Below are 55,141 nucleotides of genomic sequence, written 5' to 3'. Positions count from 1 at the left end.
ATCGTCGTCGGCCCCCACCCGTCGACGAGGGCGTCGTCGGACAGCGTGGTCGACACCACGTACTTGGGCAGTTCCTTGTAGTCGGCGTGGTCCTCCGAACCGGGCCAGACCGGTGCGAACACCTCGTAGCTGCGGCGGCCGAACATCAGCGCCGTGGTGTCGGCGAGCTCCTCACCCTTCAGCGACCAGGCTTCCGGGACGAAATCGAGGTCCTTGACCACCCACCCGCCGCTGCGGTGCTCTTCCCCCGGCCCGCCGCCGGGCGAGTCCACGACGCCGTCCAGCGACATGAAACCGGTGTAGACCAGGTCACGCATTGTGCTGTCTCCTCATGTTCGGGCGAATTGCCGGCTCCACATTAGATCGCGGTCGCGACGGCCGTCTTGGACGGAAACGACAGCGGGTCCAGAGCGCTGTCGATTGAGCCCGCACCCGGTTTCGGAGTCGACCGGCTTCGCCGCCACCGGCACCGAAGTGGCCGCGGTCGGAGTGTTCGGCGAACCGATGCCTGCGATGCGCTTCCATGTGGCTTACATGCGGATGGGGGGAGAAATCCGCACGTCTGGCTGCGGGATCACCACTTGTCCCAGGCCGACCATGCGTACCAGGGGCCGGAGATCGGATCGAGTCGCTCCAGGCCCTCTTCGGACATCTGGCCCGTCGGGCTCCACGCGAACCCTACCGACGTGTGTATTCGCCAGTCGTTGATGCTGAGCTGGGCCCCGCCGTCGGGCGTGGCTTCTGACCAGCAGACCGGATAAAGACCCACGAGTCGACACTCCTCGGAGGAGGTGCCGCTCCGGGCCACGGCCTGGGCGTGGTCGGTCAGTGCGGACTTCGACAGTGTGAACCGCACCTGGAAGGGAATGTCGGCGCTGATCGCCAAAGCGGTGCAACCGGCGATGATCCATGGCGTCAACCAACGGAGCATGTTCGCCTCCATCGCGCCGATGTCGGTCAGCAGCGCCGCGACGGCCCGGATGATCCACAGGAGGAAGAGCGCGCCACCCGCGAAGAGCACCCAGATGAAGAGCTCGACATACAGGTACGGCGCGCTGGACCACCACAGGCACACGAACGCCGCGAACGAGAACGCCGTGAGCAACGGCCATCCGGGCGGCTTGGCAATCACGGCGCCACCTTAGCGATCAGCCGACCGATACCGACAGTGGGCGTGGCCGGTCGCCGTGGCTCTTCGGTCGGTTGCGGCCGAGCGCCGGATCGCCACCCTCTTCCAGCCGCCCGGCGACCTCACGAGCCCGCGCACATCGGGCACGCCGCCAGGCGAAGTACGGTGTCGGCTCCCGCGCCTCCGCTCTGTCTCGCCGAAGTGCTCGCCTGCCGTCGGGCGGTGCCTCGCCGAGGTGCTCCCCTGCTGTCGGGGTGGTGCCTCAGCTCACGGCTTTCCTGACGAGAGCGGTGATCGTCTTCGCGGCTTCTTCGCTCAACGTGGTCACGGCGAAGGACGTGGGCCACAGGCCACCGGCGTCGGCGAGGTTCGCCTCGGCGGTGAAGCCGAAGGCCGAGTACGGCTCCTTGTCCGCGTTCCCGCTGCGGAAGAAGCAGACGACCTTCCCCTTCCTGGCGTAGGCCGGCTGGCCGTACCACAGCTTCGGCGACAGCTCCGGGGCGTTGGCGGTGACGATGGCGTGGATGCGTTCGGCCATCGCGCGGTCCGACGGTTCCATCTCCGCGATCTTCGACAGTACGTCGAGCTCCTCGGCGGCCGCCTTGTTGCCACGGCCGCGGTTCGCCTCCTTCTTCAGTTCCGCGGCGCGCTCCTTCATCGCGGCGCGCTCCTCCTCGGAGAAGCCGTCCGTGCTCTTCCTGCTCGCCGCGCCGGTGTCCGCGCTCACCGTTGTCACTCTCCTCGTCGTCGTCGGTATGGGGTGTTTGTGACGCTAGCGGTGCTGTGAAGCCGGTGCTTCTCGATTCCTGACCGATGCTCGCCCCGTGCTTCCGGGACACTCCTTGTAACAAGGGCTCGCACCGTCGGCTGTCGTTCGTGCGGCGGGTGAGGTGGAACGATGGTGCGTATGGGACTCGGGCGTGCGGAGGCGCAGCGGCTGCATGACATCGCCGTGATCCGTCGTGTCCGAGACCGGATCGATCGTGAGTACGCCAGGCCGCTGAACCTCCAGGCGCTGGCCGCAGGGGCGCACATGTCGATCGGGCACCTGAGCCGGGAGTTTCGGCGCGTCTATGACGAGTCTCCGTACTCGTATCTGATGACCCGGCGGATCGAACGGGCGATGACGCTGCTGCGCCGCGGAGACCTCAGCGTCACGGAAGTGTGTTTCGAGGTGGGTTTCTCCTCGCTGGGCACGTTCAGTACGAGGTTCACCGAACTCGTCGGCGTGCCGCCGAGCGTCTACCGGCGTGACCGTTCCCAGGCCGCGGCGGGTATTCCGCCGTGCCTGAGCAAGCAGGTGACCAGACCGGTCAAGAATCGAGAAGCCCGCCCCCGATAGTCATGCGTAGCGTGCGGGGCGTGGACGTCACCATTCAGCACACCTTCCTTCCGCACACCGATCCCGAGGCCGCTCTGGGTTTCTATCGCGACATCCTGGGCTTCGAGGTCCGGGCCGACGCCGGTTACGAGGACATGCGGTGGATCACCGTCGGTCCGGTCGGACAGCCCGGCACCTCCATCGTGTTGCACCCGCCGGCGGCCGATCCGGGCATCACCGATGAGGAGCGCCGCACCATCCTGGAACTCGTCACCAAGGGCGTCTACGCCGCCGTCACGCTGGCCACCGATGACCTCGACGGGCTGTTCGACCGCCTCCAGGCCGCCGGGGCCGATGTGATCCAGGAACCCATCGACCAGGACTACGGGGTCCGTGACTGCGCCTTCCGTGACCCCGCCGGCAACCTCATCCGGATAACCGGCGCGTCTGCCTGAGCCCGCCCGTACGACGCTCGCCCCGAATCGACCGATCTCGGAAAGCACGGAGGAACCATCTGATGCCGCTCTCTGTCGACATCGTCACTCTCGGCGTACCTCAGGTAGGAGCCGCACGCACCTTCTACACGTCCGCGTTCTCAGCCACGGCGACGGAGAACGACCACACCGCGAGCCTTGACCTTCACGGCACCGGGCGGCTCGCTCTCCGCCGGATCGACGCGCTCGCCGCCGACTCCGGTACGGCCCCGGAGACCTCGGGTTTCCGTGGCTACGTCCTGTCCTCCATCGTGAACCGGCCCGCCGAGGTCAGGACCCTTCTCGATGCCGCCACGGCCAAGGGCGCGACGGTGGTCAAGCCGCCGAAGAAGCAGCTTTTCGGTGAGTTCAGCGCCGCTTACCGGGCACCGGACGGGGCCGTGTGGAAGCTGGCCGCGGCCTCCAAGAAGGACACCGGTCCCGTCCCCGACCCGCCGAAGCCGACCGAGACCGCCGTCTACCTCGGCGTCGCCAATCCGACGGCATCCAGGGTGTTCTATGAGGCGTTGGGCATGAGCGTCAATCACGACTACGGTGACAAATTCCTCGACTTCGTCATCGCCGACGGCGTGTGTCGGCTGGGCCTGCTGCCACGTAAAGCCCTCGCCAAGGACGCCGGCGTCGACGAGCACGGTGACGGCTTCTCGGCGCTCGTACTCACCCACATCGCCGCTTCCCGTGACGACGTCGACGCTCTTCTCGCCGCCGCGGGCTCGGCCGGTGGTCGGGTCACCGCCGCGGCGGCCCGAACCGATCGGGGGGATTACGCCGGGCACTGCACCGACCCCGACGGCTACCACTGGATGATCATCACACCCGGCTGACCGCGACAGGCCGACCGTCGTCACGCGACCCCCGAGTCGGATACCGCTTCGGGAATCGCGTGACGACGGTCGGCTGGTTCCCGCCCGTCAGGCTTACCGATAACGGACGGACTGGGCGTCCTCCCTCAAACGCCGCGCCACGCGTCCAGCCGCCTTGTCGAGTTCTCCTTCGATCTGCTCCGATCCCGCGGCGGACACCCTGGGCACCGGGTATGGCAGTGCCAGCACGCGTTGCATGCGCAGGTACGTCGGCGGATGGGTCGTGTCGACCCCCGTCTTCTCAAGGCGGGCGGACTCGCGGTGTCGTTCGAGTTCGGTGTCGGCGACGGCGTCCACGTGGGAGCGGAGAGCCGTCCACAGGTTCCCGGTTCCGACGGCCACCGCGCTGGATGCGAGGAAACCTTCGACCGATCGTGTCCGGGTGGTCAGGACGTCCAGAAGCGAAGCGGCGGCCGCGGAGCCGGCTACCTGGGCCTGCATCTCGTCGGCGCGGTATTCGGCGTGCTGGGAGGAGCGGTTCAGCAGGAGCTCCAGCAGGAAGATCAAGCCGCGGACGGGACGCCCAGGATCGCGAGGAGACACTGGGTGACGAGGGCGGACAAGCCGTCACCGGGGTGCCACTCGAAGCCGGTGACGATGCGGAGTTCGTGGAGCGAGTGCAGGGCACTGCCGACGACGAGGCCGTGTCTGGCGTCGCCGTTCCTGGAGTGGGCCATCTCGTGGGCCAGCAGGGCGACGCGTTCCTGCGGGGTGAGGATCAGCCAGAGCGGGTAGCCGATCTCCACCAGACGGCTGCGTCGCCACCCGTAGGTGCGGAACGAGGCGTTGACCGCACCGCTGACGGCGACCAGATCTGTTCGGGGGGCTCCCAACTCCTCGCCGATGCGGTCAACGAGGGCGTACAGGTGGGGAGCGTCCTCGCGGGCGAGAGGTACGGCGAAGGCGGGGAAGGGGGCGGGGCGGGGGCGCAGCAGCCAGGCGAGGTCCAGGGCTACGAGACCGAACAGGATGCCACCTATCGTCAGACGGGTGACCAGGTATACGCCGGTGAGCAGGAAGGCCGGTGCCAACAGGTGGACGGCCAGGGCAAGGACGTAGCCGCCGGTTCGGGAGACGCGACCGGTCGCTCGGCGTGACTGGACGGGGGCCGCCGGAGGAGGCAGGAAGGGGCCGGGAGGTCGCGGGGGCTCCTGAAACGCGCCCGATGTTCCGGCTGGTAGATCGGTGGACACGACGAACAAGGTGACAGAGCCCGAGCTTGGCGGCAATACGCCGAAAAGGTGGGAAGTTCTCCGTCGAGAAGTTCGTCGAGCTCAGGGATACGCGGGCCACCGACGCCGTTCGCGCGCGACTGCGCCGATCCCCCGGCATTCATACCGCGCTGATCCCCGGCTTCACGAGGGGGCGTCCCGGCGCAGGTCGCGGACCTCGGGGCGTCGCTGGAAGCCGGCCGACCCGTAGGTGGCGACGGCGCCGACATTGGAGCTCGGGGTGATGACGGTCGCGCTCGACGAGCCCAGCTTCCTGAGGGCGGCCGCCGCGGCGAGGGTGATCGCGTGGCCGTGGCCGTGGCCACGATGGTCGCGGTGCACGCCCATCGGCTCCAGCAACCCGGGCTTACCCGGACCGGCCGACCACACCGTCACCGCCGCCACCGCGTCGCCCCGGTCGTCGTACGCGACCAGACACCGTGCGTCGGCGTACGGCGGTCCGGCCGCCATCGCGTGCCAGCGCTCTTCGGTGAACGTCGACCCGTCGAACGACGCCCGCTGTACGGCGGCCCGCACGTGCGCCCGCTCCGGTCCGATCACCTCGATCCGCACGCCCGGGTCCCGCACCGGCTCCGCGAGGTCGCGGCGCAGCGGCGTCCACGGCTCGCCGGCGCTCCAGCCGTTCCCGGACAGCAGGTTCTGGACCAGCGCGCGCATGGGCGCTTCGACGTTAGCTCTCCCCTCGGGCAGTACGCCGCGCTCCGGCTCGGTCATGTCCGCGACCAGCCGCCGCGCCAGCTCCTCGTCGCACCGGGCGTCCGGCGCGATCGCGAGCCGCAACACCCCGGGGCCATCCAGCAGCCCGACGGCGAGAATGCGTCCGTCTCGACTCCAGGTCCGCACCGCCGCGGCCGCCGCCTCCGCGCCGAATCGCCAGAACCAGCCCAGATCTCCCGGGTGTGGTTGCGGTGGCGCCTCGTCGTGCTGCCAGTCTCGCAGCACGTCCACGACCGCACTCAGCCCGTCGACTCCCGGCTCACCCGGCACGATCGCCATGGCCCCGATCACACCCCACCGCACCGGTGGTCCGCACCTGGTTTTCCGCCGACGTGGTGGGTCGGAACGTCAGGGAGGCGACGACGGTGTTCTCAGTGTGTTCCGCAGAATTGTCATACGGGAACCACGGTCACTACACCTTCGAGTCCTTTGAAGTCGCGATGGTCGCGCTTTCAGGGATCGCCGTCTCCGGCGCGTCCTCCGTGCCGAAGAACTCGTCGGCCTCCTGGCGCATGCGCTCGTAGTCCACCCGCGGTAGTCGGCGATGGCGGGCGACCAACTCCTCGGCGGTCAGGCGCCGCCTGCGGGCAAGGGGCCGTAATTCGGCGACCTCGATGCCGTTGCGGGTGATGCGGTAGACCTCACCCGCCGCCACCGCGTCCAGGACGGTCGCGGAGTTGTCGCGGAACTCGCGTTGGGTAATCGTCTTCACCCGTTCAGTGAAGCCTTTCCGTGTCTCGACGTGCTACGTCATCTCGAAAGCGGTGAGATGTCGATCATCGTCCCGACCTGAGGCGCGTGAGCGGTGTCTCCCGGATCGACGGTGCCCACCACCTCGTGAAGCGAGCGGTCTTTCCACGGCCGTCCATGGAACGTGATCGATAATCGCTTGACTCTCCAGTCGCTGGAGACTCCAGCCTGGGGCGCATGGATTCTGTTACGCAGGAGATCAACCGCGATATCTATGGAATGCCCGCCTTCGTCACGGTGACCGTCGCCGACCTCGATCGCACGGTCGACTGGTATGTGAACGGGCTGGACTTCATCTCGCTTTTCACCGTCCCCGGACCCGACGGCAACCCGGTGCTGGTGCACCTGCGCCGCTGGCGCTACCAGGACATCCTGGTGCGCCTCGGCGAAGCGCCCGCCGGTGGCGATTGGACGATCAGCATGATGGCCGCGCTGGAGCAGCTCGACGGGCTCGCCGAGCGGGCACGCGCCCACGGCGGCGGCATCGTCGAAGGTCCCTTCGACACGCCGTGGAACACCAGGGATCTGCGCGTCACCGACCCGGACGGCTACACCGTCGTCTACACCGCACGGCGCGCGGAGGGCGAGCGCGACGCGCGGTTCACCGCGATGATGGAGGAGGAGGCGCGCCTGCAGCTCGGCGACTGAGGCGCGCTTGGTCGTTCTCCCCGGCTGTCCCCGTATGTCCCCGGTATCCCGGCTATCCCTGTTTCGCGATGAACTCGCGCAGCCAGTGGAAGCTCGCCTTCTCGGTGCGGGCCTGGGTCTCGTAGTCGACGTGGACGAGCCCGAATCGGGCGGCGTACCCCCGGGCCCACTCGAAGTTGTCCAGCAACGACCAGCAGAAGTAGCCGCGCACGTCCACGCCGTCGGTCATCGCGGCGCGGATGGTGGCGAGGTGGTCGCGCAGGAAGTCGACGCGACCGGTGTCGTCGAGGGTCCCGTCGTCGCCGTAGCCGTTCTCGGTGATGAGGATCGGCGGCAGCGCGGGGTAGCGCCCGGTCAGGCCGAGGAGGGTCTGGTGGAGCCCTTGCGGCTCCACCGGCCAGCCCAGCCCGCTCGTCCTCGCGCCGTCGGGGGTGACGCCGCGCACCCCGAGGTCGAAGGCGGAACGCAGTGCGGGGTCGGTCTGCTCGTACGGCGCCGAGGCGGCGTGGATGCGGTAGTAGTAGTTGACGCCGAGGAAGTCCAGCGGCGCGCTGATGACCTCCAGGTCGCCCTCGCGGCGGAAGGAGAAGTCGCTGAGGGCGCCGAAGGTCTCCTCCATGTCGGACGCGTAGGCGCCGAGCAGCAGCGGGTCGGTGAACTGCCGGTTGACCAGCAGGTCCATCCTGCGCGCCGCGTCGGCGTCGGCCGCCGAGCCGGTCGCGGGCACCGTGGGCGACATGTTGAGCGTGATGCCGACCTGCTCTCCCTCGCGCGCCCGCGCCCGCAGCCTGGCCGTGGCGAGGCCGTGGCCCAGCAGCAGGTGGTGGGCGGCGGCGAGCGCGCCGTGGCCCTCGCGTGCGCCGGGTGCGTGGCGGCCTTCGGCGTAGCCGACGATGGAGGAGCAGTACGGCTCGTTCAGCGTGATCCAACGGGACACCGTGTCGCCCAGCGCCTCGTGCGCGACCTCGGCGTAGTCGGCGAAGCGCTCGGCGGTGTCGCGGTCGCGCCAGCCGCCGCGGTCCTCCAGCGCCTGGGGCAGGTCCCAGTGGTAGAGGGTGACGTACGGTTCGATGCCGCGCTCGCACAGGGCGTCGGTGAGCCGCCGGTAGAAGTCGAGGCCGCGCCGGTTCACCCGGCCGTCGCCGTCGGGCATGATCCTGGGCCAGGCCAGCGAGAAGCGGTAGGCGCCGGCGCCGAGCCGGTCCATCAGCTCCACGTCCTCCCGCCAGCGGTGGTAGTGGTCGCAGGCGTGCTCGCCGCTCTCGCCCCTCGCCACCGCGCCGGGGACGCGGCAGAACGTGTCCCAGATCGAGGGGCCGCGCCCGTCGGCGTCCACGGCGCCCTCGATCTGGTAGGCGGCGGTGGCCGTCCCCCACACGAACCCGGCGGGAAAGGGCGTACGGTCCTGGGTCATCCCTTGATCGCTCCTGACATGATTCCCCCAATGATCTGACGGCCCAGCGCGGCGAAGACCGCCACGATCGGCACGATCGCGAGCACGGTGCCGGTGAGCACGAGCGCGTAGTCGGTGGTGTAGCCGCTGGCCAGGCTGGAGAGCGCGACCTGGACGGTCGGGTTCTCCGGCGTGAGGACGACCAGCGGCCAGAAGAAGTCGTTCCAGGCATGCATGAAGGTGAACAGGCCGAGCACGGCGGTGGCAGGCCGGGCGGCGGGCAGCACGACGTGCCAGAACAGCCGCAGCGTGCTGCACCCGTCGATGCGGCCGGCCTCCAGCAGCTCGTCGGGGATGGCGCTGGAGAGGTACTGGGTCATGAGGAACACGCCGAACGCGGTGACCAGGCCGGGCACGATCACCGCCCCGAGCCTGCCGGTCCAGCCGAGCTCCGCCATGAGGATGTACAGCGGGATGATGCCGAGTTGCTGCGGCACGGTGGTGGTGGCGATGGCCATGACGAGCAGCACGTTGCGTCCGCGGAAGCGCAGCTTGGCGAAGGCGAAGCCGGCCAGCGTGGAGAACAGCACGACCGAGACGGTGACCGAGCCGGAGACGAGGAAGGAGTTGAACATCGCCTGGCCGAACGCGGTGGTGTCGAAGACGCGGGCGATGTTCTCGAACAGGTGGCCGCCGGGGGTGAGGACCGGCGGGACGCTGGCGATGACGTCGTTGTCGTGGGAGGCCACGGCGAGCGACCAGTAGATGGGAAAGATCGAGCCGAGCAGCACGGCGACGAGCGCGGCGTAGGTCCAGAACCCCGCCCTGTGGGGGTTCAGTCCGCGTCGGACGGCGGTGAGGGGTGCCATTCAGCTGCTCCTGATCCTGCGGGTGACGGCGAAGTTGACGAGCGCCATCACCACGATGATCACGCAGAGCGTCCAGGCGATCGCCGAGGCGTAGCCGAACTCGTACATGCTGAAGCCCTGCTCGTAGAGGTAGAGGCCGACGGTCTGGAACTGGCGGTCCGAGCCGCCGGTCGGGTTGCCGGTGCCGGCCTGGAACAGCAGCGGCTCGGCGATGATCTGGAAGCCGCCGATGGTGGACACGACGGCGGTGAAGATGATCGTGGGGCGGAGCATCGGAATGGTGATCTTCCGGAATTGGGTGAACTGGCTCGCGCCGTCCAGCCGGGCCGCCTCGTACAGGTCCTCGGGGATGGTCTGCATGGCGGCCAGGTAGATGAGGGCGTTGTAGCCGGTCCACCGCCAGATGACGATCAGCGAGATCGCGACGTGTGAGGAGAGCGTGCCGGCCTGCCAGTCGATCGGATCCAGGCCCACCAGGCCGAGGCCCCAGTTGACCATGCCGAAGTCACGGCCGAAGAGCTGGGTGAAGATGATCGTGACCGCGACGATCGAGGTCACGTTGGGCAGCAGAACGCCCATCCGGAACAGCGTGCGGGCGCGCAGCCTGCGGTTGAGCATGTGCGCGAGGAACAGCGCGGCCAGCAGCTGCGGCACGGTGGAGAGCAGCCAGATGCTGACGGTGTTGAACAGCGCGTTCCAGAAGTAGTCGTCGGCCAGCAACTCGGCGTAGTTGGCCAGTCCCACCCACTCGCGCTCCGGGTCGAGCAGGTTCCAGTCGGTGAGGGAGACATAGGCGGTGTACAACAGCGGGAACATGCCCACCGCGCCGAACAGCAGGAAGAACGGGGCGATGTAAAGGTACGGCGAGCCCTTGACGTCGAGCTGGTAGGCCCAGCGGCGCCGGGGCCCTGATCTGACGGGGGTCACGGTCGACTCCTCGGGGGAAGGGGGCGCGACGGCGGGCTCTCCCCTAAGCCCTAAGCCCGCCGTCGCGCGGCTCTCACGGATCGATGCGCGGCGTCACTTGCCGATGCGCTCGACGTCCCCGAGCATCTGCGTCCACGCCTCGTCGCCGTTCTGCTTGCCCTCCTCCACACGGTTGATCGTGTCGCGGATGGCGGTCTGGATGTCACCGGCCCTCGGGCCCTGGTGCTGCGGCTTGAGGTTGAGGGCGGCGGTGGTGAAGATCTGCCCGATCGGCGCGTCGTTGAAGAACTCGTGCTTGAGGCCGGTCACCTCGGGCTTTTCGTAGGTGGCGACGGTGGAGGGCAGGATGCCGTGCTTGCTGAACACCTCGATCTGCTGTTCGGGCGCGGTGAGCCAGGCGATCAGCGCCACGGCCTCCTTCTGGTTCTTGCTCTGGGCGGGGACGGTGAGGTAGGAGCCGCCCCAGTTGCCGCCGCCGCCGGGGATGGCGGCCACGTCCCACTTCCCGGCGAACGCCTTCGCCTGGTCCTGGATCTTGGCGAGCATCCAGGCGGGACAGGCGATGGTGGCGAACTGGCTCTTGGCGAAGCCGGTGTTCCACGCGGGCGAGCTGCCGACGAGCTTGGCCGACTGGCCGTCGGCCACGGCCTTGAGCACCTCGTTGTAGGCGGAGCGCACGGCCGGGTTGGTGGCGACCACGATGTTGTCGTCGGCGTCGTAGTAGCCGGTCTCGGCCTGGCCGATCATCGCGTTGAACACCTGGGGGCCGCCGTCGAAGAACGCGGCGCCTTCCGGCTTCTTGGCGGTGTAGCGCTTGCCGGTCTCGAAGTAGGAGGTCCAGTCGGGCCAGAGCTTGCCGACCTCCTCACGGTCGGTGGGCAGGCCGGCCTTCTCGAACAGGTCGCGGCGGTAGCACATGGCGAGGCCGCCGACGTCGGTGCCGTAGCCGATCTGAGCCCCCGACTTGGCCAGCGACGCCTCCCACTTCCACGGCAGCCAGCGGTCCTTGAGCTGGTCGGCGCCGTGCTGGCGCAGGTCGACGAAGTGCTGGGGCTGGTTCCTGAACTGGGCGATGAAGCCGGTGTCGATCCCCTCGACGTCGGCGGTGCCGGCGCCGGTGGCGAGGTGCGCCGCGAGGTTGCGGTGGTGGTCGTTGTACGCCGACGTTCTCTCGACGATCTTGATGTTGGGGTGGGCCGCCTCGTACTTGGCGTAGAGCTCCTTGAAGCCCATGTTCCCGAACAGGTTGAGGGTGAGGGTGATCTTGCCGTCGGTCGGCGTGGAGCCGGTGGAGGTGGAACCGCCGCACCCTGCGGCGAGCATGCCGATGGCGAGCACTCCGGCGGCGAGACGGATTCGTTCAGCAGACACCTGGGGCTCCTTCTGGGGGAGAGGAAGGGTGGCTGCGAGATGCGATGAGCGGGCCGAGCCCCGTGGCAGCGGTGTGGCATCGGCCTGTCAGTGGGATATTTCACAGAACGCCGCCACTTGATGTCAAGTCACGGAAACGTCACGCGCCTGAAACCCGAAATGGTGGGTTGACACGATGCGGCCTCTCGCATAACTTCCATGCAACCGGTTACATGAAACCGGTTTCAGCGAGATGCGATAACGTACGCCCGTGGCAACGATTCGAGAGCTGGCGCGCCTTTGCGGGGTGTCGTCGGCGACTGTCTCCCGCGTTTTCAACAACCCCGAGGTGGTGAACGCACAGACCCGCGAGCTCATTCTCAGCACCGCGGCACGCATCGGATACCTGCCCAACGAGTCGGCACGCACCCTGGCCACCAAGAGATCCCGCATGGTCGGCCTGATCTGGGACACCGACCACCGCCGTCCCGGCTGGCGGCACCCGTTCTTCCAAGAGATCCTCATCGGGCTGAAGACCGCGCTGAGCGAGCGCGGTTACCACCTGCTCATGCTCGCCACCAGCGAGGACGGCACGCCCGACGACTTTCTCCGCGCCGTGCGCAGGCACAACCTCGATGGCGTGGTCTTCATCGACAACGGCAGGGACGACCCCTCGCTCCAGCCGCTGGCGGCCTCGGAGGTGCCGTGCGTCTCCCTCGACCGGCCCATCGAGGGACCGCGGACCACCTACGTGACCTCGGACAACGCGGCCGGGGCGCGCGAGGCGGTCCGTCACCTGCACGCGACCGGGCGCCGGGTCATCGCCACCATCACCGGCCCGACCCGCACCAGGCCGGGCGCGGAGCGGCTGCGCGGCTACCTGGAGGAACTGGCCGCACTCGGCCTGGCGCACCGCCCCGAGCTCGTCGTCGAGGGCGACTTCTACCTGTCGAGCGGGTACGCGGCGATGCGCGCCCTGCTGGAGCTGGAGGAGCCGCCCGACGCGGTGTTCGCCGCGGGCGACGAGATGGCGATCGGCGCGCTGCGGGCCGTGACCGAGGCGGGGTTGAAGGTGCCCGAGGACATCGCGCTGGTCGGGTTCGACGACATCGAGCTCGCCGCGCTGGTGCCGCCGGGGCTCACGACGCTCGCCCAGGACAAGGCCGGCTTCGGTACGGCGGCGGCCGCGGCGGTCATCACGATGATCAACGAAGACGTCACCCCTCCTTCGCGCCTCCTGCCCACCACCCTTGTCGTCCGCGGCTCCACCGGCCCCGACCCCCGTTTCTGACCGCGATCGCCGGTGCGGGCACCGACGGCACCTGGATCCGCCTGACCTCGGACGACACCGGCTGAACCAGTTGAAGGAAGCGTACGTTTGTGGGGCATGAGACTACGAACGGCCCTGCTCGTCGCGCTGTTGTCACTGACCGCGGCATGCGGGGGAGCGGAATCGGATATGTCGGCTGTCGCGGCTGACGGCGGGCCGGCGAAGCCGGTCGCCCTGTGGGGCGCGGAGGGCGGGTTCGTGACCCCGACCACGAACGTGCTGCGTCCGCCGAGGGTGGTGCTGTACAGCGACGGCCTGGTGATCGTCGACGCGAGCAGGCAGTTGAAGCTCACCGATGCGGAAAGGGACGAGACGGTCGCGTCGATGGAGAAGTACCTCACCGGGCAGTCGCCGACCGCGGAGCCGAGATCGGGTGCGCCGGCGGTGACGGACGTGCCGACCACCGTCTTCGGGGTACGGGGGAAGGACGGAAAGATGTTCGAGGTCCGGGTCCCGGCCCTGGAGCAGGTCGCGGACTTCTACCCGAAGGCGCTCTTGGACGCGAAGAAACTGATGGAGGGCTTGGCGGCCCGGGCGGAAGCGGGCACCGACTACGTCGCCACCCGCGTCCGAATGGTCGTCGAAGCGGCCGGGTCGGCGGAGGGGAGGCCGGCGCCGTGGCCCGCGGAGGTCCCGGAGCCTTCGGGCACGGTGGACCCGGTGTGGCAGAAGGACATCGAGGGGGCGGCGGTGAGCGCGATCGTCAAGGCGGTGCCCGCCGGGCAGCAGTACGAGCGGTCACTCTTCAAGACCGGCTCGGGAACGCTCTTCCTGCTCTCCTGGCGATACCTGCTGCCTGACGAGTAATCCCACGAGAGCGACGGCGGGTCCTTGTGGATGGCGAAAGGGCCCGCCTTCAGGCGATTCTCTGGCGTTGTTAGCGCTAACTTTCCGCCTTTCGACCGTGCTTTGTTCTCTTTCGAGCGGGTTGTGGTGGTGGAGGGAAGCAAACCTCAGGCGGGAGGGGCTGTCAAGAACCCCGTGCGCGCCGGGCCGGGAGGAAGGTGGGGTGCGCCAGCCTGTTCGGCATCTCGTGGGGTGGCCGTACCTGGTCGGAGAGGGTGCCTCGCTGAAAGTTTCATCGGCGATGTCGTGGCTCGGGTGGCGGCGGCGCGGCTTTCGGTGGGATCGGGCGGTGTCGGAGCAGGTCCGTGGCACTCGTGTCATACAGGTTAACCGAAAGTTTCTGGGAGACCTTGACATATTTCGTCAACGTTTCCAGACTGAGTCCCCGAGACGGTCTTCCTGCCAGTCGGTGGTGCGCGGCAGAGATCGTCGTCCGCGACGCCTCAGTGGTGTGCGTTCCCCGGCGAGGAGCGCGGCGTCGGTCCATGGGATGTCCCCCCGTTTTCCCCGCTTTCCATGACCAAAATCTGGAGGCTCAGTTATGGGCACAAATGCCATTCCCCCGCCCGGAACCCGGCGACCCCTCGGTGGTCTCCGCCGGACCCTGGTCGCCGGTGCCCTCGGCACCCTCGTGCTCGGCACGTTCGCGGCGGTGACGGTTCCGGGTTCGGCCGGCGCATCGAGCTCCGCGAGTGCCGCGGCGACCACGCTCGGCGCGGCGGCCCAGCAGAGCGGTCGCTACTTCGGCGCCGCGATCGCCGCGGGCAAGCTCGGTGATTCGCAGTACACCACGATCGCGAACCGTGAGTTCGACATGATCACGGCCGAGAACGAGATGAAGATCAACGCCACGGAGCCGAACCAGAACCAGTTCAGCTTCACCAATGGCGATCGCATCTACAACTGGGCGGTGCAGAACGGCAAGCGGGTGCGCGGGCACACGCTGGCCTGGCACTCCCAGCAGCCGGCCTGGATGGAGAGGATGTCCGGCAGCAGCCTTCGCCAGGCGATGATCAATCACATCAACGGTGTGATGAACCACTACAAGGGCAAGATCTACGCCTGGGACGTGGTGAACGAGGCCTTCGCCGACGGCAACTCCGGCGGACGGCGTGACTCCAACCTGCAGCGCACCGGCAACGACTGGATCGAGGTCGCCTTCCGCACCGCGCGGGCCGCGGACCCGGCCGCCAAGCTCTGCTACAACGACTACAACATCGACAACTGGAGCTGGGCCAAGACCCAGGCCGTCTACAACATGGTCCGTGACTTCAAGCAGCGCGGCGTGCCGATCGACTGTGTGGGCCTGCAGTCGCACTTCAACAGCCAGAGTGCCTACAACAGCAACTACCGCACCACCATCTCCAGCTTCGCGGCGCTGGGTGTGGATGTGCAGATCACCGAGCTGGACATCCAGGGCGGTTCTGCCCAGACCTACGCCGCGGTGGTCAACGACTGCCTGGCGGTGGCGCGCTGCACCGGCATCACCGTGTGGGGTGTGCGCGACAGCGACTCCTGGCTGGGCGCCAACACCAGCCCGCTGCTCTTCGACGGCAACGGCAACAAGAAGGCCGCCTACACCTCGGTGCTGAACGCGCTCAACGCCGCGAGCCCGAACCCGAACCCCACCCCGACGGTGACCCCGACGGTCACGCCCACGCCGGGTACCTCGTTCCGGCTGCGTAACGAGGCGGCGGGAAGGTGTGTGGACTCGCCGAACAGCGCCACCGCCAACGGCACCCAGCTGCAGATCTACGACTGCCACACCAACCCCAACCAGCAGTTCACCTACACCTCCGGCAGGCAGCTTCAGATCCTCGGCAAGTGCCTGGACTCCCCGACCGGTGCGGGCTCCGGCGCCCGTGTCCAGCTGTACGACTGCCACAGCGGCAACAACCAGCAGTGGAACCGTAACTCCAACGGCACCATCACCAGCGTCGCCAACAACCTGTGCCTCAGCGTCACCGGCACCGGCAACACCTCCGGTGTGACCATCGCGAGCTGCAACGGCCAGTCCACCCAGAGGTGGAGCAGCTAGGACGGGATGCTCAGGAGACCCTGACACCACCCGGCACGTGAGCTCCTCGGAACCGGGGGAGCGGCGTCACGGCACGTGACCAGGATCCGATGAAATCGGCACGGCGGGCTCGGTACAAAACCGAGCCCGCCGTGTCGCGTGGAGGGCGTTCACGTCCGGAGAGGTGAGCCCCGCCTGCTCGGTGCGGGTCTGTGCGTCGTGGTCGACACGGACGAACCTCGGCCACCGAGGCGGCCCGTGTACGGAACGGCGCCGGTGGCACTACGCTGCCGTGTCGTGCTGGAGACCCGCCTCGACACCGCTCGGATCCGGGCGGCTCGCCATGTGATCGACCCGGTTTTTCTCGACACCCCGCTGTACCGCTGCGAGGCGCTGGAGCCCGGCCTCGGGTGCGCGGTGAGCGTCAAGCTGGAAACGGCGAACCCGGTGCGCAGCTTCAAGGCCCGCGGCACCGAGGTGATCGCGAGCCGGCTCGCCGACGAAGGACCGCGGGCGGCGGTGTGCGCCAGCGCGGGCAACCTCGGCCAGGCGCTCGCCTGGTCCGGGCGCGGCAGAGGGCTCGACGTCACCGTCGTGGCCTCCCGTTTCGCGCCCGCGGTCAAGCTTGATCGCATCCGCGCGTTGGACGCGAGACTGGAACTGGTGGACGGCGACTTCGACACGGCGCGTGAGCGGGCCGTGGCCATCGCGCGCCACGACGGCATCCGGCTGGTCGAGGACAGCCTGGACATCGAGACCTGCGAGGGCGCGGCGACCATCGGCCTGGAACTGGTGAACACCGCACCGTCGTTCGACGCCGTCCTGATCGCCCTCGGCGGCGGGGCGATGGCGACCGGTGTGGGGCATGTGCTGAAAGCCCTCGCGCCCGGAGTCGAGGTGATCTGCGTCCAGCCGCTGGGCGCACCGGCGATGACACACTCGTGGCGCCAACGCCGCGTCGTCACCACCGACTCGACCGACACCATCGCCGACGGCGTCGCCGGTCGGCGTCCCATCCCCGAGGTCCTGGACGACCTTCTCCTCGTCGCCGACGACGCCGTCCTCGTCCGGGAGTCGTCGATCATCGCCGGTATGCGGATGCTCCTCGACCACGCCGGCCTCGTCGTCGAACCGTCGGCCGCGCTCGGCGTCGCGGCGATCCTCGAAGACCGTGACCGTTTCGCGGGCCGCCACGTGGTCACCGTCGTGTGCGGCGGCAACGTCGACATGAACGCCTATCACCGCTGGATCGGCGCGGCTCCCATCCGCGGATCGTGACGACCGCTCGTACGTCCCCGGTTCGCCGTCGCTGCGGAACCGCGCGACCGGCCGCCACGACTTCACCGTCCGGGAGCGGGACGGTTCGGTCACTCAGGCTCTTCGCGTCGGTTGATCGGGCTCTTCGCGACCGACGGATCCTGTTCCTTCGGTGTGGGAGGACGCGGGATCCGGAGTGGCGGGAAGGACCACTCGGAAGGTGGCGCCTTCGGCGGGGACCGTGCGGAGTTCCACGTGGCCGCCGTGGGCGGTGACTATGGAGCGGACGATGGCCAGGCCCAACCCCGTTCCACCGTCCGGGGTACGGCTGCGCGAGCCGTCCGCGCGATAGAAGCGGTCGAACACCCGGGCCGCCTGCTCGGCGGTCATTCCAGGACCCGCGTCCTCCACCACCAGCACGGCCTCGTCTCCGACCGTGCCGACGCCGATCCGCACCGGGGTGCCCGACGGGGTGTGGGTGACGGCGTTGCCGACGAGATTGGTCACCACCTGCCGCAGCCTGGCCTCGTCACCGTGGACCGATGCCTGCGTGGGAGGGCCGCCGTCCGGGCCGGTCAGGGTCACCTGGCGGGTGGGGTCCAGGGTGCGCAGGTCGTGGTGGGCGTCGGCGGCGAGAGTACGGAGGTCCATGAGCGCCAGGTCCATCGGCAGGGCGCTCTCGCCCTCGTCCAGCCGGGCCAGCAGGAGCAGGTCCTCGACCAGCCGGGCGAGACGTCCCGCCTCGCTCTCGATACGGCTCATGGTCCGGTCGACGTCGGGCAGGCCGCCCATCCGGTGCAGCTCGGAGAAGCCCTTGATCCCGAACAACGGTGTGCGCAGTTCGTGGCTGGCGTCCGCCACGAAGCGCCGCAGCCGGGCCTCCGACTCCTCCCTGGCGGCGAAGGCCGTCTCCAGCTGGCCGAGCATGCCGTTGAGCGCGGTCGACAGACGGCCCACCTCCGTGCCGGGCGCGGCGGGCTCGGGAACCCTCCGCGACAGGTCGCCCATGGCGATGGCGGCCGCGGTCTCCTCGATTCCGCGCAGTGGTCGCAGCCCTCGGCGTACGGCGAACCAGCCGATGACGGCGAGCAGGGTCAGCAGGACGACCGCGGTGACCAGGCAGACGAGGCTCAGCCGGACGAGGGTGGAGTTCACGCCGCTCAGCGACGCGGCCACGACGACGCCGCCGTTCTCCGAGGAAGGCGCCGGTCCCGCCGGAGGCAGCCGCGGCGAGGCCCGTGGCAGCACGATCACCCGCCAGCCCGCCGAGCCCGCCTGCCCCGGTGCGTCGAAGGGGTGCCCGCCGAGCCGGGTGACGGCCTCGGCGTCGAGTGTTGGGAGCCGCGGGCTCTGCCTCTCTCCCCGTGCCGAGAGGTTTCTCCGCTGCAGGGTCGTACCGTCCGGGGAGAGGGAGGCGATGTACACCTGGTCGACCAGACCCATGCCCGGGATCCGGAGGGCCCCTGTGCCCTCCGCGGAGACGGGCGATCGAACCAGCTCGGGGGGGACGCGCGAGAACAGCGTCGCGAGCGGTAGCAGTTGTTCGTCCAGCCTGCTGACCAGGTGGGAGCGGAGGGTGGCGATCGCGACCATGCTGCTCACCACCAGGCCGGTCGTGAGCAGGGCCATCGTGATCAGCAGGAGGCGGCCGCGGAGCGAAAGGCCCCTCGGCCGCCGTCCCGGTTTCCCGGAATCCGCGGGTACGGCCGCACCCACGATCATGACCTGGGTTTTCTCAGTACGTATCCGACGCCGTGCATGGTGTGGACGAGCTTGGGCTCGACGGTGTCGATCTTGCGCCGGATGTAGCTCACGTAGGTGTCGACGATGCTGGAGTCGCCCGCGAAGTCGTACCGCCAGACGTGCTCCAGGATCTGGGCCTTGGAGACGACCCTGCCCGCGTTCAGGATCAGATAGTGCAGCAGCCGGAACTCGGTGGGCGACAGGCGTACCGTGTGACCGGCTTTCCGCACCTGACGGCCGTCGGGATCGACCTCCAGATCACCCACCCGCAACGTCCGGTCGTCGGGGAGAAGTCCCGTGCGGCGCAGGACGGCCTCGATCCGGGCGAGCAGCTCCTCCAGGTTGAACGGCTTGGTCACGTAGTCGTCACCGCCCAGCCGCAATCCATTGACCTTGTCCTCCGCCGCGTCGCGGGCGGTGAGAAAGAGGACGGGGATCTGGCCCGGCCGACCGCCGCCCAGCGGCCTGGGAAGCTCCCTGAGACGGCGGATCACCTCGAAGCCATCCATGTCGGGCAGCATCACGTCGAGGAGGACCAGGTCCGGTGGTTCGTGCCGGGCGGACTCCAGGGCCTCGGATCCGGTGGCGGCGGCGCCGACCGTGTAGCCGGCGAAGCGCAGGGTGGCCGACAGCAGCTCCCGGACCGTGGGCTCGTCGTCGACCACCAGCAGCCGGTACGTGTCCATTCGCCTTCTTTCACCAGCCGGCATCTTCCGGACGTGCTCCCCTCGTCTATCAGATGTCCCGCGAGCGGAACAGGGTGAGCGCGGCGAGCAGCAGGGCGAGCACGGTCGTGGCGAGCACGGTGAATCCCAGGGAGGGCGAGAGGGCGCCGGTGACCGGGCTGGGGGTGAAGAGGGTCATGCCCGCGGCGGTCGGCCAGTAGGTCAGGACCCACCTGGCCAGCCAGTCGGGGAAGAGGGACGCCATCGCCGGTAGCAGCAGCAGGAACGATCCGAGGGCGGTCGCTCCCGCCGTTCTGCGGATCAGGAACCCCATCGCGACGCCGTACAGGCCGATCAACGTCAGGTACAGGCCCGCGCCGACGATCGCGCCCGGCACGCCCGGATCCGTGAGGGTGACGCTCGGAACGCCCTGGGCGGTGAGCGTCGCCTGGCTGATCAGGAAGGATCCGAGAGCGATGAGCGGCCCGCAGGGGAGCAGGATCAGGGCGACGAGGGCGGCCTTGCCCGCGAGGAGACGCCCCCTTCGCGGCACGACGGTGGCGCTGGTCCGCATCGTTCCGGAGGCGTACTCGGAGGTGACGGCGAGCACGCCCGTCGCGCTGACGAGCAGCTGCGCGAGGAACAGGCCGCGGAACGCGGTCACGACGGGGTCGAAGGACGCCTGGTCCTCGGCGGAGGCGCCCAGGTAGGCTCTGCCGTTCGCGGTGCCGAACAGGAAGCCGTAGAAGAGCGCGGTCACGAACGCGCCGGCCAGCACGTACCCGGTGGCGCGGATGGTGCGGAACTTGGTCCACTCCGAGCGCAGGACGGTGGAAAACACGGTGGAGGACCCGGTGGAAGTCTCGGTGGAGGACCCGGTGGAGGACACGGTCATCGCCCGGCTCCCTCGACGGAGCCGAACTCCACGCTGTCACGGGTGAGCTCCATGTACGCCTCCTCCAGGGAGGTCCGGTGCGGCGTGAGCTCGTGCAGCACCACTCCGTGAACCATCGCGATCTTGCCGATCTCCGGGCCCTCCATTCCCGTCACCACCAGGGCGCCTTCCGTGCTCGGCCGTACGGTCGCGCCGGCGTCGCGCAGCCGGTGGGCGAGTTCCTCCGCGTCGGGGGTACGCACCAGGACGGTCCCTCGCGAGTTCGACCGCATGAACGCCTCAAGCCCGGCGTCGGCGATCAGCCGGCCGCGGCCGATGACGATCAGATGATCGGCGGTGAGCGCCATCTCGCTCATCAGGTGGCTGGACACCAGAACCGTCCGGCCCTCGGCGGCGAGTTCCCGCATGAGGGTGCGGATCCACACGATGCCCTCGGGGTCGAGCCCGTTGACCGGCTCGTCGAACATCAGCACCTCCGGATCCCCCAGCAGGGCGACGGCGATGCCGAGCCGCTGGCCCATCCCCAGGGACAACCCGCCCACTCGCCGACCGGCTGCCGCGTGGAGGCCGACGAGCCCGAGCACCTCCTCGACCCGGCTCCGCGCGATGCCGTTGCTCTGGGCCAGGCACAGCAGGTGGTTGAACACGCTCCTGCCCGGATGTGCCGCGCGGGCGTCCAGCAGCGCCCCCACCTCGTGCATCGGTGCGGGAAGGTCCGCGTAGCGGCGCCCCCGGATCGTCGCGGTCCCGCTCGTCGGCGTGTCGAGGCCGAGAATCGCCCGCATGGTGGTCGTCTTGCCCGAGCCGTTCGGGCCGAGGAACCCGGTGACCACACCCGGCCTGACATCGAAGCTCAGGTCGCTCACCGCCGCCACCTGGCCGTAGTGCTTGGTCAACCTCCGTAACTCAATCATGTGACCGAGCCTGGACCAGTCGGCTGCGCGATCTCGGAGAGGATCTGTGAGCCTCCTGTGAGCTTTCCGGCCCGCGAGGCCGCCCAGGTGGCGCTCGGGTGGTGCCCGGGCGGTGCTCGGGGCGGGCCGGGGTCGGAGCTCACAGGATATTCACACCGGGTGGAGGGCGGCGGTTCCCCGGTCGCCGCCCTCCACCGCTACCGCAGGCTCACCACCGGCTCACGAAACGACGGGACGTGCCGTCGCCTGCCGGTCCGGGGGTCACCGTGACGCCTCGGTCAGTTCCGGGGACGTCCGAGGTGCGTCGGCCTTTCCCAGGCGGCTGGGCCACCAGGCCCGCGCGCCCAGCTCGCGTACCAGCGCGGGGACGAGCAGGGAGCGCACCACCAGGGTGTCGAGCAGGACGCCGAAGGCGACGATGAAGGCGAGCTGCACGAGGAAGGTGAGGGGGATCACCACGAGCGCGGCGAAGGTGGCGGCGAGCACGACACCCGCCGAAGTGATCACTCCGCCGGTGGTGACGAGCCCGCGCAGCAGACCCTCTCGTGCCCCGTGGTGCACGGTCTCCTCGCGCACCCTGGACATGAGGAAGATGTTGTAGTCCACCCCCAGCGCGACCAGGAAGACGAAGCCGTACAGCGGCACGGACGCGTCGCCGTCGGTGAACCCGAACACGTGCGTGAAGACCAGCGTGGAGACGCCGAGGGTGGCGAGGAAGTTCAGCGCGACGGTGGCCACCAGGAGCACGGGTGTCATCAGCGAGCGCAGCAGGACGACGAGGATGAGCAGGATGATCACCAGGACGACCGGGATGATGAGCAGCGTGTCGTTCTTCGCGGTCTCCGTCGTGTCGTACCGCTGGGCGCTGAAACCGCCGATCAGGACGTCGTTCTCGGCGGCGAAGGCGGCGCGCAGGCGCTTGACCGTGTCCTGGGCGGCGTCGCTGTCCGGGGCGTCGTTCAACGTCGCCTCCACCAGCACGAGCCCGTCGACGATCTTGGGGGTGTCGTCGCCCGGCCGTCCGCTCTCGGGCACCGTCGCGGCCTCGGACACGCCTTCGACACCGCGTGCCGTCTCCTCCACGGCCTCGGCACGCTCCGAGGGGGCGACGATGACCGCGGGCTGCCCCGAGCCTCCGGGGAAGTGCTCGCTCAGCGCCGCCTGTGCCGCCACCGAAGGCGCGTCGTTCACGAAGGTCTCGTCCAGCGGCACACCCCTCGCGCTCAGCTGCGGCGCGAAGAGGGCGAGGGCGATGAGAGGCAGGATGGTGGCGATCCAGAGCCGGCGCGGATGGCGGTCGACCACGGCGGCCACGCGGTGCCAGATCCCGCGTGCCGTGCTGTCGGCCGGACGCGGCTTCGACGGCCACAGGGCGGCACGGCCCAGCAGGATCAGGGCCGCCGGCAGGAAGGTGAGCGCGCTGAGGGCGGCGCACGCGATGCCGATGGCGCCCACCGGGCCGAGCGCGCGGTTGTTGGTCAGGCCGCTGAGCAGCAGCGCGAGCAGGGCGAGGGCCACCGTGGCGGCACTGGCGACGATCGGCTCGAACGAGCGCCGCAGCGCGACGCGGCCCGCGGCGAAGCGGTCGCCGGTCGCGGCCAGTTCCTCGCTGAAGCGGGCGGTGAGCAGCAACGCGTAGTCGGTGGCCGCGCCGATGACCAGGATGAACAGGATGCCCTGCACCTGACCGTCGACCCGGACGATGTCGCGGTCGGCGAGGAAGTACACCACGGCGCACGCCAGGCCGAGCGCGAAGATCGCGCCGCCGATGATGACGAGAGGTAGCAGAACGCTGCGGTACACCGCGAGCAGGATGATCAGAACGGTGGTGAGCGCCACCCCGAGAAGCAGGCCGTCGATCCCGGCGAAGGCGTCGGACAGGTCGGCCCGGCTCGCCACGGGACCCGCGAGCTGGGCCCGCAGGCCGTCGACCGCCACCGCAGAGCCGACCCGGTCCAGGACCTCTCTGAGCGAGGTGTCGAGGTCGGGGCTGAGCTGGACCACGCCCTGCAGCGCCCGGCCGTCCTCGGAGGGGATGGAGGGCGTGGGCGTCCCGACGACGCCGTCCGTGCCGCGCAGCGAGGCGAGCGCCTGGGTCGCCGCGGTGTTCTGCTCGGGGGTGATGTCGCCGCCGTTCGCGGTCCACACCACGATGAGCGGCTGCGTCTCGTCCTGACGGAACTTCTCCTGCGCCTCCAGGACGCGTGTCGACTCCGCGCTCTCGGGCAGGAAAGCGGCCTGGTCGTTGGTGGACACCTCGGTGAGCTTGCCGGCGAACGGCCCCAGCCCTCCGCCGATGCCCAGCCAGACCAGCACCAGCAGCGCCGGCACAAGCCAGCGGATCGGTCGCCGCCCCATGACATCACCTTTCCATGACGTACGATAACTCAATCATCGAGTATCTCAATAATTGAAGTAATGTAGCATGGCGTCATGAACGGCGACAGCGGGGAGGGCATCGACCGGCTGGCCTTCGCGATGCGACTGCGAAGGATGACCGCCGAGTTCAACCGCATCGCCCACGAGTTCGCCCACCAGCACGGGCTGCACCCCACCGACGTCCAGGCCCTGATGAAGATCTTCGACGCTACGTCGCCGATCACCCCGAGCCGGCTGGCGGAGCAGCTGAACCTCACCTCGGGGGCCGTCACCGCGTGCCTCGACAGGCTGGAACGGGCCGGGCACATCCGCAGGGTTCGCGACGTGCACGACAGGCGCGTGGTTCACCTGCACTACCTCGACGCCGCGCAGGAGTTCGCCGCGGTCTTCTTCCGCCCGCTCGGCCACAGCACGGACAAGGTCCTGCGGCGTTTCAGCCCGGAGGAACTGCGCACCGTGGCCACCTTCCTTGACGCGATGAACGAGGAGCTCGACGTGTTGCGAGCCGCGCCGGGTTCTCACTGACCCGCTCTTCGAGCGCGAGGGCCCGGCGGTTGCGTACGGCGTCGGTCTTCTCGTTCGTCGTGGGCGATGGGGGCGGGCGGTGGGTCTCCGGACACCTGACCCGAGGTCGTCCCCGTACGGGGACATCGGCCGGGGCGGCGCCTACGTGCCGGAATCCGGGCTTATGACCTGGGCTCATGGTCTGGGGTCATGCCTTCCGGGCATGGTCCGGGCTCATGACCCGGGTGAGCCAGTCGTCGCGCGTCCGGCGCGCCGCGGCCGAGAGGCGTACCTGCGGATACAGCGCGTCGAAGCCGTGGAAGCCTCCCGCCCAGATGTGGAGTTCCGCCTGGCCTCCGGCCGCCCAGATCCTGGTGGCGTAGTCGACGTCCTCGTCGCGGAAGACCTCGGCGGTGCCGGCGTCGATGTAGGTGGTGGGCAGGCCCGAGAGGTCGTCGGCCATCGCGGGTGAGACGTAGCCGGACACGTCCTGGCCGGTGAGGTCGCCGAGAACCGACCGCCACCCGTACTCGTTCATCTCGCGGGTCCAGACACCGTGCCCGCCGGAGTACTGACGGCTGGAGGTGGTGACGTTGCGGTGGTCGAGCATGGGGCAGATCAGCACCTGGGCGGCGATCGCCGGGGCGCCGCGGTCGCGTGCCATCAGGGTGACCCCGGCGGCGAGGCCCCCGCCGGCGCTGGCGCCCGCGACGACGACGCGGGCGGGATCGATACCCAGGTCCTCGGCGTTCTCGGCGATCCAGAGCAGGCCCTGGTAGCAGTCCTCGACCAGGGTCGTGCCCGTCGCCTCCGGCGCGAGCCGGTAGTCCACGGAGATCACGACGGCGCCGAGCAGGTCGATCCAGTCGAGGGGGATGTCGATCTGCGAGAAGCGATCCCCCATGATCATCCCGCCGCCGTGGATCCAGTAGACGCACGGTGCCGCCGCGGTGCGGTCGGTCCCGGCGGGACTGATGATCGACAGCGGGAGCATCGTGCCGTCCGGAGTGGGGACGGTGACCTCGCGCCGGTCGACGGCGCGGCCTTCGAGGAGGGTGTCGATCGGCGTCTGCGGGTACTGGCGCAGCTGGGCGAGCACCTCGGGGCTGAGCGGGGGCATGGGCGGCATCTCCGCGAGCAGCGCGCGCAGTTCGGGGTCGAGGTCGGGGCGTACCGATGTCATGGTGAGTTCCTTTCGCGGGGGTCGGCCGGAGGGGTCAGAAGGCGGCCTTGCCGCCGACCGGCACCTCGTCGGTGTAGAGGGACTCGCCGACGAGCAGTGACTGGAGCTTCGCGACCAGCGCCTGCGCCTCCTCGGTCGCGAAGAACCTGGCGTGGGTCTCCCGGCTGGTCCAGCCTTCGGTGACGTGGACGGTGTCCGGGTCACCGGCCGAGCGGCCGACCAGGAAGACGACGCAGTCCTCGTTGGGCAGGGACGGCGCGTTGAGCAGGAACTCGACCAGCTCGTCACCCTTTCCCGGCTGCGCGGTCATGGTGGCATGGAAACCGTGGCCGACGATCATGGGGGATCTCCTTTTTCTTGGAGCCTGTGTTTGCCCCTGGGATGCTGACAACTCCATGAAAGCAGCGCCACCAGGGAAAACGTTAGAAGGATGCTCTCTCGCCCTTGCCTAATACTCTCGCTTTGTGGAGTATCCGGCTTGTGCTTCAATCGGGGCATGGACCTCGACGAGCTGCGTTCCCTGCTCGACCGCCACGCCCGGCCCGACATGACCACCGCCATCGAAGGCGTCCTGGTCTCGAAGGTCGAGCAATCGGGCCCGCCGTCGTCCTCGATGTCGGGCACGGTGCTGGCGCTCATCGCGCAGGGCGCGAAACGGATCGCGCTGGGCGACCGCGTGTACGAATACCGCGCCGGGCAGTATCTCCTCGCCTCGGTCGACATGCCGATCACCGGCCACTTCACCGAGGCGAGCCCCGAGCGGCCGGCGATGGGCTTCGGCCTGGTCCTGCACCCGGCGACCGTCGCCGAGCTGTTGCTGCAGGCCGCCCCCGGAGACCTACCGCCCGCCGGCGGCGCAGCCCCGTCCGGCATGGCCGTCAGTGACGCGCCCGACGCGCTCGTCGACGCGGTCGTCAGGCTGCTGCGTCTGCTCGACCGGCCACGCGACATCGCGGTGCTCGCACCGCTGATCAAGCGGGAGATCCTCTGGCGGGTCATCACCGGCGAGCAGGGCGCCGTCGTACGCCAGCTCGGACTCGCCGACAGCAGCCTCGCCCACATCGCCCGTGCCGTCCGGTGGATCCGCGACCACTACGCGCGGCCCTTCCGCGTCGAGGAGGTGGCGCGACTCGCGGGCATGAGCGTGTCCGCCTTCTACCGCAACTTCCAGGCGGTCACCGCGATGAGCCCCATCCAGTTCCAGAAGCAGATCCGGTTGCAGGAGGCCCGGCTCCTGCTCGCCATACGTCCCAACGACGTCACCGGCGTCGGTCACAGCGTCGGTTACGACAGCCCGTCGCAGTTCAGCCGGGAGTACCGCCGTCAGTTCGGCGTGCCGCCGAGCGAGGACGCCGCCCGCCTGCGCGGTTCGACGTCCCGCCTGTCACCGGCTCTCGCTTGACGCGCTCCCTGGCCCGAAGGCCGAGCACCGGCCCGCATATCGGTAGCCGCCGTCCGCGGGCCGGCCGGCCGTGGGCATGACGAAGGACCGGCCGCCGATGACGGGACCGGTCCGTTCGTCGCCTAGACCTGGGGCGCCTCTATGTCGTCGGGAGTGACGTCGTCCATGATGAGTGCCCTGTTATCCGTACCGTGGTGGGCCACACTTCCTTGGAGGTAGGGCATGGTCACGGTGGCCGTGACCATGCCCGGGTATTCGTACCGTGGCGGGTTTACGGGTGCTTGCGCAGGCGTGCGCGCAGCAGGTTGGGGTCGGTGGCCGTGGTGTAGGCGGCGCTGAGGACGTACACGTCATCGCCGCGCAGGGCGACGGAGGTGGGGTTCTGAAGTCCGTCGCCGGTGTCCAGAACGGTGGTGCTGGTGCCGTCGGACTTGATGCGCACGACCGTGTTGGGGGCGTTGAGAGCCGCGAGGATCTCGTCGCCGTGACCGGTGAAGGTGAAATCGTCGATACCGACCAGGCCGGACGCCTTGACCTGCGGCGTTCCCGCCCGGTTTCCGGGGCGGATCGGAATGCGCAGGAGAGTGCCCCGGTCGAGGTTGGTCACCCACAGGGCACCGCCACGTACCTTCGCGCCGTTGGCCCCGAGGAAACCGGTGGAGGCGAGTTCGGGAGCGGTGGACCAGGCGGTGGGCGTGCCGCCGGTGACGGGGACGGTCCACACGGTGCCGAGCACGGAGTCGGTGATGTAGAGCCGCTCGCCCTTCCCGTCCAGTGCCAGCCCGTTGGGCAGGCCGTTCGCGGGCAGCGCGGCGATGCGCCGAGGGGCCTTGCCGTGGCGCAGCCGCCACAGCCCCGTCAGGTCGGCCGTACCGGTCGCGTACAGCACGTACACGGTGCCGTCCGAGGTGTGGGCGATGCCGGTGGCCAGCGGGAAGCCGAGGATCGGCGTGTTGACCCCGCCGTCGGCGGGCGCGGGCAGTGTCGCCAGGATGCGCGTCTTGCCCCCGGGGGTGACCTGGGCCACCTGGCGGCTGGCGGCGAAGGTGATGTTCGCCGTGCCGTCGGGCAGCAGCGCGATGTTCTCCGGCATCTGGCCCGCCGACAGGTCGAAGTGGGTGGCGATCCGCACGTCCGTCAGTGGCCCTTTGGGAGACGTCGCGTTGGCCGGCGCGGTCGCGGTCATGGTGGCCGTGGCCATGAGAAGAGCCGACATGGTGATCTTGATGCTTCGCTTGGACATGGTTCCTTCACTGTTTTCCGGCATGCGGCAGCCGCGGCGCGGTGCCGTGGTCGAGAGGGGGTTCGGAGGGAGGTCGTGATCCTGCCGCCGACCGGCGGGCATGGGGCGGCCGCGGGGGCGGCAGGTAGGCGGTACAGACCGTGCCACCGGGTCGTCGAGCGCGAGGCCGGTCTCGACGGGAGGCACGGTGGAGGGGAGGGCGGGGCGGCACGGTGGAGGGAGGGCGTGGTGGACACGCGCCGCGACCAGACGAGCCCGGACGTGCTCGGACGCGCCCGGCCTCCTCGGCCGGTGGAGGGGCTCGGGTCAGACGGTACGGGTCTCCGCGCCGAGGCGAGGCCGGGTCGCTTCCGGTGTTGTCTCCTGCGACGCTTCTCGCGGTGCGATGGCCTGGGAGAGCAGTGCCAGAGCCGTCGCCGAGGGGGAGCCGGGGGCGGCTGTGGCCACCACGAGGGCCGGACCGTTCCCCTGCGGGCTCTGCAGCGTCTGCTGGGTGACCGTCAACGTCCCGACCAGGGGGTGGCGCATCTCGTAGTCGGCGACGTCACAGGCCAGGACCCGGTGGTCGGCCCACATCGCGGCGAACTCAGGACTGCGCATGGTCAGCTCACCGATCAACTCGGCCAGCAGCGGATCGTCTGGATGTCTCCCGGCCGTCAGGCGCAGGTTGCCCACCACGGCCCTGGCCTTGGCGGGCCAGTCGGCGTACAGGTCACGGGTGTGCGCGTCGAGGAACACCAGCCTGGCCATGTTCGGCCGCCGGCCGGGGACGTTCGGGCCGTCCCGGTCGAGATGGCCGGCGAACAGTCCGTGGCCCTCGCGGTTCCAGGCCAGGACATCGCTGCGGCGGCCGATCACGATGGCGGGTGTGCTCCCGAGGGCCGTCAGCAGAGCGCCGGTCGCCGGGGTGATGCGTTCGGTACGCGGCCGACCCGAGAGTCCGCCCCGTCTCGGTGCGCGGGCCAGGGCGTGCAGATGGGCCCGCTCGGACTCGTCCAGCCGCAGGGCGTTCGCTATGGCGTCGAGCACCTCGCGCGAGGCGTTGTGTGACTGGCCCTGCTCCAGGCGCGTGTAGTAGGGCGCGCTGATGCCCGCGAGCATCGCGAGTTCCTCCCGCCGCAGCCCGGGAACCCGGCGCCGCTCGCCGTAGGTCCGCAGCCCGACGTCCTCCGGCCGCAACTGGCCTCGGCGTGTCTGCAGGAAGTCCGCGAGATGGCCGTGCTTGTTCATGCAACCGAGTATGCGCGCCGCCGGCGATCCGTACCTCACCCCGCCGGGGTAGGGATCGGCGGGGTCTGGCTCACCCGAACCCCGGCCTCCAGGATGAGCGCGTCCCCCATCGACGATTCGGTCCTCCGCTTCGAGGAGAGCCCTTGAACGTCGCTTCCGGTCCGTTACCTCAAGGAGAGTTCGTGAGCGCACTTCCAGGAGAGTCCATGAACGCCACCTCAGAGCCGCGAAATCCGCTTGCCGGGCTCGATCTCACTCCCTTCGCCTTCACCCGGCGGTGCTGGGTCGACGCGACACCGGACGCCGTCTACCACCTCGCCGGTCCATCCGCCGGTCCGCCCGCCGGTCCGCCGTCCCCGGCTTTCGTGAGCGGACCGGCCGGCGACGGCGGCGTCATGGCGAGCGGCCGGTGGCGGAGCGGGGATCAGCGCAGGCCGTCGTAGAAGGTGCGCAGGTCTTCGGCGAGCACGTCGGGCACGATGTGAGCGGCGTAGTGGCCGCCGCGGTCGTACGACTTCCAGTGCACGATGTTCGTGTGGTCGCGCTCGGCGAACGTGCGCATGGACACGAAGTCACCGTCGAACATCGCGAGGCCGGTCGGCGTCTTCGTGGGCTCGGTGGGGTGTTCGGCGCGCGCGTCCTCGTAGTAGAGCCGGGTGGCCGACGTCGCGGTGCCGGTCAGCCAGTAGAGCATCGTGTTGGTCAGGATGAAGTCGGCGTCGACGCCGTCGCCGAACAACTGCGAGTTCCAGCCGAGCAGCCCGGTGGGCGAGTCGAAGATCGCGTATGACAGGGTCTGCGGCTGCTGCGAGTGCAGCGTGTTGAACGACATCTTGGTGTCGTAGAACTCCTGCAGCACCTCCAGGGCCTTCTGGTCCTCCGGGGTGATCCTCTCGAACTCGGCCGGATCGCCGGAGGGGAAGGAGAAGAGCTGGGTGACGTGCACGCCGACGACGTGTTCGGGGTCGATCCGCCCGACCTCGGGGGAGATGAGCGAGCCGCCGTCGTTGCCGACGGCGCCGTAGCGGTCGTAGCCCAGCCGCCGCATCAGCTCCGCCCACGCCCCGGCGATGCGGTACCGGTTCCAGCCCTTCTCCCTGGTCGGGCCGGAGAGGCCGAAGCCGGGCAGCGAGGGGATGACCAGGTGGAACGCCCGCGCCGGGTCCTCGGGGTCGGTGAGCGGCTCGATGAGCTTCAGGTACTCCACGATCGAGCCGGGCCAGCCGTGCGTGAGGATCAGCGGCAGGGCGTTCTCGTGTCGCGAGCGGATGTGCAGGAAGTGGATGTTCTGCCCGTCGATCTCGGTGGTGAACTGCGGGTGCCGGTTGATCTCGGCCTCGTGGGCCCGCCAGTCGTACTCGTGGCGCCAGTATTCGGCCAGGTTCCGCACGTATTCCACGGGGACGCCGTAGTCCCAGCCGGCGTCCGGCAGCTCGTCGGGCCAGAGGGTGCGGTCGAGCCGATCGTGGAGGTCGTCCAGCCTGGCCTGCGGGATGTCGATGCGGAAGGGCTTGATCTCGGCGTTTTCGCTCATGATCGGAACACTACGGACCCTTCCGGTCAGCTTCTGTCCTGAAGTACTGGCAGGGTTGGGGACATGTTGGAAACCTCGGCGCGGTTGCTGCGCCTGCTGTCGTTGTTGCAGGCCAGGAAGGACTGGCCCGGCGCGACCCTCGCCGATCGGCTGGGCGTGAGCGAGCGGACCGTGCGCCGCGACGTCGACCGGCTGCGCGAGCTCGGATATCCCGTGAACGCGACGCGGGGCACCGACGGGGGCTACCGCCTGGGCGCGGGAACCGTCATGCCGCCGCTCCTGCTCGACGACGAGGAGGTGGTCGCGGTGGCGGTCGGCCTGCGGACCGCAGCCGGAGGCACCGTCGCCGGCATCGAGGAGACGTCGGTGCGAGCCCTCGCCAAGCTTGAGCAGGTGCTCCCCTCCCGGTTGCGCCACCGGGTCAACGCGTTGCAGACCTACGTCGAACCCGTGCCCGCGGACAGTCCGGGCCCGGTGGTCGACCCCGAGGTGCTGACCGTGCTCGCCGCCGCCTGCCGCGACGGGGAACGGGTACGGTTCGACTACCGCGCCCACGACGGGTCGGCCAGTGTACGGATCGTCGAACCGCATCGGCTCGTGGCGTGGGGACGCCGCTGGTATCTCGTCGCCTGGGACGTCGACCGTCAGGACTGGCGCACCTTCCGGATGGATCGCGTCGAACCGCGCACCCCCACCGGCCCGCGCTTTCCGCCCCGCGATCCGCCGGAGGGCGGCGCGGCCGCGTACGTCGCGCGCGGAGTCTCGGCGGCGGCCTGGCGCCACCGGGCACGGGTCGTCGTCCACGCGCCCGCCGACGTCGTGACCGAGCGCGTCAACCCCGCGGTCGGCGTGGTGGAGGCCGTGGACGAGCACACCTGCGTGCTGAACACCGGCGCGGACAGCCTGCACGTGATCGCCGTGTATCTCGGCATGCTCGATCTGGACTTCGAGGTCACCGAGCCCCCGGAGCTCGTCGAGCACATGCGGGCCCTCGCGGCCCGCTACGCCCGCTCCACACCGGTCCACGCCGGTCCGCGCGGAGGGGTGAGGTCTTTTGCGGAGGGGTGACGTCTTTTAAGGAACCGCCTTCGGAAACCGCCGGGTGGTCGTCGTCGAGCGCGGCCTTCCGCGTCGAGTCGTCGTCGGGCCGTCGTCGAACGCCGCCTTCCGCGCGGATCCGGTCGGAGTCCCCGATCGCCGGGGGCATGTCGCCCCGGTCGCGGCCTCGGGGACTCCGGTCCGTCTCACCCGGTCGGGTTCACGAGTGCCGGGTTCACGAGTGGGCGACGAGGCACTTCTTGAGCGTGTCCCTGGAGTTCTGACGCTTCGGCGCGATCTTCATGAGCGCGGCGTCGCGCACCTGCACGTACTTGGCTCCGGCGGCGTTGTATGCCTCCACCATCTTCTTCGCGGCGGGGTCCAGCGCCGGAGCCTTGACCCCGAGCTGCTGCAGGGCCACCTTCTGGGAGAGCTGGTCGATGTTCGCGGCGGCACCGGCCTTCATCAGGGCGGCGTGAGCGGCCTTGACCTCCGGTAGGGCGTCGACGTCGGTGAGGGCGTCCTCGGCGTTCATCAGCGCGAGCTGCTCCTGCGCGCAGGGGGCCGGGGCGGTGGCGGCGACGGCGGTGGTGGCGGTGGCGCCGACGGTGGTCAGGGTGGCGAGAAGGCCGAACGCGGCCAGCGCCGTCGCAGTGGTGCGGGTGTGCATGGGGTGCTCCCGTTGGTGCTGAGGGTTGATTGGCATGTGACCTCATGCACCGTAATCACTGTGGGTAATCACTCCACCGCTTCAAGTTAACGTCAAGGGTCGCGGGCCGTCCGATTTCCGAGGAAGCCTGATCGCCCGTGGTGCCGGCTCGGGGTTACGTCGGCTTCCGTTCATGACCTGTGAGCGGACCTCCTCACGGATCGACGAGTGCGAAAAGGAGTGAAACCACTGGATTTCCATCGGTGCGACAGCGTCGAAATCCGACTCCCGACAAGCCATCCGACTTGCTGGGATCCAGTTTGCCGTTAGCAGGTAAGGCCGGTGTCAGCATCGTCGGAGAGTCATAACCGATCATGACATCTGGGGGAAAAATGCTTCGAAAACTGATCCCGATCCTGGTCGCGGTCGCGGCGGCCGGATCACCCGCCATCGCGACCAGGGCCTGGGCGGAGGTGGCGCCGGCCGCTTCGGCGGCCCGGTCGGTCGCCGCCGCGCAGACGACCGGTACGTGCGTTCCGGGATCGCCGTGCGCGGGGATCAACTGCGGTCCGGGCCGCATCTGCGTCCCCTCGCCCAAGCAGTGCTTCACCACGCCGTGCCCGCAGTACGACTGCGTGCCCGTGACGGGTTACCCAGGTGGCTACCCCGGTTACCCGACCGGGTACCCGCCTCCGTATCCGGGCTGGCGTCCCCCCTATCCTGGCTGGCGGCCACCGTATCCGGGCTGGCGCCCTCCGTATCCATATCCGCGGCCTCCGTACCCGTATCCGTACCCACGGCCTCCGTATCCGCGGCCTCCGTATCCGGGCGTGCGGCCTCCGTACCCCGCTCCGCTGCCTCCCGGACCGGGGCGGCCTCCGTATCCGGCGTATCCGGCACCGATGCCTCCCGGTCCGGGGCCCAGGGCCATCGGCGGCTGACGGATCGCGGGTCGTTCGGGGGGCACCTCCACCGGCGGGCACCAGGTGAGCCTGGCGCGTAGCGGTCCGGCCCTCACCGCCGTCGGTGGCTCGCCCGCGCCGACGATTCGTACGTCACATCCAGCGGTCCCGGCGTGCCCGGCACCGCCCGTCGTCGCCCGTCACCACCCCAGCCCGCCACGACGGCGGCCCGGGGTGCGGGCGGGCGGCGACGGCTTGTGGGGACACCGGGTGAGCTGGTCTGATGTGCGAAGGATGAGGTGAGCCGGTACGGGGGTTGTTTTCTGCCGTGGAGGCATCTGTCGAGCAACTGGTGTACGTCCGCGAGGACGAGTACACGATCGCGCGGATGAGCGCCGAGGGCATGCCCGGCTTCGTCGCCTCCGGCCGGGCCCTTGGCGGGGTCCAGCCGGGGGAGACGCTCAGGCTCGTCGGTGACTGGGGCGACCACCCGCGGTACGGCAGGCGCTTCGAGGTCGTCGCGTGCGAGCGGCTGGTTCCGGCCACGGTCCGGGCCATCCGCATCTATCTGGGCTCCGGCCTGATCCGCGGCATCGGGCCGAGGCTCGCCCACGCCATCGTGAGCCACTTCGGCGAGGCGACGCTGACGGTCATCGACACCGAGCCGGGACGGCTCACCGAGGTCGTCAACATCGGCCCCGCCCGGCAGGCCCAGATCGCCGACGCCTGGCAGGAGCAGAAGGCGATCGCCGAGCTCATGGTGGTCCTGCAGGGTTTCGGGATCAGCCCGCTGCTCGCGGCGAAGATATACCAGGTCTTCGGGGCCGACTCGGGAGAGGTGCTCACCTCCGACCCGTACCGGCTCATCGGCAAGGTGAGGGGCATCGCCTTCGCCACGGCGGACAGGATCGCGCTGCGCTCCGGGGTCGCGGAGGACAGCCCGCAGCGGGTCAAGGCGGCGATCCTGGACAGGCTGGAGACGGCGGCGAGCCGCGACGGACACTGCTACGTACGCCTGATCGCGCTGATCGCCCAGTCCGCGGAGCTCGTCGAGCAGGACCACGACCTCGTCGCGCGGATGGTCGACGCACTCGTCGCCGACCGACGCGTGGTCGTCGAGGCGTCGCCCGACGGCCACGCGACGGCCGTGGTCTATCTGAAGGAGACCCACAGCCGTGAGATCACGCTCGCCGACCAGCTGACCAGGCTCTGGGAGGCTCCCTCGACGCTGCCCATGCGCACCTTCCAGGAGGATCCCGGGCTGGACGAGGACCAGCGGGCGGCGGTGAACATGGCGCTCACCAGTACCGTCTCCATCCTCACCGGCGGTCCGGGCTGCGGGAAGAGCCACACCGTCAAGACCATCGCGGCGACCGTGCGGGCGATGGGCGGCACGGTGACCCTCACCGCGCCGACCGGCAAGGCGGCCAAGCGCCTGTCGGAACTCACCGGCCTGCCCGCCATGACCGTGCACCGGATGCTGGCCCACCAGCCGGATCCCGACAGCGGCACGCTGTTCGAGCAGACGCCCGCGCAGGCCGACCTGATCGTGGTCGACGAGGCGTCCATGCTGGACCTGAGCCTGGCCACCCGCCTCACCGCGGCCATATCGCCCGGCAGCCACCTGTTGATCGTGGGCGACAGCGACCAGCTTCCCAGCATCGCCCCCGGCAGCGTGCTCGCCGACCTGCTGCGCGTCGAGACGATCGCGCGGATGCGCCTGACCCGCGTCTTCCGCCAGGCGGAGGGCAGCGGGATCATCCGGGCCGCCCGCCGGGTGAGGGCGGGTGAGGTGCCCGCGACTCCCGGCGGGGGAGGCTTCTGGTTCGAGGAGGTCGACGACCCCGAGCAGGTCGCCGAGCGGGTGCTGCACCTGGCGACGGTGGCGATCCCCCGCAAGCAGGGGGTGAGCCCGGACCAGGTCCAGGTCCTGTGCCCGATGCGCAGGGGCCTGACGGGGACGGCCGAACTCGGCAGGATGATCCAGGAACGGCTCAACCCCGCTCGTGAGGGGGTCGCCGAACACTGGTCGGGCGCCTCCGCCTTCCGGGTCGGCGACCGTGTCATGCCGATCCGCAACAACTACGACAAGGGCGTCTTCAACGGCGACACCGGTACGGTCACCGCCATCACCCCCGAGGAGAGGGTCGTCGAGATCCGCACCGACGACGGGCAGACCGTGAAGTACGGCTTCGGCGAGCTCGACGAGCTGACCCACACGTACGCCATCAGCGTCCACCGTTCCCAGGGCAGCGAGTATCCCTTCGTGGTCGCGCCGCTCGTCACCGAGTCCGGGGGCGTCATGCTGCGCCGCAAGCTGCTCTACACCCTGCTCACCCGGGCACGGTCGTGGGTGGTCGTCGTCGGCGAGCGCAAGGCCCTGGAGATGGCCGTCAACCGGCTGGACCACCGCCGCAACACAGGGCTCGCCCGCAGGCTCGCGCTGAGCCTCGGCGCGGGCCTCCACTACGAGATCGCCCCCGACTGACCTTCGAGGGCCTGCCGCGGCCCGATGCCTCGCACCACGGCGGGAGGACGAATCTCGACGCTAATGCCATGGGGGAGTGGGTCCTAGGTAGGAATATGCGAAGGTATGGTGATTGCTCGTGACGACGTTTCGGATCAGCGAGGCCGCCGCGCTGCTGGGAGTGAGCCCCGACACCGTCCGCCGGTGGGTGGACGCCGGACGGCTCGCGGCCCGGCGGGACGAGCACGGCCACCGGATGGTGGAGGGGGTCGATCTGGCGGCGTTCGCACGTGCCCGGATCGAGTCCGAGGAGGGCACGGGGCACTCCTCGGCCAGAAACCGCTTCCGCGGGATCGTGACCGAAGTGATCAGGGACGCGGTGATGGCCCAGGTGGAGATCGCCGCGGGACCGTACCGGGTGGTGTCGTTGATGAGCCGCCAGGCCGCCGACGAGCTGGGCCTGGCGGTGGGGGTGACGGCCGTCGCCGTGATCAAGTCCACCAACGTGGTCGTGGAGATCGCCGACCACGCCCGTACGACGAGTTGACGGCGCCGTGAGTGGTCCGTCCGGCGGCGTAACGGGTGGCCCGGCCGACGGGGTAGCGGGTGGCCCGGCCGGCGCCGTTCCAAACGGCCCGTCCGGCGGCGTGCCGGGAGACCTCCCCGGTGGGGTACGCGGCGGTCCGGCCAACGGTGGTGCGGGCGGTGGGGTGCGCGACGGCGGGGTGGCGGGCCGTCTGCCCTGGGTGCTGGTGCTGCCGGCCGTGGCGGGCATGGTCTTCCTGACGCTGCCGCTGGTCGGGCTGCTGACGCGCGCCCCCTGGTCCACCCTGCTGGAGAGGCTGGGCGAGCCGCAGGTGCTGGAGGCACTGCGCCTGTCGCTGGTGAGCGCGACCGTGGCCACGCTGGTGTGCCTGCTGCTCGGCGTGCCGCTGGCGTGGCTGCTGGCCCGGGTCGACTTCCCCGGCCGTCGCCTGGTACGGGCGCTGGTCACCGTCCCCCTCGTGCTGCCCCCGGTGGTCGGCGGGGTCGCCCTGCTGCTCGTCCTGGGACGGCGCGGCCTGGTCGGTCAGTGGCTGGACTCCACCTTCGGCATCACCCTGCCGTTCACCACGGCCGGGGTCGTCGTCGCCGAGACGTTCGTCGCCATGCCGTTCCTGGTCATCAGCGTCGAGGGTGCGCTGCGCGCCGCCGACCTGCGGTTCGAGGAGGCCGCCGCGACGCTGGGCGCCTCCCGCTGGGTGATCTTCCGCCGTGTCACCCTGCCCCTGATCGTCCCGGGCATCGTCGCGGGAGCCGTGCTGTGCTGGGCCCGCGCGCTGGGCGAGTTCGGGGCCACCATCACCTTCGCCGGCAACTTCCCCGGCCAGACCCAGACCATGCCGCTGGCCGTGTACCTCGCCCTGGAGACCGAACCCGAGGCCGCGATCGTGCTCAGCCTTGTCCTGCTCGCCGTCTCGGTGATCATCCTGGCCGGCCTGCGCGACCGGTGGGTGAGCGGCCCGTGACCCTCGACGCCCATCTCGTCGTCACCCGGCCCCGCTTCCGCCTGGACATCGAACTGGAGGTCGCGGCCGGTCAGGTCGTCGCACTGCTCGGTCCCAACGGCGCGGGCAAGACCACCGCGCTGCGCGCGCTGGCCGGGCTCACCGCCCTGTCCGGCGGGCGGATCCTCCTGGACGGTGAGGCGCTGCACCCCCTGGCGTCCGAACGTCGCCCGATCGGCATGGTCTTCCAGGACTACCTGCTCTTCCCACACCTGTCCGTCCTGGACAACGTCGCCTTCGGACCTCGTTGCCGCGGCGCCTCCAGAGCGGAGGCGCGGCGCGGTGCCGCCGCCTGGCTGGAACGCGTCGGCCTGGCCGGGTACGCCGCGGCGAAACCCCGGCAGCTGTCGGGCGGTCAGGCCCAGCGCGTCGCACTGGCCCGTGCCCTCGCCGTCGGCCCCCGCCTGCTGCTGCTGGACGAACCACTGGCCGCCCTCGACGCCCACACCCGCCTGGAGATCCGCTCCCGGCTCCGCCGCCACCTGGCCGACTTCGAGGGCGCGACCGTCCTGGTCACCCACGACCCGCTGGACGCCATGGTGCTCGCCGACCAGCTGGTCGTCATCGAGAACGGCGCCGTCGTGCAGCGCGGCGCCCCCGCCGAGGTCGCCCGCCGCCCGCGCACCGACTACGTCGCCCGTCTGGTCGGCCTCAACCTCTATCGGGGACTCGCCGCCGAACGGCAGGTCACCGTCGGTGAGGTGCGTTTCAGCGTCGCCGAGAACCTGGAGGGCCCCGCGTTCGTCGCCTTCCGGCCCGGCGCGGTCGCGCTCTACCGGACCCGTCCCGACGGCACCCCGCGCAATCTCTGGGAGGCCACGATCGAGGGTATCGAACGGCACGGCTCATGCGTCCGCATCCACCTGGAGGGACCCATCACCGCCTCCGCGGACGTCACCCCCGCCGCCGTCGCGGATCTCGACCTCACCCCCGGGCAGCGGATCTGGGCGTCGGTCAAGGCCACCGAGACCCACGCCTACCCATCGTGATCGGCAGCCGTGCGGCCCGAGAGCCGGGTGGGTAGCCGAGAGCCGGACGGCCGGGCGGGCGTGGGGCCGCGGCGAGCGAAGGCGAGAAAGAACCGGCCCGTGCTCGCCGTACACGACCCTGTCCGCCGGGGCGAATCCCCGCCCCCTTGACGGGACTCGCCCCGGCGGACGCTTGGACCGGCGGGCGGCGGACGCCTAGACCGGCGGGCAGTTCCGCGGGCCGCCCGAGGCCAGGTCGGCGAGCGAGCAGACCGAGACCTTCGGGTGATACGGGCCCATCACGGCGGCGGCGGAGGCCGGGTCACCGTCCTCGGGGACGTTCTGGACGGCCTCGGCGAAGTTCTCGTCCACCACCATGTTGCGGAGCAGGACGGTGTGCGCGGCCCTCGGCTGCGTCGTGGAGAACGGCAGGAAGGTCACCCCCGGAATCCTCTCGATCGCCGCGCGCTGCGACTCCCTGCCGATCACGTACGTGTAGTGGCCGGTGGAGTCCAGCGCGGTCTCGTCGTCGCTGCGGCACCCGTAGCTGACCGTCCCGTTCGGCAGGTTGTTCACCACCACGGGGAGCAGCGGGAAGGTGAGGTTCGTGCACATGGACCAGTAGCGCACGTCCTTGTCCGTCCCCGGCCACGGCGAGGGGTGGGAACCGGCGGAGGCGCGCGGCGCCTTGCCCCGGACGACGACGACCTCGCGGTCGGCCGGTGGGGGGACGGTCGCGCTGAGGTAGGCGGCGTCCGCGTTCGGGAAGCCGCCGACGCGCCGCGTGTCGAGTTTCACGCGGGCGAACCTCATCGGCTCCGGCTCGGCGAGCGGCGGGTCCATGCGGAGTCCTTCGAGCGCCTCCATCTGCGCCTGCGTGGGTGTGTCGGTGCTCTCACACCGGGGTACCGGCGTGGAGACGCCGTCGCGTTCGAAGGTGACCGACGGCAGCGGCACCTGCGAGAAGTCGCCGTCGGCCGGCAGGTAGGCCCTCAGCAGAACGTAGCCGTCCGCGCCCTCCGCGGTGCCCTCGGGAGCGAGGGGAAGCGTGTTGACCTGGCCGGGAGCCGCGTCGGAGCTCACGGTCACCGTGTAACGCCCGCCTGGCTCCGCCTGCTGCTGCCACGGGTTGACACTGCCCGGGTCCGGGTCGATGAGGTGGTCGGGCAGCGACGAGCCGACACCGTTGAACGTGAACGACCCTCCGCCGTCCTTGTACACGTTGAACGAGGTGTACCGGCTGTCCGCGTACTCACCCGAGAGCTTGATCCGCAGACGGTCCTGAACCGTGAACGGCAGCACCCAGTACGACGCCGCGGTGTCGGGGAAGAAGACGTTGACGGTGTCCGCGCTCACCCGGAGTTTCCAGGAGCAGTCCGGTGTCACCGGCGGTGCGGCGGTCGCGGCGGCGGCCTGTGGGAGCGGAGAGGCGATGAGCGCGCCGACTCCCAACGCTGCGAGCAGCCCTCGAAGGCGAGGAGAGCGCCGAGGGCCGGATTTCGTGCTGGTCATGTGAGATGTCCCCCTGTTTGCGATAGGTGTTTTCGACGGCACGGGGATGCCGGAGCCTGATGCCTGAGCTCCGATGTCGGAGGCCCGGTTCCGGAACCTTGATGCCGGACCTTTGGCCCGGAGCTCCGATGCCGATGCCTCCGGCGGAAGGCAGGAAGGACGCGCCGTCCCCCGGCCTGTCCTCGCGGTCGGCCCCCGGCCGATCCGGCTTCCGTCCCCGTGCGGGTGGGTCGTCGTCAGCGGCTCTTCGCCACCTCGGCGGCCACGGCGCGGAACGCGACCAGCGCCTCGCGCTGGTCGTGGGCCGAGGTGGAGACGGTCGACTTGACGACGACCACGCCGTGCTTGGGCGAGACGTAGACGTACTGCCCGCCGAACCCGGCGGCCATGAAGTCGCCCTCGTCGCCGTCACCGAGCCACCAGTGCAGCCCGTAGCCGGCGTTGAAGGAGGCGGAGGGCGTGGTCGACTTCTTCACCCAGGCGCTCGGCACGACCTGGCGCCCCGCCGCCTTGCCGTCACGCAGGTAGAGCAGGCCGAACCGGGCGAAGTCGCGGTCGGTGGCGTGGTAGCAGCAGTAGCCGAGGCTGTCGCCGGTGGTGTCCTTCTCGATACGCGCCGTGGACTCCATGCCGGCGGGCTGCCAGATCTTCTTCTCCACGTACCGGTGGTACGGCGTGCCCGTGGCGCGGCTGACGATGTCGGCGAGCACGAAGGAGTTCATGCTGGTGTACTCGAACCTGCTGCCGGGCTTCCAGCCGCGCACCTGCCGCGCCGCCAGCTTCTCGACCGACCGGCCCCGCTTCACGGCCATCTGCACCTTGGGGATGTCGGAGCGCTCGTCCCAGGCGATCCCCGACGACATGCGCAGCAGGTTGCGGATGGACACCCCGTCGTAGCCGGAGCCGCGCAGTTCGGGAAGGTAACGGGTGACCTGGTCGTCGATCGAGCGGATGTGGCCCTCCTGCAGGGCGATGCCGATCGCGGCCGACGTGAAGGACTTCGCCATCGACCAGGACTGGAACCGGGTGTTGCGGTCGGCCTCGACGTAGCGCTCGTCCACGATCTTCTGGCCGTCCAGGACGACGAAGCCGTTGGTCTTCGTGCGCGCGAGGAAGTCGTCGAGGGTGCGCTCGTCGCCCTCGTAGGTGTAGGTCACCGAGAGCTTTCTCGGGTCGCTCCGCAGTCTGACCGGATTCGCCGATGGTCGTACGAGGTCGAAGGCACCGGCCTCGGCGACGACCGGCGCGGACGGCGACGAGGCCGGTGCGAGGGAGGCCGATGTCATGGCCAGGGCTCCGGCCGGAGCCGCCGAGCCGATCAGCGTGAGTGCGGCGACCGTCGCGATCGCGGGTACTCGCAGGCGATGGATGTTCATGTTCCCTCCGTGGGTTCGGTGGCGGGGTGAGCCGCTCGCGTACGGCGGGGATCATGACGCACTTTCTTGGCAGATTTCTGGCACGCCCCACGGCGGATCTCCGGCAGCCCCACTGCGGGACTTCGGCATGCCCACGGCGGATCTCCGGCACGGACTACGCGGAGATCCAGCAAATCTCCCGCACGGTCCACGGCGGAGATTCAGCGGGTCTACGGCGGGGACCGGCGCGGCTCGGTGAGCCAGGAGCCGACCTCGGGAGGACGCTCGTCGGGTCGCGTCGGGGAGCGGGGGGAGAGGGGAGACGAGGCGGGCAGCCGCACCTCGACGCGCGTTCCGCGGCCCTGTTCAGGGTCGGTCACCGTGACCGTGCCGCCGTGCAGAGCCACCTGCTGGCGGATGAGGGTGAGACCGAGGCCCGAACCCGGGCTGCCGGGTCGGCGGTGGAACCTGGTGAAGACGGAGTCGCGTTCGGCGAGCGGTATCCCCGGTCCCGCGTCCTGAACGGCGAGTACGGCGACCGTACCGTCGGCGGACAGCGTCACCGTGATCGTGGCACGCTCGGTGTCCTCGGTGTCCTCGGTGCCGTCCCTGGCACTCGTGCCGCCCATGCCGCTGTCCGTACGGTCTGTGCCGTCCCTGGCACTCGTACTGCCCATGCCGCTGTCCGTGTGGTCTGTGCTGTCTGTGTTGTTCGCTCTGTCCAGGCCGCTCACGGCGTCCGCGCTGTCCGCGCCATCAGGGCGGACCACCCTGTCCTTACCGCCAGGGTGGTCCGGGGCATCCGTGCCGTGGATCGCGGCGTTGTCGAGGAGGTTGTCCACGATCATCCGGAGTCCTTCGGCCCATCCCCGTACCGGCAGGTCGGCCGTGGGGGAGAAGGCGATCGCAGCCCTCGGGTGGCGGCGCCGCGCCTCCTCGACGGCGACGGCGGTGATCTCCGCCAGATCGGTCTCGGCGAAGGCCGCGGGCTCGACCAGCTCGCCGCGCGCCAGCCGGCGCAGCATCGTGATCAGCCGCTGTGTCCGGCCGTGTTCCGCACTCAGATCGGCGACGATCTCGGCGCGCTCCACCGGATCCAGTCCGGGGTGGCCGAGCAACTCCAGGTTGGTGCCCATGCTGGTCAGCGGCGTCCGCAGCTCGTGCGCCACGGTGGCGGCGAAGGCGCGGGCGGTCTCCAACGCCTCACCGGTGCGCGTCACCGCCGCGTCACGCCGGTCCAGCAGATCGTTGAGCACGCCGGCCAGTTCGTCGATCTCGGTGACCCCGGAGGCGGTCTCCAGTCGTGTCTCCCCCACGGGGGACGCGCCGATTCCCCGCGCCTGGCCGCGAAGTACCGCCAGGGGACGCACCGCGAACCTGCCGAGAGCGAGACCGGCGACGACGCCCACCCCCGCCGAGATCAGGGTGACCAGCGCCAACCGGCTGCGGAGCACTCCGAGCCGCCGGTCGAGGTGCTCCTCGGACTCGAACACCCACAGGCGGCCCGCGCCCCCTCGCGGGCCCAGGTCGGACACCACGAATCGCCATTCCCGCGCGCCTTCGCCGAAGGTGGCCGGTCCCTCACCGGCCACGGCGGGTGTCGTGGCCGGTACCTCTCCCATGTCGAACGACGTGCTCCCCGGTATCTCGACGCGTATCCCGCCGGGGCTGCCGGCCCCCATGGCGGCGGCCCCGGCGAGTCGTTGCGCGATGAGGTCCGGCGGTAGGCGGGGGGTCATGCGGACGCGCCAGGAGTACGAGGTGGCGAGCGGCGCCAGCGCGTGCGCCCGCGTCGCCATCTGCTCGTCCCGCTCGGCGCGCAGGTCGCGGGAGACCAGGTTCAGTACGAGCAGGCCGCCCAGCAGCACCAGCAGCGGGACGAGCGTGGCCAGGCAGGCCGCGAACCGGGTGGAGAGCCTCACCGGTGCCCGTCCCGCACCACGAACCCGACCCCGCGCACCGTGTGCACCACGCGCGGCTCACCCCCGGCCTCCAGCTTGCGCCGCAGGTAGCTCACGAAGGTGTCCACGGCGTTGCCGGTCACCTCGAAGTCGTACCCCCAGACCCGTTCCAGCAGCACCGACCTGGACAGTACGACCCCCGCGTTGTACGCGAGTACCTCCAGCAGGTCGAACTCCCGGCGGGTCAGCTCGACCTCCCTGCCGCTCACGGTGACCCGGCGGGCGGTCGGGTCGACCGTGAGCGGGCCCACCCGGACCGTCTCGCCGGCCGCCCGCCCGGCCCTGCGCAGCAGGGCACGCAGCCGTAGGACCAGTTCACCGAGGTCGAAAGGCTTGACGACGTAGTCGTCGGCTCCCGCGGCCAGCCCCGCCACCCGGTCGGCGACCTCGTCCATCGCCGACAGCATCAGTACCGGAACCTCCGTTCCGCGTGCCCGCAGGCGGGCGCACACCTCGATGCCCGACAGTCCGGGCATCGAGACATCGAGGACGATCGCGTCGGGCGCGGTGCCTTCGGCCAGTTCCAGGGCCCGCTCGCCGGAGTCCGCGGTCTCCACGCCGAAGCCCTCCAGGCGCAGGCCGCGCCGTAACGAGCGCAGGATCGCGGGGTCGTCGTCGACGGCGAGGATCCGGTACCCGGTCATCGAAGGGCTCCCGTGCGTGTCAGTGGTCAGGATGCGGGGGGCGGAACCGGCCTCCCCGGAGGTGCCGATCCGCTGGGTGTGCCGATCCACTCCGGGGCGGGAGGCGGCGACAGACGGCATCCTGGCAGAAGTCCACACGGACCGGGCAGCCCCACCGGGTCCCGGTCACAATCCGGGGCACCACCGCCCGGTCGTGCCCCCGAGCCGTTGTCTACCTGGCCACGCCTTCCTCCGACCGACCCGCCCGGTCATCTCCGGGCCACCATCTGCCCGGTCGTGCCCCCGAGTCGTTGTCTGCCCGGCCACGCCTTCCTCCGACCGACCCGCCCGGTCACGATCCGTTCGGCAGCCCGGTGCGCCCGTACACGACAAGGGCCCAGGCGAGGCAGCCGAAGGCGGCCACGCACGTCAGCGTGCGGACGAGGTTCCAGCGCACCCAGGCCGCCTCGAACCTCGTCCGCACCGCCGCGAGGTCGGTGACGCGGTCGGGGTCCCCGGCCGCGTCGAGGGCGTTGTTCAGCGGCACGTTGATCCCCATCGTGACGGCGAGCGTCACCACGTAGAGGACGAGCGCGGCCACGATCCAGGGCAGCACGGGCCGCGCGTCCTGGGAGAGGTGCAGCGCCGCGGCGAGGACGGTCAGTACCAGCGTGCCGCCGAAGCAGGCGGCGAACCAGCCGTTGAGGATCGCCACGTTGATCCGCTGCATCGCGCTCACGAAGGTCCGGTCGTCCGTCCGGGCCAGGCCGGGCATGACGGAGCAGGTGTAGGCGTAGAAGAGACCCGCCATGAGTCCCATGGTGATGGCCGCCGCGACCAGCGCGGGGCCTCGGAAGAGCGACATCGCAGTCATGGGACCAGTGAACCGGCGTGGATTGAGACGGTCCATGGTCGAGAAGCGCGTTTCCATGTTTCAGCGTCTACGGTGAAGGTGTGGACGCACTCACCGACTTTCTGGACGGTCCGAGGGCCAGGGGAGCGTTCCTGCTCCGTTCGATCCTGAGCCCGCCCTGGTCCCTGCGCGTCCAGGACCGGGCACCGCTCGCCCTGACGGCGGTGGTCCGGGGTGAGGCGTGGGTGGTCCCCGACGACGGCGACCCGGTGCGTCTGGGGCCGGGGGACGTCGCGATCGTCCTCGGCCCCGACCCCTACACGGTCGCCTGCGATCCGGCCACACCGCCCGACGTGGTGATCCATCCGGGCCAGCACTGCACCACCGTCGACGGGCGGAGCCTGGCTCAGGAGATGGACCTGGGCATCCGCACCTGGGGCAACAGCCCCGACGGGTCAGCGGTGCTCCTCACCGGTGCCTACCAGATGCGCGGGGAGATCAGCAGCCGTCTGCTGGAGGCGCTGCCCTCGCTGCTGGTCCTTCGGGAGGACGCCTGGGACTGCCCGATCGTCCCGCTGCTCGGCGACGAGATCGTCAAGGACGATCCGGGCCAGGAGGCCGTTCTCGACCGGCTGCTCGACCTGCTGCTCATCGCCGTCCTGCGGGCCTGGTTCTCCCGCCCCGAGGCCGGGGCGCCCGCCTGGTATCGCGCCCACGGCGACCCCGTGGTGGGCAAGGCTCTCCGCATGCTGCACAACAACCCGGCCCACCCCTGGACGGTGGCCGCGCTCGCCGCCGGGGCCGGTGTCTCCCGCGCGGCCCTGGCTCGCCGCTTCACCGAGTTGGTGGGCGAGCCGCCCATGACGTTCCTCACGGGCTGGAGGCTCGCCATGGCCGCCGACCTGCTGCGCGAGACCGACGCGACCGTCGGCGCGGTGGCGACGCAGGTCGGGTACGGCAGCGCGTTCGCGCTCAGTGTCGCCTTCAAGCGCGAACGCGGCGTCAGCCCTCAGGAGCACCGGGCCGGGGTCGGGAATTCCCGGCGGACCGGCTCCGCACGTTGACCGGGGGCACGACCCGATGACCGGCTCCCCCGGATCCGGCTCACCCGGATCTGGTTTCTCCGGCCATGGCGGTGTGACGGCCTACCGGAACAGCCAGTCGAGCAGACCGCCGCCACCACCGCCACCTCCACCACCGCCGCCTCCGCCACCCGAGTTGTCGTTCGTTCCGGTGTCCTGCGTCGGTGGTGCCGTCGTCGGCTGCCGGCTCGGTTCGGCGCTCTCGGTGGGGGTCTGGCCGGTCTGCGAGGGGGCGGGTTCCGAGGTGATCCGCGCTCGCGGGGTCGAGTTCTCCCGGGAGGCCTCCTCCTGCTCGCTCTCCTCGGCGGTCCGCGTCGGGCGGGTCTCCCTCGGCGGGGCGCTGCGGGTCGGCGACGGACGGGTGGAGGGCTCCTGGGCCCGGGGTGCCCGGGTGGGGGCGGTCGTCGGCTCCTCGGCCGTGGGCGCCTCCTCCGATGGTTCCGTCGTCTCCTCGGGCCCGGGGGCCGGTGTCTCGGAGGGCAGCTTCGGCATGTCGGCCACCGAGCACCGCGCGCCGGGTGAGCACTTGGTGTCGGGCTGCCCGTTCACGGAGGCGGAGAGCATCCAGCCGCCCGCGACTCCCGCGACCACGACGCCACCCACGACCGCGAGCAGGATTCTGCTCCTGCTCCTGCCTTTGCGGCGGCGATCCTCGTAGGGGTCGGGGTCCTCCCGCCAGCCCGATCCCAGGAAACCGCGCGTCGGCGTCTCCTCGTCCTCGTCGCGGTAGAGGGGGCCGTCGGAGGTGACGTCGGTGTCCCCTGTCTCGCGACGCTCGTCGAGATAGACCATCTCCCGGGAGCCGTCGGTCCGGATGATCTCCCGGGACCCGTCCACGTGGACGATCACCTGAGATCCGTCGCCCGGTACGGGGTCCGGAAGGTCGATCTCGTTCCATCCGTCCGACAGCACGTCGCCGGCGGGGCGTTCGGGTTCCCGCTGGGCCGGTCCGAGGGGACCGGTCTGCTCGCGAGGATCCTCTTCGTACGATCCCTGGATGTCGTCGCGCCCCACGATGACCCTCTCTGATGTGAACCTTGGTCGGGCATCTTAATAGCAGATTCGACACCAGCATGTCCGAAAAGTTCACACACGACTGGGAATAATGTGACTTATGAGACATCGCGGGGAATCATTGATGGACCGAGCCATCGCTTCCTGAGCGGCGGATATCCGGGTGAAAGACGTGCCTGAAAGCGGCAGGCGGGGTAGGAAGGGCGCCTGACGGTCCTCTCCGTTCGAAGGCGGAGGTCTCCAGGCTCAAGGAGAACTGATGACAGGGAACTCACCCGTGCACCAGCTGCCCGGTCCCTCCCCTTTCCCGCCCATCGCCGACTACGGGTTCCTGTCCGACTGCGAGACCACCGCGCTGGTCGCCCCGAGCGGGAACATCGAGTGGCTCTGCCTGCCACGGATGGACTCCCCCAGCGTCTTCGCCGCACTCCTCGACCGGGGCGCGGGGGGCTTCCGGCTCGGCCCCGCCGATCTGAGAGTGCCCGCCGCGCGCCGCTACCTGCCGGGCACCATGGTCCTGGAGACGAGCTGGGGCACCCCCACCGGCTGGATCATCGTGCGCGACGTGCTGCTCATGGGGCCCTGGCACCACGACGAGGCCGAGCTCTCCCATACGCACAGGAGGGCGCCGACCGACTACGACGCCTCCCACGTGCTGCTCCGCACGGTCCGGTGCGTCAGCGGGGAGGCGCAGGTCACGCTCGACTGCGAGCCGATCTTCGACTACGGGCGCAAGTCCGCCGACTGGGCGTACACCGACAGGGGCTACCAGCAGGGCGTCGCGACGGCGGAGGGGGAGAGCCTGGAGCTGCGGCTCACCACCGACATGCGGCTGGGGTTCGAGGGCGGGCGCGCGATGGCGCGCACCCTGCTCAAGGAGGGCGACACGCGCTTCTGCGCGCTGTCGTGGACCATGCACGAGCCGCCGTACACCTTCGAGGACGCCTACCACCGGCTCGTGTGGACCGCCCACCACTGGCAGCACTGGCTCGCCAGAGGCGCCTTCCCCGACCACCCCTGGCGGAGATACCTGGAGCGCAGCGCCCTCACCCTCAAGGGCCTCACCTTCGCCCCCACGGGTGCCCTCATCGCGGCGGCGACCACCTCCCTGCCCGAGACGCCGCGCGGCGACCGCAACTGGGACTACCGCTACACCTGGATCAGGGACTCGACCTTCGCCCTCTGGGGCCTGTACACGCTGGGCTTCGACTGGGAGGCCGACGACTTCTTCTGGTTCATCGCCGATATGGCGGAACGGGACGAGGAACTCCAGGTCATGTACGGCATCGACGGCGAACTGGAGCTGGAGGAGTACGTTCTCGACCATCTGTCCGGCTACGAGGGCGCCAAGCCCGTCAGGGTCGGCAACGCCGCCTACCGGCACCGTCAGAACGACGTCTGGGGCGCGGTCCTCGACTCCTTCTACATCCACACCCGGTCGCGGGACCGCCTGGACGAGCGGATCTGGCCCATCCTGAAGCGGCAGGTCGAGTCGGCCATCAGGCACTGGCGGGAGCCCGACCGCGGCATATGGGAGGTACGCGGCGAGCCACAGCACTTCACCTCCTCGAAGGTCATGTGCTGGGTGGCGACCGACAGGGGCGCGAGACTCGCCAGGCTCAGGGAGGAGCCGGAACTCGCCGAGCGCTGGCAGGCGGTCGCCGACGAGATCCACGCCGACGTGTGCGCCCACGGCGTCAGCGAGCGAGGGGTCTTCAGGCAGCACTACGACACCGACGCCCTCGACGCGTCGCTCCTGCTCATCCCGCTGGTGCGCTTCCTGCCGCCCGACGATCCCAGGGTCCGCGCCACCGTGCTGGCCATCGCCGACGAGCTGACCGCCGAAGAGCTGGTCCTGCGCTACGAGACGAAGAGCACGGACGACGGCATGAGCGGGGAGGAGGGCACCTTCGCGATCTGCTCGTTCTGGCTCGTCTCGGCGCTGACGGAGATCGGGGAGCTCACCCGGGCCCGCAGGCTGTGCGAGAGGGTCCTCTCCTTCGCCAGCGCCCTCGGTCTCTACGCCGAGGAGATCGACCCGGTGACCGGGCGCCACCTCGGCAACTTCCCCCAGGCGTTCACCCACCTGGCGCTCATCAACGCGGTGATCCACATCATCCGCGCGGAGAGCGAGCGGACGCCCCCGACCAGCTGGCCGTCATGATCCCGTACTCGCCCCTGGTGCCCCACCCGGGCGCTGACGTGCGGGACCATCCGGATGCCTGGCTAGGCTCTCAGGTATGAACCGTCGAGTGATTGCCATAGTGGTGGTCGTCGGCCTGCTCGCGACGAGCGGTCTGTCCGTGGTGCTGGCCTGGGGGTTGAGCGGCTGAGCGCCGCTTCGTCGTCGCGTACGCCCCCGACGCCCCTCCCAAGGGCGACCTTTCGAAGAAGGTGCTAGGCGCCCACCATCGAGATCTGGTTCGCGGGCTGCTGCTGAGGGTGGGCGGGCTGCCGGTGCGTGGCGGGCTGCTCCGCGGCGGGCTGAGGCTGGGACTGCTGCTGGGGCGCGGCCTGCTCGGTGGGGGCCTGCTCGGCGGGACAGGTGCAGTAGCCGTTGGCCAGGATCAGGCGTCCTCGCTGTGCGGTGTAGGTGCGGGAGTCGGTGGCGAGGAGAACGCCTGTGCATTTCTGGCAGACGACGGACTGGTGATCCATGGCCGGCTTCCTTCCTTGAGGGTAGCCGTCGAACGTCCTCGGTCCGGTCGGCTGGCTGCTCGTGCCCCGAGGGGAGGAGTTGAATCTCCCTAACGAGGTTTTCATCTTACTTCGTAGCGCGCAGTGATCTTTTGGTGACACCTGATAGCGGGTGTGAACCTTGGTGGTGCTGCTTCACAACGGTCTCATGTGAAGCGGTCCGGCGGGTGGGAATGTCCCTCTCTCACCCCCGCCGGCCCACGCTTCAGCGATCTTCGCGACGCCCGGATCCCCGACGTGGCCGGGGATCGCTACGTGCTCAGAACTTTTTTCTTTTTTTCCTGCACCACCGGCCGGAACAGCAGCGCGTTGGCGGCCACCGCGATGCAGACCGCGCCGAGCAGGAAACCCCAGCTCACGTCGCTCAGGTGGTGCATGCCGCGATACATGCGCGAGTAGGCGATGCCCAGGGGAATGCCCAGGCCGACCACCCACCACAGCACGTTCAGGATCTTGAAACGGTGGGTGTGGAGGGTCAGGACCAGGGCGACGCCGCAGTAGAAGGCGACCGCGGCGCTGGTGTGCCCGGAGGGGAAGCTGGAGGTGGGCGGGGCGGGGTCGAGGTGCTCGACGGCGGGTCGCTTGCGCTCGGCGAAGACGGTCGCGAGCAGGAAGATCGCCGACTGGGAGAACACCGCGAGCGCGAGGAAGATCGACTCGTTCCAGCGCTTGAAGGCGAGCCGGAAGCCGATGACCAGCAGCGCGGTGGCAGTGATGATCACCGGGGTGTCGGACAGGCCCGACAGCACGTCGGTGATCGAGCTCAGCTGGGCCGTGCGGCCCTCGGCCATCTGTGCGTTGACCCCCTGGTCGTTCGCGATGAGGGTCGTCGTCTGCAGGACCTTGGTGATGAGGAGGCCGACGCCGATCGTCAGCACGGCCATGATGGCCAGCGGCGCCAGGATGAGACGTGTCACGCCTTTGAAATCCACCGACATTTTCGACATGGCGCGCCAGCTACCCCGAATGGGTCTCCCGGAACGCCTCGGGTTCGACGCCTTCCACGTGTGGTTCGGCGGGTCTGCGGCCCTCTCCACGGCGCCAGGCCTCGAACCCCGCCGCCGCTCCCACCACGACCACCACGCCCAGTGCGACCCCCGCGATCACGTCGCTGGTCCAGTGGACGCCGAGCGCCATCCGGCTGTACGCGACGAACACCATGATGGCCGCGGCGACGACCCAGGCGATGATCCGCGAGGCCGTGCTCCGCAGGAAGGGCAGCAGGAGGAGCACGAGGATGCACGTACCCAGCGCCGCTCCCATCGCGTGCCCGGAGGGGAAGGAGGCTCCGGGCGCCGAGGCCACCGGATCCGGCAGGTCGGGCCGGGCACGGTCGACGATCTCCTTGACGGCGAGGTTCAGCAGGCCGCCGAAGGTGATCGTGGCGACCGCCCAGATCCCCAGGCGCGGCGCGCCCCGGCGCCAGAGCCAGACGGCGGCCAGCACCACCAGCACACGCCACGTCCAGGGGCCGAACACCTCGGTGGCCACGCTGAGGAAGGTGGTGTAGCCGGGGTTTGCCAGCGCCTGGGCGTGCAGGCTCAGGGCGATGCTCTCGTCGAGGCTCTTGAGCGGCGAGGAGGAGGTCTTCACGAGCACCAGCAGCACCACGAACGGCACCGTGAAGATCGCCACTGCCACGAGCGCCATCGTCAGGCGCACGCCCAGCCGCAGGTCAGAAGCGTGGTTACCGGGTTTCCTCTGCGGCGAGGGCTTGCCTTCGACAAATCTGACCATCGTTCATGGCTACCCGATTCCCCGCGAATATTCCCCGCGATTCCCCGCACGACATGTGAACGTCCGGGCCCGAGGGGTCCTCAGGCCGCGTGGCGGGGTTCGCGCCGGGTCGTCCAGCGCAGGACGTCGCAGTGCCGCCGCTCGGCCTCGGCGAGTGCCGCGTCGTCGGTGTGGGCGTCGAGTACGGCCCGCAGCCACGGCATCTGCTCGCTGACGTCGTCCCACGCCTGGGAGGGGTCGTCGAGGCCCAGCTCGATCAGCGCGTCCAGGTGCGCGGCGTAGGCCGTCCACCACTGGCGGCTCAGCTCGGCCAGGAACCCGCCCAGCCCGCCGAACTCCCGCTGGATCTCCTCCTCCCACCAGGCGGGGAGGGTGACGTCACCGGTGTCCGCGAGGTCGCGGAGCACGAGGTTCGCCAGGGTGCGCCGTCGTCGGGCGATGGCCGAACGTGACAGGATGTTCATAGGCCCAACCCTGCCGATCGTTGTTTGCCGAACGCTTAACGATGTATTGACGGTGATGTCCGGCCCCTGCATACGGCCAAAGGGGGAACCGCTTGGCCGGAGTCATCGGGCAGCACTAGGCTTTGTTTCGCAGATCATTCCGCCCTGTGTCCGCGGAGCTACCTCGACGTGGAGGAAGCTCGCCCATGACCCAGGTTCTTGAATTCACTCAGCTCGTCGACCGTACCCTGAGCGCCCTCGCCGACGTTCTCGGCTCCGACGGGGCCGCACTCATGCTGATAGACGACCACGACCGGTTGCGCGCGGTCGGAGGCTCCGACGAGCGGGGCCGGCAACTGGAGCTGATCCAGGAGCAGATCGGCGCCGGGCCCGCCATCGAGACCCTGAGCCGCGGCGAGGACGTCGTGGTCGACGACCTGCGGGCGGCCAGGCCCCTCGGCTTCCCCGGCGTCGCCGCGCGGGTCTCGGAGGTCAGGGCGGTGCTCTCCGTGCCATTGCGGGCGGAGAAAACGCTGATCGGCACCCTGAATTTCTACGACCGGACGAGCCACGAATGGCAACCCGCGAAAGTCCGTACGGGAGAACGTCTCGGAGAGCTCATGGTGATGGTCCTCCAGAGCATGGCTCATAGATCTTCTCGTTGAGGGAAGTCGTAGTGTGCACGTCAAGTAACCAGGTCGACGCTGAAAGGCGCTCCACATATGACTCACATTGATCCGGAAGCGCTGGTCGCGAGCCTGAGAAGGCTTCAGACGACCTCGTCCACCACAGGCATAGTTCAGCAGTTGGAGCGTGCCGTGGATGTGGTGAACTCGCTGTTCGGATATGCGGGTGCGGGTTTGATGTTTGCCGAAGAAGGTAAAGATCTTCGTTATTTGGTGGCCACCGATGAGCGGGGCCGCAGTCTTGAAGGCGCGCAGCTCCATCTTGGTCAGGGACCATGTGTTTCCGCGTATGAGCAGAATTGCGCGGTGACCTCAAGTGATGTGCGGGTCGACCCCCGTTGGCCGAAGCTCGCCGACCGGCTGCACCCCGAGGTGCGGGCGGTGGCCGGGGTGCCGGTGCGTCTTGGAGGCGAGCCCGTGGGCACGCTGAACGTCTACCAGGCGAAGTTGTACGAGTGGGACGAGTCTGATGTCCAGGCGCTTTACGGCTACGCGGATGTGATCGAGCAGCTTCTCACCGTCGCGATGGCCGCCGAGGAGAAGAGCGCCCTGGCCGACCAGCTCCAGTACGCCCTCGACTACCGCGTGGTCATCGAGCGGGCGATCGGCTATCTGATGGGAAAGCACGATCTGACCGCCACCCAGGCTTTCACCGGCCTGCGCAAGCAGGCCCGTGACTCCCGCCGCCGCGTCGCCGACCTGGCGGCCGAGGTGCTCGGTGAGGGGGCGGGCGAAATACGGTGATCCTGCTCACGTCGCCTGAGCCCTCGAAGAACAGCGTCGAGATCACCGTTCACGGTGATCTCGACGCCGTTGGAGGCGTCGAACTACGACGTGTCCTCGGCACGACCACCGCGAAGACGGTGGAGTGCGACCTGGCCCACGTGGGCTTCATCGACTGCGCGGGTGCCCGGACCCTGCTCCGGGCCGACGAGTACATGCGCGGCCTGGGCCGCGAGATGATCGTTCTCCGCCCCTCGGGTCCTGTGCTCCGCCTGTTGCGGTTGCTGGGATTCGACCGGTACCTCCTGATCAGATACCCCGGGGACGCGGTCGGCGCGAGCGGCACCCCGCCGGGGCACTAACCTGAGCGGTGATGTATCGATTCGTCTTCTCGCAGGTCCTCAGCCGCCTCGACCCGGAGGACGCGCACCATCTGACGGTGCGCGCCCTGCGCGTCCTCTCGGTGACGCCCGTGGTCAGACGGCTGGTCCACCGCCGTCTCGCGCCACGCGACCCCGCGCTGCGCGTGCAGGCCTTCGGCGTGCACTTCCCCGGCCCGTTCGGGCTGGCGGCCGGCTTCGACAAGGACGCCGGCTGCGTGGAGGCCGTGTCCGCGCTCGGCTTCGGCCACGTCGAGGTCGGCACGATCACCGCCCACGCCCAGCCGGGCAACGCCAGGCCCCGCCTGTTCCGCCTCGTGAGAAACCGGGCGATCGTCAACCGGATGGGCTTCAACAACGCGGGCGCGTCCGCCGCGGCCAGGCTGCTGGCCAGGCCCAGGGGCGTCCCCGCGATCGTGGGCGTCAACATCGGCAAGACCAAGGTCGTTCCCGAGTCGGGTGCCGTCGCCGACTACGTGGCCAGTGCCAGGGAGCTCGCCCCCCTGGCCGACTACCTCGTCGTCAACGTCAGCTCGCCCAACACCCCCGGCCTGCGCGACCTGCAGGCCGTGGAGCTGCTGGGCCCGCTGCTGCGGGCGGTGAAGGAGGTGGCCGACGCCACGCCCAAGCGCACCCCGCTGCTGGTCAAGATCGCCCCCGACCTGGCGGACGCCGACGTGGACGCGGTCGCCGACCTCGCCCTGGAGCTCGGGCTCGACGGCATCATCGCCACCAACACCACGATCGGCAGGCAGACGCTGGCCGTCGCGGAGCCCTCGGGCCGTGACCACAGCCGCGAGAGCGGCGGCCTGTCGGGGCGTCCGCTGAAGGCCAGGTCGCTGGAGGTGCTGCGCAGGCTGCGCGCCAGGGTGGGCGACCGCCTGGTGCTCGTCTCCGTCGGCGGTGTCGAGGACGTGGACGACGTCTGGGAGCGCCTGCTCGCCGGGGCCACGCTCGTCCAGGGATACAGCGCGCTGATCTACGAGGGGCCCCTCTGGGCCTATCACGTCAACCGCGACCTCTCTCGCCGCCTGCGCCGTCACGGTGTGGTCGACCTTCGCCAGATCATCGGCCGCACCGCCGACCGGAGCTCCACGGCCTGACGCTATACCCTGGGTGGGTAACCTCACGGCTTTGGAGGCACGATGAGCACGATCACATACACCGTCACCGGCATGACCTGTGGTCACTGCGTGAGCTCGGTCAAGGAGGAGGTCGGCGAGGTCCCGGGTGTCACCGGTGTCGACGTCGACCTTGAGACCGGACGGGTCGACGTCTCCGGCGACGCCTTCGACGACACGGCCGTCCGCGCCGCCGTCAAGGAAGCGGGCTACGAGGTCTCCTGACCGGCCGGAATCCACGCCCCGCCCGTTGGGGCTCGCCAAGGGCAGGAAGCCCGTCACATGCTGGGACGGGTCGAGTCGGCCTCGTGGGTCAGCTCCTCCAGGTGTTTCATCGCCTCGTCCACCTTGACGACCCCCGGGCGGTGGCGTCGGCGGCCGGTCCCCCCACGCTGCCAGGGGTGCGGGCCGGTCAGCGGCCGATACTCGACACCGAGCGCGTCGAGGCGGGTCAGGTGCGCCTCCAGCCGGGTCTCGAACCCGGCCCCGGCCGAGCCCGACCAGGCGATCTCGGCCAGCGCGCACCCCCGGGGCCAGGCCCGGTAGTC

The 55,141-nt window shown here is 69.9% G+C and carries 58 protein-coding genes (2 of these 58 running past the window's edge); 23 read left to right on the top strand and 35 right to left on the bottom strand.

Annotated features, from left to right (window positions below; translation table 11 throughout):
* The 3 genes from ACFY3V_RS36605 to ACFY3V_RS36595 all read right to left on the bottom strand — a co-directional run.
* Positions 1-317 carry the 5' portion of a dihydrofolate reductase family protein gene (locus ACFY3V_RS36605; RefSeq protein WP_362923468.1) on the bottom strand. It extends 262 nt beyond the left edge of the window, so the window shows 317 of its 579 coding nt (coding positions 1-317); the start codon lies at positions 315-317; the stop codon falls past the left edge of the window.
* A 257-nt stretch (positions 318-574) separates the two neighbouring features.
* A complete protein-coding gene (locus ACFY3V_RS36600) occupies positions 575-1,132 on the bottom strand; it encodes a hypothetical protein (protein WP_389779832.1) in 558 nt (185 codons plus the stop codon).
* Positions 1,133-1,391: 259 nt separating this feature from the next.
* Positions 1,392-1,856, bottom strand: a complete 465-nt coding sequence (locus tag ACFY3V_RS36595; RefSeq protein WP_389779830.1) for a DUF1801 domain-containing protein — start codon at positions 1,854-1,856, stop codon at positions 1,392-1,394.
* Positions 1,857-2,036: 180 nt separating this feature from the next.
* Between ACFY3V_RS36595 and ACFY3V_RS36590 the strand changes: the two genes are divergently transcribed.
* The 3 genes from ACFY3V_RS36590 (at position 2,037) to ACFY3V_RS36580 (ending at position 3,768) form a co-directional block, all read left to right on the top strand.
* Positions 2,037-2,471, top strand: coding sequence for a helix-turn-helix transcriptional regulator (locus ACFY3V_RS36590; protein ID WP_389779840.1), 435 nt, complete (start codon positions 2,037-2,039; stop codon positions 2,469-2,471).
* Positions 2,472-2,491: 20 nt separating this feature from the next.
* Positions 2,492-2,905, top strand: coding sequence for a VOC family protein (locus tag ACFY3V_RS36585; protein WP_362907445.1), 414 nt, complete (start codon positions 2,492-2,494; stop codon positions 2,903-2,905).
* Between the two features lie 62 nt (positions 2,906-2,967).
* A complete protein-coding gene (locus tag ACFY3V_RS36580; protein WP_389779828.1) occupies positions 2,968-3,768 on the top strand; it encodes a VOC family protein in 801 nt (266 codons plus the stop codon).
* Between the two features lie 93 nt (positions 3,769-3,861).
* Here the strand turns inward: ACFY3V_RS36580 and ACFY3V_RS36575 are convergent, their stop codons facing one another.
* From ACFY3V_RS36575 to ACFY3V_RS36560, 4 genes are all read right to left on the bottom strand, one after another.
* Complete coding sequence (locus ACFY3V_RS36575; RefSeq protein ID WP_389779826.1) at positions 3,862-4,314, bottom strand: hypothetical protein; 453 nt, start codon at positions 4,312-4,314, stop codon at positions 3,862-3,864.
* Positions 4,311-5,000: a M48 family metallopeptidase gene (locus ACFY3V_RS36570; protein WP_389779824.1), complete on the bottom strand. Its 690-nt coding sequence runs from the start codon at positions 4,998-5,000 to the stop codon at positions 4,311-4,313. Before ACFY3V_RS36570 ends, ACFY3V_RS36575 begins: the two co-directional genes overlap by 4 nt.
* Before the next feature lie 162 nt (positions 5,001-5,162).
* Entirely contained in the window at positions 5,163-6,035 is an 873-nt protein-coding gene (locus ACFY3V_RS36565; protein ID WP_389779822.1) for a GNAT family N-acetyltransferase, read from the bottom strand.
* Between the two features lie 133 nt (positions 6,036-6,168).
* Positions 6,169-6,468: a type II toxin-antitoxin system Phd/YefM family antitoxin gene (locus tag ACFY3V_RS36560; RefSeq protein ID WP_389779820.1), complete on the bottom strand. Its 300-nt coding sequence runs from the start codon at positions 6,466-6,468 to the stop codon at positions 6,169-6,171.
* A gap of 215 nt (positions 6,469-6,683) precedes the next feature.
* Between ACFY3V_RS36560 and ACFY3V_RS36555 the strand changes: the two genes are divergently transcribed.
* Positions 6,684-7,154 (top strand): VOC family protein, encoded by a 471-nt coding sequence (locus ACFY3V_RS36555; RefSeq protein WP_362907435.1) that lies wholly within the window; start codon positions 6,684-6,686, stop codon positions 7,152-7,154.
* Positions 7,155-7,206: 52 nt separating this feature from the next.
* Here ACFY3V_RS36555 and ACFY3V_RS36550 read toward each other — a convergent pair whose 3' ends face one another.
* From ACFY3V_RS36550 to ACFY3V_RS36535, 4 genes are all read right to left on the bottom strand, one after another.
* Complete coding sequence (locus ACFY3V_RS36550; RefSeq protein ID WP_389779818.1) at positions 7,207-8,568, bottom strand: GH1 family beta-glucosidase; 1,362 nt, start codon at positions 8,566-8,568, stop codon at positions 7,207-7,209.
* Positions 8,565-9,416 carry a carbohydrate ABC transporter permease gene (locus ACFY3V_RS36545; protein WP_362907431.1) on the bottom strand — a complete coding sequence of 284 codons (852 nt, stop codon included), beginning with the start codon at positions 9,414-9,416 and terminating at the stop codon, positions 8,565-8,567. Before ACFY3V_RS36545 ends, ACFY3V_RS36550 begins: the two co-directional genes overlap by 4 nt.
* On the bottom strand, positions 9,417-10,343 hold the full coding sequence (locus ACFY3V_RS36540) for a sugar ABC transporter permease (protein WP_350941327.1): 927 nt from the start codon (positions 10,341-10,343) through the stop codon (positions 9,417-9,419).
* A gap of 93 nt (positions 10,344-10,436) precedes the next feature.
* The gene (locus ACFY3V_RS36535) at positions 10,437-11,714 is read right to left on the bottom strand and encodes an ABC transporter substrate-binding protein (RefSeq protein ID WP_350941326.1); all 1,278 of its coding nucleotides are present in this window, start codon (positions 11,712-11,714) and stop codon (positions 10,437-10,439) included.
* A gap of 250 nt (positions 11,715-11,964) precedes the next feature.
* Here ACFY3V_RS36535 and ACFY3V_RS36530 point away from each other — a divergent pair, with 250 nt between their 5' ends.
* From ACFY3V_RS36530 to ACFY3V_RS36515, 4 genes are all read left to right on the top strand, one after another.
* Positions 11,965-12,984, top strand: a complete 1,020-nt coding sequence (locus ACFY3V_RS36530) for a LacI family DNA-binding transcriptional regulator (RefSeq protein WP_350941325.1) — start codon at positions 11,965-11,967, stop codon at positions 12,982-12,984.
* A 96-nt stretch (positions 12,985-13,080) separates the two neighbouring features.
* On the top strand, positions 13,081-13,830 hold the full coding sequence (locus tag ACFY3V_RS36525; RefSeq protein ID WP_362907428.1) for a hypothetical protein: 750 nt from the start codon (positions 13,081-13,083) through the stop codon (positions 13,828-13,830).
* A gap of 580 nt (positions 13,831-14,410) precedes the next feature.
* The gene (locus tag ACFY3V_RS36520) at positions 14,411-15,907 is read left to right on the top strand and encodes an endo-1,4-beta-xylanase (RefSeq protein WP_389779814.1); all 1,497 of its coding nucleotides are present in this window, start codon (positions 14,411-14,413) and stop codon (positions 15,905-15,907) included.
* Positions 15,908-16,183: 276 nt separating this feature from the next.
* Positions 16,184-17,164, top strand: a complete 981-nt coding sequence (locus ACFY3V_RS36515; protein ID WP_389779812.1) for a threonine/serine dehydratase — start codon at positions 16,184-16,186, stop codon at positions 17,162-17,164.
* Positions 17,165-17,257: 93 nt separating this feature from the next.
* Here the strand turns inward: ACFY3V_RS36515 and ACFY3V_RS36510 are convergent, their stop codons facing one another.
* The 5 genes from ACFY3V_RS36510 to ACFY3V_RS36490 form a co-directional block, all read right to left on the bottom strand.
* Positions 17,258-18,772 (bottom strand): sensor histidine kinase, encoded by a 1,515-nt coding sequence (locus ACFY3V_RS36510; protein ID WP_389779810.1) that lies wholly within the window; start codon positions 18,770-18,772, stop codon positions 17,258-17,260.
* 89 nt (positions 18,773-18,861) lie between these two features.
* The gene (locus tag ACFY3V_RS36505; RefSeq protein ID WP_389779808.1) at positions 18,862-19,572 is read right to left on the bottom strand and encodes a response regulator transcription factor; all 711 of its coding nucleotides are present in this window, start codon (positions 19,570-19,572) and stop codon (positions 18,862-18,864) included.
* Between the two features lie 49 nt (positions 19,573-19,621).
* The gene (locus tag ACFY3V_RS36500; RefSeq protein WP_389779806.1) at positions 19,622-20,446 is read right to left on the bottom strand and encodes a hypothetical protein; all 825 of its coding nucleotides are present in this window, start codon (positions 20,444-20,446) and stop codon (positions 19,622-19,624) included.
* Positions 20,443-21,360 (bottom strand): ATP-binding cassette domain-containing protein, encoded by a 918-nt coding sequence (locus ACFY3V_RS36495; RefSeq protein ID WP_362906713.1) that lies wholly within the window; start codon positions 21,358-21,360, stop codon positions 20,443-20,445. The genes ACFY3V_RS36500 and ACFY3V_RS36495 overlap by 4 nt, the downstream gene beginning before the upstream one ends.
* 261 nt (positions 21,361-21,621) lie before the next feature.
* The gene (locus ACFY3V_RS36490; RefSeq protein WP_362926555.1) at positions 21,622-23,718 is read right to left on the bottom strand and encodes an MMPL family transporter; all 2,097 of its coding nucleotides are present in this window, start codon (positions 23,716-23,718) and stop codon (positions 21,622-21,624) included.
* A gap of 75 nt (positions 23,719-23,793) precedes the next feature.
* Here ACFY3V_RS36490 and ACFY3V_RS36485 point away from each other — a divergent pair, with 75 nt between their 5' ends.
* Positions 23,794-24,264, top strand: coding sequence for a MarR family winged helix-turn-helix transcriptional regulator (locus ACFY3V_RS36485; RefSeq protein WP_389779803.1), 471 nt, complete (start codon positions 23,794-23,796; stop codon positions 24,262-24,264).
* Between the two features lie 187 nt (positions 24,265-24,451).
* Here the strand turns inward: ACFY3V_RS36485 and ACFY3V_RS36480 are convergent, their stop codons facing one another.
* Together ACFY3V_RS36480 and ACFY3V_RS36475 are read right to left on the bottom strand one after the other, a co-directional pair.
* Positions 24,452-25,426 carry an alpha/beta hydrolase gene (locus ACFY3V_RS36480; RefSeq protein ID WP_389779801.1) on the bottom strand — a complete coding sequence of 325 codons (975 nt, stop codon included), beginning with the start codon at positions 25,424-25,426 and terminating at the stop codon, positions 24,452-24,454.
* Positions 25,427-25,460: 34 nt separating this feature from the next.
* On the bottom strand, positions 25,461-25,766 hold the full coding sequence (locus ACFY3V_RS36475; RefSeq protein ID WP_362906704.1) for an antibiotic biosynthesis monooxygenase: 306 nt from the start codon (positions 25,764-25,766) through the stop codon (positions 25,461-25,463).
* A gap of 156 nt (positions 25,767-25,922) precedes the next feature.
* Here ACFY3V_RS36475 and ACFY3V_RS36470 point away from each other — a divergent pair, with 156 nt between their 5' ends.
* A complete protein-coding gene (locus tag ACFY3V_RS36470) occupies positions 25,923-26,828 on the top strand; it encodes an AraC family transcriptional regulator (RefSeq protein ID WP_362906702.1) in 906 nt (301 codons plus the stop codon).
* Positions 26,829-26,950: 122 nt separating this feature from the next.
* Here ACFY3V_RS36470 and ACFY3V_RS36465 read toward each other — a convergent pair whose 3' ends face one another.
* The 3 genes from ACFY3V_RS36465 to ACFY3V_RS36455 all read right to left on the bottom strand — a co-directional run bounded on the left by ACFY3V_RS36465 (position 26,951) and on the right by ACFY3V_RS36455 (position 29,301).
* Complete coding sequence (locus tag ACFY3V_RS36465) at positions 26,951-27,073, bottom strand: hypothetical protein (protein ID WP_389779799.1); 123 nt, start codon at positions 27,071-27,073, stop codon at positions 26,951-26,953.
* Between the two features lie 26 nt (positions 27,074-27,099).
* Entirely contained in the window at positions 27,100-28,071 is a 972-nt protein-coding gene (locus tag ACFY3V_RS36460; protein WP_389779797.1) for a hypothetical protein, read from the bottom strand.
* A 306-nt stretch (positions 28,072-28,377) separates the two neighbouring features.
* A complete protein-coding gene (locus ACFY3V_RS36455; protein ID WP_362906696.1) occupies positions 28,378-29,301 on the bottom strand; it encodes a helix-turn-helix transcriptional regulator in 924 nt (307 codons plus the stop codon).
* A gap of 182 nt (positions 29,302-29,483) precedes the next feature.
* On the opposite strand from ACFY3V_RS36455, the gene ACFY3V_RS36450 reads away from it, so the two are divergent.
* On the top strand, positions 29,484-29,744 hold the full coding sequence (locus ACFY3V_RS36450; protein ID WP_389779795.1) for a hypothetical protein: 261 nt from the start codon (positions 29,484-29,486) through the stop codon (positions 29,742-29,744).
* Here ACFY3V_RS36450 and ACFY3V_RS36445 read toward each other — a convergent pair.
* The gene (locus ACFY3V_RS36445) at positions 29,726-30,835 is read right to left on the bottom strand and encodes an epoxide hydrolase family protein (protein WP_362906694.1); all 1,110 of its coding nucleotides are present in this window, start codon (positions 30,833-30,835) and stop codon (positions 29,726-29,728) included. The two genes, ACFY3V_RS36450 and ACFY3V_RS36445, sit on opposite strands and share 19 nt — an antisense overlap.
* Before the next feature lie 63 nt (positions 30,836-30,898).
* Here ACFY3V_RS36445 and ACFY3V_RS36440 point away from each other — a divergent pair, with 63 nt between their 5' ends.
* Positions 30,899-31,903: a helix-turn-helix transcriptional regulator gene (locus ACFY3V_RS36440; protein WP_389779793.1), complete on the top strand. Its 1,005-nt coding sequence runs from the start codon at positions 30,899-30,901 to the stop codon at positions 31,901-31,903.
* A gap of 205 nt (positions 31,904-32,108) precedes the next feature.
* On the opposite strand, the gene ACFY3V_RS36435 is transcribed toward ACFY3V_RS36440, so the two are convergent.
* Positions 32,109-32,579 carry a hypothetical protein gene (locus ACFY3V_RS36435; RefSeq protein ID WP_389779791.1) on the bottom strand — a complete coding sequence of 157 codons (471 nt, stop codon included), beginning with the start codon at positions 32,577-32,579 and terminating at the stop codon, positions 32,109-32,111.
* A gap of 157 nt (positions 32,580-32,736) precedes the next feature.
* Positions 32,737-33,120, bottom strand: coding sequence for a hypothetical protein (locus ACFY3V_RS36430; RefSeq protein WP_389779789.1), 384 nt, complete (start codon positions 33,118-33,120; stop codon positions 32,737-32,739).
* A gap of 632 nt (positions 33,121-33,752) precedes the next feature.
* Here ACFY3V_RS36430 and ACFY3V_RS36425 point away from each other — a divergent pair.
* From ACFY3V_RS36425 to ACFY3V_RS36410, 4 genes are all read left to right on the top strand, one after another.
* The gene (locus ACFY3V_RS36425) at positions 33,753-35,912 is read left to right on the top strand and encodes an ATP-dependent RecD-like DNA helicase (protein WP_389779787.1); all 2,160 of its coding nucleotides are present in this window, start codon (positions 33,753-33,755) and stop codon (positions 35,910-35,912) included.
* 118 nt (positions 35,913-36,030) lie between these two features.
* Positions 36,031-36,438 carry a helix-turn-helix transcriptional regulator gene (locus ACFY3V_RS36420; protein ID WP_362906684.1) on the top strand — a complete coding sequence of 136 codons (408 nt, stop codon included), beginning with the start codon at positions 36,031-36,033 and terminating at the stop codon, positions 36,436-36,438.
* Between the two features lie 226 nt (positions 36,439-36,664).
* Entirely contained in the window at positions 36,665-37,399 is a 735-nt protein-coding gene (locus ACFY3V_RS36415) for an ABC transporter permease (RefSeq protein ID WP_362906725.1), read from the top strand.
* The gene (locus tag ACFY3V_RS36410; protein WP_350941283.1) at positions 37,396-38,427 is read left to right on the top strand and encodes an ABC transporter ATP-binding protein; all 1,032 of its coding nucleotides are present in this window, start codon (positions 37,396-37,398) and stop codon (positions 38,425-38,427) included. The genes ACFY3V_RS36415 and ACFY3V_RS36410 overlap by 4 nt, the downstream gene beginning before the upstream one ends.
* 195 nt (positions 38,428-38,622) lie before the next feature.
* On the opposite strand, the gene ACFY3V_RS36405 is transcribed toward ACFY3V_RS36410, so the two are convergent.
* The 5 genes from ACFY3V_RS36405 to ACFY3V_RS36385 all read right to left on the bottom strand — a co-directional run bounded on the left by ACFY3V_RS36405 (position 38,623) and on the right by ACFY3V_RS36385 (position 44,722).
* Entirely contained in the window at positions 38,623-39,918 is a 1,296-nt protein-coding gene (locus tag ACFY3V_RS36405) for a hypothetical protein (RefSeq protein WP_389779784.1), read from the bottom strand.
* A 236-nt stretch (positions 39,919-40,154) separates the two neighbouring features.
* Complete coding sequence (locus ACFY3V_RS36400) at positions 40,155-41,294, bottom strand: serine hydrolase (RefSeq protein ID WP_362906680.1); 1,140 nt, start codon at positions 41,292-41,294, stop codon at positions 40,155-40,157.
* Positions 41,295-41,503: 209 nt separating this feature from the next.
* The gene (locus ACFY3V_RS36395; RefSeq protein ID WP_389779781.1) at positions 41,504-43,195 is read right to left on the bottom strand and encodes a sensor histidine kinase; all 1,692 of its coding nucleotides are present in this window, start codon (positions 43,193-43,195) and stop codon (positions 41,504-41,506) included.
* Positions 43,192-43,878 (bottom strand): response regulator transcription factor, encoded by a 687-nt coding sequence (locus ACFY3V_RS36390; protein WP_350941276.1) that lies wholly within the window; start codon positions 43,876-43,878, stop codon positions 43,192-43,194. The genes ACFY3V_RS36395 and ACFY3V_RS36390 overlap by 4 nt, the downstream gene beginning before the upstream one ends.
* Before the next feature lie 331 nt (positions 43,879-44,209).
* Entirely contained in the window at positions 44,210-44,722 is a 513-nt protein-coding gene (locus ACFY3V_RS36385) for a DUF1772 domain-containing protein (RefSeq protein WP_389779779.1), read from the bottom strand.
* An 89-nt stretch (positions 44,723-44,811) separates the two neighbouring features.
* Between ACFY3V_RS36385 and ACFY3V_RS36380 the strand changes: the two genes are divergently transcribed.
* Complete coding sequence (locus ACFY3V_RS36380; RefSeq protein WP_362906674.1) at positions 44,812-45,774, top strand: AraC family transcriptional regulator; 963 nt, start codon at positions 44,812-44,814, stop codon at positions 45,772-45,774.
* Positions 45,775-45,855: 81 nt separating this feature from the next.
* On the opposite strand, the gene ACFY3V_RS36375 is transcribed toward ACFY3V_RS36380, so the two are convergent.
* Positions 45,856-46,806: a hypothetical protein gene (locus ACFY3V_RS36375; protein ID WP_389779776.1), complete on the bottom strand. Its 951-nt coding sequence runs from the start codon at positions 46,804-46,806 to the stop codon at positions 45,856-45,858.
* Between the two features lie 259 nt (positions 46,807-47,065).
* On the opposite strand from ACFY3V_RS36375, the gene ACFY3V_RS36370 reads away from it, so the two are divergent.
* Entirely contained in the window at positions 47,066-48,970 is a 1,905-nt protein-coding gene (locus ACFY3V_RS36370) for a glycoside hydrolase family 15 protein (RefSeq protein WP_389779774.1), read from the top strand.
* Positions 48,971-49,203: 233 nt separating this feature from the next.
* Here ACFY3V_RS36370 and ACFY3V_RS36365 read toward each other — a convergent pair whose 3' ends face one another.
* From ACFY3V_RS36365 to ACFY3V_RS36350, 4 genes are all read right to left on the bottom strand, one after another.
* Complete coding sequence (locus ACFY3V_RS36365; protein ID WP_362906668.1) at positions 49,204-49,464, bottom strand: hypothetical protein; 261 nt, start codon at positions 49,462-49,464, stop codon at positions 49,204-49,206.
* A 290-nt stretch (positions 49,465-49,754) separates the two neighbouring features.
* On the bottom strand, positions 49,755-50,420 hold the full coding sequence (locus ACFY3V_RS36360) for a phosphatase PAP2 family protein (protein ID WP_362906666.1): 666 nt from the start codon (positions 50,418-50,420) through the stop codon (positions 49,755-49,757).
* A gap of 40 nt (positions 50,421-50,460) precedes the next feature.
* On the bottom strand, positions 50,461-51,240 hold the full coding sequence (locus ACFY3V_RS36355; protein ID WP_350941266.1) for a phosphatase PAP2 family protein: 780 nt from the start codon (positions 51,238-51,240) through the stop codon (positions 50,461-50,463).
* 80 nt (positions 51,241-51,320) lie between these two features.
* The gene (locus tag ACFY3V_RS36350; protein WP_350941265.1) at positions 51,321-51,704 is read right to left on the bottom strand and encodes a hypothetical protein; all 384 of its coding nucleotides are present in this window, start codon (positions 51,702-51,704) and stop codon (positions 51,321-51,323) included.
* Between the two features lie 185 nt (positions 51,705-51,889).
* On the opposite strand from ACFY3V_RS36350, the gene ACFY3V_RS36345 reads away from it, so the two are divergent.
* From ACFY3V_RS36345 to ACFY3V_RS36325, 5 genes are read left to right on the top strand one after another with little or no spacing between them, the layout of a single operon-like run.
* Complete coding sequence (locus tag ACFY3V_RS36345; RefSeq protein ID WP_362906663.1) at positions 51,890-52,348, top strand: GAF domain-containing protein; 459 nt, start codon at positions 51,890-51,892, stop codon at positions 52,346-52,348.
* Positions 52,349-52,405: 57 nt separating this feature from the next.
* Entirely contained in the window at positions 52,406-53,113 is a 708-nt protein-coding gene (locus ACFY3V_RS36340) for a GAF and ANTAR domain-containing protein (protein WP_350941261.1), read from the top strand.
* Positions 53,110-53,454, top strand: coding sequence for an STAS domain-containing protein (locus ACFY3V_RS36335; protein WP_362906660.1), 345 nt, complete (start codon positions 53,110-53,112; stop codon positions 53,452-53,454). Before ACFY3V_RS36340 ends, ACFY3V_RS36335 begins: the two co-directional genes overlap by 4 nt.
* A gap of 11 nt (positions 53,455-53,465) precedes the next feature.
* Positions 53,466-54,575 carry a quinone-dependent dihydroorotate dehydrogenase gene (locus tag ACFY3V_RS36330; RefSeq protein WP_389779769.1) on the top strand — a complete coding sequence of 370 codons (1,110 nt, stop codon included), beginning with the start codon at positions 53,466-53,468 and terminating at the stop codon, positions 54,573-54,575.
* A 42-nt stretch (positions 54,576-54,617) separates the two neighbouring features.
* Complete coding sequence (locus tag ACFY3V_RS36325) at positions 54,618-54,818, top strand: heavy-metal-associated domain-containing protein (protein WP_350941256.1); 201 nt, start codon at positions 54,618-54,620, stop codon at positions 54,816-54,818.
* A 53-nt stretch (positions 54,819-54,871) separates the two neighbouring features.
* On the opposite strand, the gene ACFY3V_RS36320 is transcribed toward ACFY3V_RS36325, so the two are convergent.
* Positions 54,872-55,141, bottom strand: partial view of a beta-N-acetylhexosaminidase gene (locus tag ACFY3V_RS36320; protein WP_362906656.1) — the end only. 1,374 nt of this gene lie beyond the right edge of the window; the window shows 270 of its 1,644 coding nt (coding positions 1,375-1,644); the start codon falls outside the window, past its right edge; the stop codon is at positions 54,872-54,874.

The sequence above is a fragment of the Streptosporangium sp. NPDC000095 genome, assembly GCF_042899335.1.
Lineage (GTDB): Bacteria > Actinomycetota > Actinomycetes > Streptosporangiales > Streptosporangiaceae > Streptosporangium.
Note: the sequence above shows the minus strand (reverse complement) of the source record. Positions and strands in the feature narration are given on the sequence as shown.

Coding starts and splice junctions, on each gene's coding strand:
- ACFY3V_RS36590 (WP_389779840.1), top strand. CDS start 2,037: ATGGGACTCGGGCGTGCGGAGGCGCAGCGGCTGCATGACATCGCCGTG.
- ACFY3V_RS36580 (WP_389779828.1), top strand. CDS start 2,968: ATGCCGCTCTCTGTCGACATCGTCACTCTCGGCGTACCTCAGGTAGGA.
- ACFY3V_RS36565 (WP_389779822.1), bottom strand. CDS start 6,035: ATGGCGATCGTGCCGGGTGAGCCGGGAGTCGACGGGCTGAGTGCGGTC.
- ACFY3V_RS36555 (WP_362907435.1), top strand. CDS start 6,684: ATGGATTCTGTTACGCAGGAGATCAACCGCGATATCTATGGAATGCCC.
- ACFY3V_RS36550 (WP_389779818.1), bottom strand. CDS start 8,568: ATGACCCAGGACCGTACGCCCTTTCCCGCCGGGTTCGTGTGGGGGACG.
- ACFY3V_RS36545 (WP_362907431.1), bottom strand. CDS start 9,416: ATGGCACCCCTCACCGCCGTCCGACGCGGACTGAACCCCCACAGGGCG.
- ACFY3V_RS36525 (WP_362907428.1), top strand. CDS start 13,081: ATGAGACTACGAACGGCCCTGCTCGTCGCGCTGTTGTCACTGACCGCG.
- ACFY3V_RS36520 (WP_389779814.1), top strand. CDS start 14,411: ATGGGCACAAATGCCATTCCCCCGCCCGGAACCCGGCGACCCCTCGGT.
- ACFY3V_RS36510 (WP_389779810.1), bottom strand. CDS start 18,772: ATGGCCCTGCTCACGACCGGCCTGGTGGTGAGCAGCATGGTCGCGATC.
- ACFY3V_RS36505 (WP_389779808.1), bottom strand. CDS start 19,572: ATGGACACGTACCGGCTGCTGGTGGTCGACGACGAGCCCACGGTCCGG.
- ACFY3V_RS36500 (WP_389779806.1), bottom strand. CDS start 20,446: ATGACCGTGTCCTCCACCGGGTCCTCCACCGAGACTTCCACCGGGTCC.
- ACFY3V_RS36495 (WP_362906713.1), bottom strand. CDS start 21,360: ATGATTGAGTTACGGAGGTTGACCAAGCACTACGGCCAGGTGGCGGCG.
- ACFY3V_RS36490 (WP_362926555.1), bottom strand. CDS start 23,718: ATGGGGCGGCGACCGATCCGCTGGCTTGTGCCGGCGCTGCTGGTGCTG.
- ACFY3V_RS36485 (WP_389779803.1), top strand. CDS start 23,794: ATGAACGGCGACAGCGGGGAGGGCATCGACCGGCTGGCCTTCGCGATG.
- ACFY3V_RS36480 (WP_389779801.1), bottom strand. CDS start 25,426: ATGACATCGGTACGCCCCGACCTCGACCCCGAACTGCGCGCGCTGCTC.
- ACFY3V_RS36475 (WP_362906704.1), bottom strand. CDS start 25,766: ATGATCGTCGGCCACGGTTTCCATGCCACCATGACCGCGCAGCCGGGA.
- ACFY3V_RS36470 (WP_362906702.1), top strand. CDS start 25,923: ATGGACCTCGACGAGCTGCGTTCCCTGCTCGACCGCCACGCCCGGCCC.
- ACFY3V_RS36465 (WP_389779799.1), bottom strand. CDS start 27,073: ATGGTCACGGCCACCGTGACCATGCCCTACCTCCAAGGAAGTGTGGCC.
- ACFY3V_RS36460 (WP_389779797.1), bottom strand. CDS start 28,071: ATGTCCAAGCGAAGCATCAAGATCACCATGTCGGCTCTTCTCATGGCC.
- ACFY3V_RS36455 (WP_362906696.1), bottom strand. CDS start 29,301: ATGAACAAGCACGGCCATCTCGCGGACTTCCTGCAGACACGCCGAGGC.
- ACFY3V_RS36445 (WP_362906694.1), bottom strand. CDS start 30,835: ATGAGCGAAAACGCCGAGATCAAGCCCTTCCGCATCGACATCCCGCAG.
- ACFY3V_RS36440 (WP_389779793.1), top strand. CDS start 30,899: ATGTTGGAAACCTCGGCGCGGTTGCTGCGCCTGCTGTCGTTGTTGCAG.
- ACFY3V_RS36435 (WP_389779791.1), bottom strand. CDS start 32,579: ATGCCAATCAACCCTCAGCACCAACGGGAGCACCCCATGCACACCCGC.
- ACFY3V_RS36415 (WP_362906725.1), top strand. CDS start 36,665: ATGGTCTTCCTGACGCTGCCGCTGGTCGGGCTGCTGACGCGCGCCCCC.
- ACFY3V_RS36405 (WP_389779784.1), bottom strand. CDS start 39,918: ATGACCAGCACGAAATCCGGCCCTCGGCGCTCTCCTCGCCTTCGAGGG.
- ACFY3V_RS36400 (WP_362906680.1), bottom strand. CDS start 41,294: ATGAACATCCATCGCCTGCGAGTACCCGCGATCGCGACGGTCGCCGCA.
- ACFY3V_RS36390 (WP_350941276.1), bottom strand. CDS start 43,878: ATGACCGGGTACCGGATCCTCGCCGTCGACGACGACCCCGCGATCCTG.
- ACFY3V_RS36385 (WP_389779779.1), bottom strand. CDS start 44,722: ATGTCGCTCTTCCGAGGCCCCGCGCTGGTCGCGGCGGCCATCACCATG.
- ACFY3V_RS36370 (WP_389779774.1), top strand. CDS start 47,066: ATGACAGGGAACTCACCCGTGCACCAGCTGCCCGGTCCCTCCCCTTTC.
- ACFY3V_RS36365 (WP_362906668.1), bottom strand. CDS start 49,464: ATGGATCACCAGTCCGTCGTCTGCCAGAAATGCACAGGCGTTCTCCTC.
- ACFY3V_RS36355 (WP_350941266.1), bottom strand. CDS start 51,240: ATGGTCAGATTTGTCGAAGGCAAGCCCTCGCCGCAGAGGAAACCCGGT.
- ACFY3V_RS36350 (WP_350941265.1), bottom strand. CDS start 51,704: ATGAACATCCTGTCACGTTCGGCCATCGCCCGACGACGGCGCACCCTG.
- ACFY3V_RS36345 (WP_362906663.1), top strand. CDS start 51,890: ATGACCCAGGTTCTTGAATTCACTCAGCTCGTCGACCGTACCCTGAGC.
- ACFY3V_RS36340 (WP_350941261.1), top strand. CDS start 52,406: ATGACTCACATTGATCCGGAAGCGCTGGTCGCGAGCCTGAGAAGGCTT.
- ACFY3V_RS36330 (WP_389779769.1), top strand. CDS start 53,466: ATGTATCGATTCGTCTTCTCGCAGGTCCTCAGCCGCCTCGACCCGGAG.
- ACFY3V_RS36325 (WP_350941256.1), top strand. CDS start 54,618: ATGAGCACGATCACATACACCGTCACCGGCATGACCTGTGGTCACTGC.